Source organism: Fodinibius sp. (genome assembly GCF_034521915.1).
Taxonomy (GTDB): Bacteria; Bacteroidota; Rhodothermia; order Balneolales; family Balneolaceae; genus Fodinibius.
The window spans coordinates 1-57,671 of sequence record NZ_JAXHLU010000005.1 but is presented as its reverse complement, the minus strand read 5'-3'; the positions used below and the strand labels follow the sequence as shown (position 1 = coordinate 57,671).

The following is a 57,671-nucleotide window of genomic DNA, read 5'->3' as shown; positions in this document are numbered from 1 at the left end:
AAACTTAGGAAAGCTGGCCCGCTACCTGCGGATGGCCGGCTTCGATACCGCCTATATTCAAGGACAATCAGACGAGGAAATCATCAGCCAAATGCTGGAAGAGAAGCGCACATTGCTCAGCCGAGACCGAAAACTGCTGATGCATAAAGTAATAGAACACGGTTACCTGCCGCGATCGGATGATCCCGCCGAGCAGCTACAGGAAGTATGTCGCCGCTTTGATTTATTTGATGACGTCGATCCCTTCACGCGATGCCCCAACTGCAACGGCGTGCTGCAATCCGTATCCAAAGAAGAAGTCATCGACCAGCTTGAGCCGCTGACCAAAAAATATTTTGATGATTTTTCACAGTGTCCCGACTGCGGACAAATTTACTGGGCGGGCTCGCACCGCCAGCGGATGGATGAGCGGGTGAAGGATCTTTTAGGGATTGGGAATTAGTTATTTGTTGCCTCTTACTTCCATCATTCGTCTTCTCCTTTTAAAAAAAGAAAGCGGGCTTAAAACCTTCTCCCGAGAATAGTCCAACTTTTTAGACAGAATCAGTAACTATCAGCAGCTCATTCGCTGGCATCCTCAACTTTTACTATCTGCTGATGATTCAACTCTGAAAAACAACGCAGTATATTTTACAATGCTGTTACCGTTCAGCAATTAAGACCTTCACCTCGGTATAATAAAGCGACGTCGTAGCCTCAAAACCGGATCGCGTGCCCACCAACAACCAAAGATTCCCATTTTCGTCAGCAGTCACAGACGCCTGCTCACCCGTAACGGTCTTTAGCTCATATTTCCGTCCCTCCTCACAATCGCGGGAGTTAGCCACATCGCCAATTTTTGTCTCTTGGTACCAACTATGAGCCTCTCCCTCATAATCCTCTGCAAAATTTAAACGATAATAACCCTGTTCCCAACGGTCATCCACAATAGTACTACTTGGTTCTGTGCTGGAGGCCGCCGCATGTACCGTTACTCCTTCTCCCGGCGGACCGCCCACACCAAAACATCCCGAAGGAGCATCGGTTGCAAACGTCACTTTAAATGCAATTCGATAAGAACCTTCCGGTTCTAAACCATCCACTTGATGTTTCAAAAACATATTCAGGTCGTCGCTGTGATTCATCCCCGACAGATAAAAGCCTGACTTATCGGTATCGAGAGGTTCGGGAAGCGAACGGTATCCACTCTCCAGCTCAAAATCATCCTCACGCCCCACCCCATAATTGCTGAATAGGGTCGTCCAGCCATTCGGTTCTTCATTGAAATAATAGCTGTGAGAATAATCAGGTGTATTGTCATCCGAATCAGTAACAGAACTGCATCCAACACCCTGAACAAGCAGAGCCATCAATAATATGACAAAAGGCCATCTTGTTTGGGCTGAAGTAACGTTTGGAAGAAATCTAACACTATGCGGCAATCTTAGCATTACTACTTGGTTTTAACTGTTAAATATATGGGCTGCATACAATAACGCATGTGAAGAAATAATATTATTGAATAATAAAGGGTCACAAAAGCACCATGCCGAACGTACATCCATAACGTAATCTGCTTTTACCAGTTATTCTACTTTGTCCCAGACAATCCCACCAATCCGCCGATAGCAGATGCGCGGCCTCCCCATAGCAAAGAACAAAGCCTGTCCCCCCATTGTACAGACTTGGGACATCCTTTACAGTGTTCGGAAACATGGTTTACACTTCTAATTTCAACAATTAGGGAAAGGAACTTTTTAACAACCTTTTTAGTCATCAGCGAGTCTCTTCCCCTGCCTCCGAATACTCGGAGCAGGCCCGGAGGGGAAGAACAAAATGGGGTCACTCCCGGCCAGGACTTTTAAACACCTGATCATGATTCCAGGCAATATAATCGACGGAAGGCTCATAGACGCCCCGAACGGGACGTGCAATCTCATCGCCGTGGAAACGCCCCAGCCACAGGTCGAAACCATCGGTGCCCACCACCTTTTCGGATACCAGGAACTTTCGACTCTCATCAAGGGTGAAGGCACCCAGATCAAATAGCTTGTGATGAAGAGTGCAAAGCGCGATACCGTTATTTACTTCATCCGGACCGCCCGCGCTGTGCCACTTGATATGGGCTGCCTCGATGCAGAGCGTCTTTGCTCCCATCCGCACATCAAAATCACAAACCGCACAGCGATATTGATAGGCTTGCAGTACATTATGCCTGAACTGAGGATCGCGCTCCTTTCGGCTGACCACCTGTTCTCCAAGCGTTAATCCGGTTTCGTGGATAATATCTTCGTGAATAGTATCGGGAAAATGGGCATCCAGCAATTGAGAACAGATTTTATTGACTGCAGACGGATGCTCTTTCAAAAAGTTATAGACCTCCGGCTTAAACCCGGCCCGGATATTTTTCTCACGCAATTCTGTTTTTCGTACGCCACCACTTTTATTGAGAATAAGTTCATCGCCTCTTTCAACCTCCCACATCCCATCGTTCCGTAACCGCCAAAACGGGTAGTGGGTATTACCGGCATTTCGCGGTGTACCGAATTCAGTCAGCAGATCTTCAAGTTTGGGATCGACCTCTTTATACGGCAACAGCCGCTTATCCTCATTTTGCATATATCCAATCGCCAGCAATACCAGCAAGGGCTTGTGGGGCGCCCGGCGGTCACCGCTTTTCCAGACGGTAAGGGATTGAAAGTTGTTAAGGATTTCTTGCTCGGTCATTGTGAATTTGTCTTTTTCTTCACATCAAATGCATATATACAAAGCGGGTGGCAAAGATCAAATGCTGAAGTTATATCGGAAGATTATTTCTGATGAAATCCCGAAAATATATTTGTTAGTTTAAATAAAGCCAGTTCATAAAAAGGCCAAAAACAATAATATTATAATAATGGCTGATGTACACGAACCAGAGGTAAGAAGCTACAATATGAGCCAGATTACGGGTAAGGATACCAAGCCCGAGATGATGGTACGCAAGTTTCTGCACTCCAATGGATTCCGTTATCGGCTACATGCAAAAGATTTGCCGGGAAAACCGGATTTAGTTTTTCCGAAGTATAATTCTGTTATATTTGTCCACGGTTGTTTTTGGCATGCCCATGAAGACTGTAAATATTTCAAAATTCCTGACACCAGAACTGAATGGTGGAAGGAAAAGCTTTACGGTAATAAAGAGCGTGATGAAAAGAATATTACAAAATTAAAAGAAGAAGGGTGGAATGTTATAGTCATTTGGGGATGTGAATTGAAGCCTGAAAAAGAGTGGCTACACTCACAAACCTATTGAAAACGTTGGAAAAGGTCGAAAACAGCTAACTTCTCCTCACTACTCATTTTGATGCACGCGGACAAGTTATAACCCATTGGTCTCCATTTATTTACGTCATTAATTTAAAAAATTGTGCTTTCCAAGATATTCCTGCATATTTAGCCTAATAATAATTTGGCTGTAAAAATAAAGCATTAAATCCTGTATGGGTATCAATTCAAGGGATAAAAAAAATAAGTTCAAGGCAGTCGACTTCTTCTGCGGCGCTGGTGGTGTAACTTGTGGATTCGAAGAAGTAGGCATTGATGTTATTCTTGGAATTGATAAAGATGGATCCTGTAAGAAGACCTATGAAGAAAATAATGAAGCTGGTTTTTTAGAAGCTGACATTAGTAAACTAGATAAAAAATGCCTCTCCGAAGATTATGGTATAGAAAGAAATGATGATAATCTGATATTTATAGGTTGCAGTCCCTGTCAGTACTACACCAACCTGAAAACTGATAAGACTAAATCCAAGGAATCAAAATTATTATTAGAGGATTTCCAAGAGTTTTTAGAGTACTATAAACCTGGTTTTATTTTTATTGAAAATGTACCAGGTATTGAAAAAAAGGAAGAGAGTCCACTTAAATATTTTAAACGTTTTCTATCTGACGAAAATTACGTTTATGATGAAGATGTAATAAATGCTAAATACTTAGGGGTGCCTCAGAATAGAAGAAGGTATATATTAGTTGCAACCAGAGTGAGAAATGAGATTTGTCTACCGGCAGAAAATAAGGATGAAATAAGGACTCTTAAAGAAGCTATCGGTGATTATAAGACTTTTCCAAAAGTTGAGGCAGGACATACAGATGATTCGGATTTCCAACATTCCGTTGCTAATCTTTCCTCACTAAATTTGAGGAGAGTTAAAAGAACTCCTAAAGATGGTGGGTCCAGATTAAGTTGGGCTGATGATGAGGAACTACAATTAGATTGTTATAAAAAACACGATGGCCATTATGATGTTTATGGTAGAATGTATTGGGATAAACCTTCACCAACTATTACTACTAAATTCAGATATACCTCAACTGGCCGATATACTCATCCAGAACAAAACAGAGGAATATCATTAAGAGAAGGCGCAACTCTTCAATCATTTCCCCTTAGCTATGTTTTCCATTCAAAGAGTCAAAATGAAATAGCAAAAATGATTGGAAACGCTGTACCTCCCAAATTAGCTAAGAAAGTGGCCTGCATTTTCTAATAAAAAGACGATTTTATGACAAAGGATAAAGAACTATTGATGAGTTTTGACCCTCATACGATAGAACACCTTGGGGTTAAAATGTACTCAAATCTACCTAATGCACTAGCTGAATTAATTGCAAATGCCTATGATGCTGATGCCAATACAGTTTTCATAAATTTGTTTAATGATGGCGATGAAAAGCGCATACAAGTTATAGATGATGGCGCCGGCATGTCATTTAAAGAGCTAAATGAAAAATTTCTCAGGATAGGTAGAAAACGACGAGAAGAAGATGATAAATACAGCCCGAGTGGAAATAGAAAAGTGACTGGTCGTAAAGGCTTAGGGAAACTAGCCTTTTTTGGATTATCGGAAACAATCGATATTGAAACCTCAAAAAAAGGTATTGACCAGAAAGTTAAATTCACTCTCAGCTGGAATGATTTAATAAATACCGATGATGCAAACTATAAACCAGAATTCATAGTAGAGGAGACACATCCCGATGAACAAGGAACTGAGATTCTTCTAAAGGACCTTAAACGAAAATCCCATTTGAATAAAGAAGGGCTTGCAGTCAGCTTGTCTAGGCTCTTCAATCTATTTGATTCAGATTTTCAAGTGTTCCTTACCTTAAATGGAGATGAACCTATACAAATTGATGAAAAACTGAAGTACGAAAGTATAGAGGCGCAATTTGAATGGGACTTTCCTGAGTTTTTAGAAAAGGTTGATGCTGAATACGAATATGAAGATCAAATTTCGGGAAAGATAATGTCAACAGAGAAGCCACTGAAACCTGATCTGAGAGGTATTACACTTTATTCAAACGGCAGATTAATTAATACTCCCGAATTTTTTGGTGTATCAGAATCAAGCCATGGTTATTCATATTTCACTGGATGGTTAGAAGTTGACTATGTAGATGAGTGGGAAACTGATGTTATATCCACCGATCGCCAGTCATTGAGTTGGGATTTACCTAGGACAGAAGAATTAAGAAATTTTTTAAAAAAAACGATGTTTGAAATTGAAAGACAATGGCGAGCAGAACGCAAAGATGTCCGACGCGAGAAAATCCAGAAGAAATCCAATATTAATATTGAAGATTGGTTTGATAAACTACCTGCAGACGTAAGAACTAAAATGGAACCAGTTATCATGAAACTAGAGGACTCAGAGCTACAAGATGATGAGCAATCCGATGTAGTAGAAAACTTACATGATCTAGTTCCTGAGTATCCACATTATCACTGGCGACATTTGCATTCTTCTATCCATGAAGTAGCCAAAGAAGACTACATTGGCCAAGACTATTTACGTGCTGCTATAGAGGCAGTTAAACAATTTGAAACAATAGTACAAGATAGTAGTGGAATCAAAAATAAATCGGGATATAATTTGATGGAAACCGTATTTGGATCGCAAAATTCCGTTTTACTAATCACCAAAAATGAATCACGATCTGAAAATGATCTGGAAGATGGCCACGAGTCACTTTCCAAGGGAGTTATGCAAGGTTTTAGAAATCCCGCCATCCATGACTTCAAAAAAGATATATTCCCTAAAATATTTAATGATCGAGATTGCTTAGATATATTAAGTTTAACTTCCTATTTAATTCATAAAGTTGACCAAACGAACAAACGTAGCAGCTAAAGTCATATATTAAGATTAAAAGAAGAAGGTATTAAATTTCATGGCCGACGATTGGACACGAGAAGAAGTAGCAGCAATAGTCCCTGACTATTTTGATATGCTTACTAATGAGTTATCAGGCCAGAAATATGTAAAGGCAGAGCACCGTAGGCAGTTAAAAAAAAATTATTGATCGTTCACATGGGGCAATCGAGCGAAAGCACATGAATATAAGTGCTATTCTAGTCGAAAAAGGTAAGCCCTACATTCCCGGTTATAAACCATATCATCATTATCAAGGTCTTCTAAAAGAAGAAGTCGAAAACACTTACAGAACATTGCAAATTAGACTCACTAATAACTGAGTTTTTGTTGAGTGACATAAAAACTCCAGAAGTAAAAAATATTTTACAATCAGAAGTCGAAATTCCAGACTTTGATAAAAGATTCAATGAAGACCGTATTGAAAAAGTTAATGAATCAGAAAACAAATTATTATTTAAGAAGAACAACGAAATAAAAAGCTTGGTTTATTCGGGGAAGAATTTGTTATTAGATATGAAAAGAAAAAGCTATCGAATAGAGGACAAGAAGATTTAACCGATAGAATTGAACACATATCTCAAACCATTGGAGATTCAGCGGGTTTCGATATTCTTTCTTTTGATGAAAAAGGGAATAAAAAATTTATTGAAGTTAAAACAACAAAATTAGATAAAAATTCTCCCTTTTATTTCACACGTAACGAATTAGGCTTGTCAAGAGATAAAAATAGAAGTTATAGTCTTTATCGTGTATTTAATTTTCAAAAGAAGCCGCGCTTCTATCAGTTAAATGGTGCTCTTGATCAGAGTTGTGAGTCAATTTCTACTGAATTTATGGGCTGGCCGAAATAAATATCACACCGATTTATTCTTCAACGATCCCACCAGTCCCCAATAGAAGCCGCAGCGCCTCCGACCATCATCTAGGTGGTCCAAAACTCAAGGCAAAATATTCTCATTGCCGGAGTCAACTACAAACACGCAGGCCGACTGGATACAATCCACAAATGAGCGCAGCTCATCAAGGTCGGGCTCTTCAGGTAATACTAGCAGGTGAAAGCCAAGCTTGGGTGCATTTTCCATTCCCTCTTTAGAAGCTGCCAACCTCTAGGTGAGCAATACCATCAGCCCACTACAAATCCCCAAAATGGCACCTATACACATTTTCACTATATTGAATGGGCAATATACCATCATACCGGATACCGGTAATTTCACGATAGGTAATGCGCTCATTGGAACCTCATCAATCATAATCCTATGAATGTATCCCGTTTACTAACACTTGCATCAAAACCCATTTTATTCCTGCTGGAATACCTGTTTAAACTTGCTGCCGGTGTTATCGCCCTGATTGTCCTGGGAGCCGGAGGATCTTTTTTCAGCAAAGTCGGTACAGGCTTCGGCTCGATGGGGAACGTTCTGCGTCAAATCGCGGAATGGCCCGATCGGCTTACCTATATCAGCACCGTCATCCAGGATTATAACACGCTTACCGCCGCGACCTTTAACGAGCGCTACGGCGGAGATGCGCTAAATCGAGTGATGGAATTACTGAACGAAGGGGTGGCCTATGGTGAGGCCGTCTATCAAAATCTTAGCCGTCAGCCTGTGGCAACCATCATAGCTACCCTGATTGTTTTTCTACTCTTTTATATTTCCGGACGGGCCTGTCGTTTTTACCGCCAAAAGGGGCAGGGATCTTTTCTTACCAAGAAAGAACGCGAACTCGGCAAACGAGTCTTTGATCAGCAGGAACATACTGATTACCACTAAGTGTAATAAGTCTCTAAGGGGAGGATAATTTCTCTCTTTGGTTTCTGAACAACCCTCTGACTTCAATTGGATGTTCATTTTGTATTGGCTGACCCACTCCTGTCCTCTCCCTAAAATTAGGGAGAGGAACTCTTTTAATAAATTTTAAATCATAATCAACGAGTCTTTCTCCCTACCTGTAGGGAGAAATCAAACCTGCTCATCGAAGCTGTTGTAAAAAGCGTAGTTGAGAGAGGGTCAACACTCTGACCCATTAATGAATAAAGCAATTAGGATTATTTTTACCACTAAGGCACTAAAATGTTATCGTCGGTGACGAAAATGGTCAAATTTATGGTTTCTCCGGCCTAATAATTGTGTGCTGAGGCCGAAAGATGCGGTTGTGTATTTTATACAGGTGATATCTTCTTATATGAGACAATAACAGAAGGACCATTAAAATACACGTATCTACAGGCCAAAGCTGATTCTCAATTATTCAGCCTTGATTTTTTAGTCCCTTTTGTATCAAGACAAAAGGGACACCAATACCTCAAGATTTGATTTATTTAGTTGTTTAAATATGAAATCATAGATAGCCCGCTCGGTTAAACACCAAATTACTAAATACCCTTAGTGTTTAATCAATTTTGAGGCCGCAAATCCTACCATACCTTAAAAAGACGATAATTTAAGGTATATGGCGTTTGATCACGGATAACCTATAGGGCAGGACTTACTAAAAAAAACTGATTTGGGGCTGCCTCCTCAGTGATTTCCATCAGAACCAACATCACTCTAAATTAAGAATCTTCTCTGCTCTTTTGGGTCCAATCCCTTTCACTGATCGGAGTTCCTCTTCTGAAAGTTTCAGCAGTGCTTCTTTACTTTTGATTCCCATCTCCACAAGGTTTTCGGCCACCCGACTGGTGACGCCGTCAATGTTACTCAGCTTTTCAATGATCTGATCGGTGGAACCCACCCCGCCTCGTTCCTCGGCAGTCGTCATACTTTCTTCTTTTGGGTCAGATTGCACTTCTACTTCGGTGGGACGACTACAATTTTTGTAGAGCCAATAGCCGCCGAGCGGTATGGCGGCAATGAGTACTATTTTCCAGAAGAATCGCATGGCTGCGCTGTTATTTACAAGGTGCTAAAATCTATATGAAAAAGTATAATGGATAATTATATCCTTTCCCGCAAGCCTTTTAGTGTATCAAGCTCCTATTTGCAAACCCGCAAACTCTATCTTTTTATTCCACGAATTCAAAATTTTCGCCATCAAAAAGTCCCTTGTCACTAATTTTGAGGCTGGGAATTACCAGCAGAGCCATAAAAGAAATCAGCATGAAGGGTGAATTAAGTTCACTACCCATCTCCCGAGCCATGCGGCTCAACTTTTGGTAGTGCACCGCCACCTCTTCTCCCGGACGGTCACTCATTAGTCCCGCTACCGGCAGCGGCAACACTTCTTCTTGGCCACCCGAAACGGCAGAAAGTCCGCCCTCCTGCTCCATCACCAAATTTACCGCCTGCGCCAGGTATTCATCGGAACTACCCACTACAATTACATTGTGAGAATCGTGAGCTACCGAAGAGGCAATAGCCCCATCCCGGATGCCAAAATTTTTAATAAATGCGGTAGCCGGCGGGGCTTTCTCATACCGGTTGACGACCGCCACTTTAATAATATCCTGTGAGAGGTCGGGCTGCAATTCCCCATTTTTCTCCGGCAGCCGTGCGGTAGCTTTGCCGGTGACCAGCTGTCCATCCTCAGCTACAATTACGTGTGTTTGATCATCCGAACCTGCCTCCACAACAAAGTCGTCGGGCGTACAGGAATAGGATACAAAGTTATTGATGGGCGTCACGTCAATATCAGGAATATGAACGGTACTCCCGTTAAATACGCAGCGACCGTCAATCCAGGTCTGTCTCACCTCCATCGCTTCCAAGTTATCTACCACGATAAAATCGGCGGGATCGCCCTCTTCCAGCAGTCCCACATCCAGCCCGTAGTGGCGAACCGGAACCACGCTGCAAGCTTCCAGGATATCGAATAAATCATAACCGCGGTCGAGCGTACGCGCCGCCAGCTCGTTAATATGTCCCTCTACCAAATCATCGGGATGTTTGTCATCGGAGCAAAACATAATTTCACCGGCATAGTCGTCCAATAATGAAACGAGCGCCTCGTAATTTTTAGCAGCACTGCCCTCGCGGATGGCAATCTTCATGCCATGCTTTAGCTTGTCGATAGCTTCCTCTTCGGTAAAACATTCATGATCAGTGGAGATACCGGCCTGGGCGTATTGGCCCGCTTTTTCTCCTTTCAGACCAGGAGCATGACCATCTACGGGCTTGCCACGATCCAGTGCGGCCTCAATTTTTGCCTGTACCGTCACATCACCATTCAACACACCCGGCCAGTTCATCATCTCCGAGAGATACAGAATATCGTCACGATCCAGCAGGTCGGTTACGGCCTGCACATCCAGTTCCGCCCCGGCAGTCTCAAAAGGGGTGGCAGGCACGCATGAGGGCGCCCCAAAATAAAATTTCAGGGGCACTTTCTCTCCGTTTTCAATCATAAAATCGACACCATCCTTGCCACATACATTAGCAATTTCGTGGGGATCAGAAACCGTGGCTACGGTCCCGTGTCGTACGGCAAGCCGGGCAAAGGCCGAGGGCACCAGCATGGAGCTTTCGATATGGATATGAGAATCCACAAAGCCGGGCATAATATACTGCTCGGGTACGGTACCACTGACTTCCTGTACTGCAGTAATTACGCCATGTTCTATTTCCAATTCGCCGTTAAAACGTCTCCGGTTCACGACATCCAAAATGATGCCTCTTATCTTATCCACTCTATCCGCTGATCTTATCTCTTAAAAATCCCATTAATCCGCCAATAGCAGCAGCTGCACCGCCCACCATCATCCAGATCCCTTTATCAGAGCCCGCCCCACCAAAAAACTGGTCGACTTCTGATTGAAAAGACTGGTATTCCTGGTATCCGAAGTAGAGTAACAGAATTCCGCCCACCAATAACGCCGCTGATATAATTGTTCTCATATAACTGTCTATTAATTAGCAATAACTTTATAGCTAACAAATTTCCCGATCAATTGAAATGGAAAAACCAAGCAATTCGAGGGCGAGATAAGTTGCTCGGTCGTTTTACTACTCACACAACATGATCAATTTTGACTCATAGCCGTTTCGGCTTCGCCACCGGGAACCAATAATGTTTTCAGCTCTTTCCAGCTCACAGCCAGTACAACTATCCAGAGCAAGGTCCAAAGGTTCACAATTACCGGCGACCCAATGATGCCCGTCTGATCCAGCACGCCCAGGTCATACAGCTTGTTCATCCCGATTATTACGACAAGTACATCAAAGACAAATGGCAACAGTAAAAAGCCGGTGAAGCCCCAAAGTCGCTGCGAAGAATGTATACTCTTCCAGGCTCTTATCAGCGCAGGCAGCAGTATGGCAGTAACCATCACAATGGCCAGTCCCCAAAGCACGTTATCGCCAAGATAATCCCCAAGAAAGAATTTAAGCTCCATAAGCTCATCTCCCATTCCCATTAGGGCGGTAAAAATTCGAGCAAAAGGCATATTGCCAAAAATTAATGCAAAGCCGACAGACTTTATGCCGGGCGAATTATCGTAGCGACTGCTCAACAGGTAGTATCCGATATAAATTATCAGGTAGGTGAAAAGAGGACCTGCAATAGAGGCTATAATTGTCAAATCACCTTCGCAGCAAAGTCCCCACGTATTAAAATTCCGTTCACCCCAGCAGCCACAAATGATCCGTCCCACTGCGGTATGCGCAATTTCGTGCAGCTCGTGCATCACAAAGAACAGTGCTACAAAAGCGGTAGTGTTGCGGAATGTTAAGTTTATCTTAGACCCTAAAGAGTTTTTTAATCTGGAAACCATCTTAAAAAATCTTATTAGGATTACAACGCAGTTTCATAAGTAGTCGATCACAATGCAACTACGAGCATTCCATCTCATTGTTACACTTCGCCTCCTCCTCTCCCAAAACAGTTACAAAGTCCTGATCAAAACCGTACCTTTGAGCAGCGTATTTCATAGCCAATTTCCATCTTATTACTCGCCACCATATGCGTAACGACGATATCATTCAAAGTATCCGCCACATGCTTGATATTAATGATAATGAAATAGCACATATCCTGAAACTTCGGGGATACAAACCTGAGCGAGGCGAAGTGGCTTCTATCTTCAAAAGCCAGCATTTGCCCGAAGGTGAAAAGGGACAAGATACCAGCCATGTGTTGATGGCCCACTTTTTGGATGGCCTCATCTACTACAAGCGCGGCAAGGACAAAAAGCATCCGCCACGACCCATAAAAACACCGGTTACCAATAACATGGTCCTTAAAAAGTTGCGGGTAGCCTTTGAGCTGCGCGAAAAAGATATGCATGATATCTTGGAACAAGGTGGCTTTTCAATATCCAAACACGAAATGAGTGCCCTGTTCCGCCGAAAGGGACACGAGAATTACCGCGAATGCGGCGACCAGATTCTGCGCTACTTTTTAAAGGGATTGACGGAGCGAGTTAGAAATTGAGTAATGAGTAGAAAGTATTTTTTAAAGCATTCAACAACTTAAGACTTTTGCTGCTGGGGGTCCGGGGCGAATCGCGGGAAGGATTATTGCTAAAGCTACAGACGGTTCAAAGCAAAGATTTTCTGACAGCTTTAACCAGAACAAAATCTACGATTCACCCGGCCTGCCCTTCGAAGCTCTAGCGCAGTAGGGCACTTTTTTTTCGTCCCAGCTTGCTGGTCCCAAAATCTATCGGGATTTAGTCATAAAAAATGAACAATAGCTCGCTCCCCCCCTACCAGCACGGCAGTACAACTCCCTTACAGCTAAAAAATACAGATCTATCAATCCCCTGGCCCGTGGAATAACATATTCCACTTGGGCCCCTGTATCTCCTTCTCCAAGGGGAATAATATGAAGCCACTTCACGGTTTTTTTGGGGTGGGTCAATAATAAAAGCAGCATTGCTGGTCCCGAATCTTGTCGGGATTTGGTGACAACATGATTAAAGGCAGACCATAGTTTCCTCTTCCGCCTTTTGTCTTGATACAAAAGGCTCGTAAAAAATCAAGGCTACGATTTCTGATCCCATTACGAACATCCGGCGGGAGTATTTCGATGGTCCTTGAACTATTACAATGATTTCCGATGTAATCACCGGTTCGAAATACTCCTAATCGCCTACTGTTCTCCAATCAGAATTCGCATGCCCATGAACACCCCATTCCCCAAATAAACCCACCATAAGAATTATGAGCCGTCTCGGAGCAAGCAAAGCAGAACCGTCCGAAAATATGTTTGTCTGAATGAGCAAAGCGAATGAGTTTGCGTTTTTTTAGGTTCGATGAGTGCAGCTCAGGCGAAGAATTCTCAGGTGGTAAGTTTTTTTGATTCATTCCAGTGTTTTCCTGGTCCCGACCATAATCGACGATTTTCCTCATTCATAAAAATGAACCGCCCAAATCTTGTATAATAGAAAAAGACAATTCAATACAATTTTGCTATTAACTACCCTCTTAAAATCCTTATATTAACCGCTTGTTCAAATATTTCCACATTCCTCATTGATAATTCCTAATTCTTTAATTCAAGTCTCGTGAGCGACCAAAAAGTTATTTTCTCCATGGAGGGCGTAAGCAAAGTTTACAAGCCCAACAACTACGTTCTTAAAGATATTTACCTCTCCTTCTTTCACGGCGCCAAAATAGGAGTCTTAGGCAACAACGGATCCGGAAAAAGCACCCTGCTGAATATTATCGCTGGCAACGACGAAGAATACCAGGGCACCATCTCACGCAACAAAGGCATTACCTTCGGTATGCTGCCGCAGGAGCCCAGGCTCGATCCCGATAAAACGGTGAAAGAAATTGTGGAAGAGGGCGTACAGGAACAGATTGATCTGTTAGCCGAATACGAAGAAATCAATGCTGCATTCGGTGAAGCCGATGCGGACTTCGAAAAGCTGATCGAAAAGCAAGAGAAACTGCAGGAAAAGATTGAACAACTGGGCGCCTGGGATCTGGACAGCAAGCTCGATCAGGCCATGGATGCCCTGCGCACCCCGCCCGGCGATACGTCGGTAGAAGTTCTTTCCGGTGGTGAGGCCCGACGAGTTGCACTCTGTCGACTGCTGCTGAAAAAGCCGGATGTGCTTTTGCTTGATGAGCCGACCAACCACCTGGATGCAGAATCGGTGGCCTGGCTGGAACAGCATCTCGATCGCTACGAAGGAACAGTAATTGCGGTTACCCACGATCGCTATTTCCTGGATAATGTCGCGGGATGGATTCTGGAACTCGATCGTGGAGAAGGGATTCCATTTGAGGGTAACTACAGCTCGTGGCTGGATCAAAAGAAGAAGCGCCTGGAGCAGGAAGAAAAACAGGAATCGAAGCGGCAGAGAACGCTGCAGAAAGAGCTGGAATGGATACAGCAAAATCCCAAGGGCCGGCGCACCAAGAGCAAGGCACGTATAAATCAGTACGAGGAATTGCTCTCCGAAGAACGCCGAAAGCAGCGCGAGGATATGGAGATCTTTATCCCCACCGGACCGCGCCTGGGCGACAAGGTTATTGAGGCTAATGATGTGTCAAAGGGATACGACGATCGACTGCTTATTGAGGATATGAACTTTAGCCTGCCACCGGGCGGCATTGTGGGCGTTATTGGTCCCAACGGTGCCGGAAAATCGACCCTATTCAAGATGATTACCGGAGAAGAAGAGCCCGACAGCGGTAGCATCGAAATCGGCGAAAGTGTAGAGCTTGGATATGTAAATCAGGATCGTCCGCTCGATCCCGAAAAAACTATCTGGGAAGAAATTTCCGACGGGAAAGATACGGTTAAACTGGGCGACCGCGAGATAAATTCTCGTGCTTATACGGCCCGGTTTAATTTCAGTGGGACCGATCAGCAGAAACGGTGCAGCGAAATTTCGGGCGGAGAGCGCAACCGCGTGCACCTGGCCAAGATGCTCAAGCAGGAATCAAACGTACTGCTCTTGGATGAGCCTACTAATGATCTGGACGTGCATACCCTTCGCGCGCTGGAAGAGGCCCTGCTCGATTTCGCGGGCTGTGCGGTGGTAATTTCACACGACCGCTGGTTTTTGGATCGTATTGCCACGCATATGCTGGCCTTTGAGGGCAACAGCCAGGTGTACTGGTTCCAGGGCAACTACTCGGAATACGAAGAAAATCGGGAGAAGCGGCTGGGCTCGAAATACCATCCCGAACGCGTGCAGTATAAGAAGCTAATGCGGGATTAGTTAATTAGGAGTTAAAAACCTGGGTAATTGTATATAGCTGGGAGGTGGTTGTACCACCGACCATAGAATGCTAAAAAACGGGAGTAAAACTCCCTCCTAACGGTAGACGTGAGTTCGATACAAAAATAAGTCAAAAAGCTTATCAGAAGCACTATTACTCCTCCTGTCATTTCGACCAGCGTGGAGAAATCTCATCAAGGGTAGTAAAAGCTACTGTTTTGTTACTTCTACACAACGGATGAGATGTCTCGGCAAGCTCGACATGACAACAGGAGGAGATTATGAACAATGATAATATTAACGTTATTTCGAACTTACGTTAATTAGAAATTAAGGGATGGAGATCAAGCCAAGATATTCTCGTTGCCCGAATCGGCTACAAATACACAGGCCGACTGGGTTTCATCCACATAAGACCTTAGCTCTTCGAGATCCGGCTCTTCGGGGAGGCCAAAGAGATCCAGATCGGCCTGCGGGGCTTCTCGCATAACACCTTTAAAAGAACCAATTTCCACGTGAGGTACAGCATCTGGAATACGAGCTATATCCAGCAAGTTTTCGAGATAATCGTACGCTTTTTCTACCTGGGGCTCATCCACTACTGTTACAATTCTCAACTGAGCATTCCAGTTCACTTTTAACTTATAGGCCGTCAACAGTGCCAGATCCATATTCCCGAGATCCATATTTAAATCCCAGTCGGGCCCCTGCTCATGTATCCATACATTCACGGAGGCACTGCGGCCAAGTTGAGCAATGGTATCCTCAACATAGAGCTGCACGCCCATATCATTGAAACGGGCCTGACTGATAATCGACAAAATTTCATCGTCATATCTTTGGTGAGCCGGCAACCGTAAAAACAAAATGTTGGGCCTGAAAAAAGTCCCTTGCAATGTTTGCAGCGAATTCAAAACCGTATCTTCAAAATTATCCGAATCGATAACACTCCATCGGGCATAAATATTCTCCCGATTGAATGACCTGGCAAAGTCCATTAGTGAGTCTCTGAAATCACTGTCATTATATGCATCCGACATCCCCACCAGCTTTACCGATCCCTTGGGATAGGCCAGATTTCTAATAAGACTAAAATTACCGCGAAGTTCTCGGGCACTTCTAACCGGAACAAACAAATTGGCCTTCCAGGCCCGCTCATTATTTTCGGGCAGGGATGACACACTTTTAGCCGCCCACTCTGCAATGGAAACAAAAAGTCCGCTTCGCATATCTCCATAGGGTACCTCGAGCTTCCTGTTAGAAAGGTAGAGATAGGTGATAATAACAAAACCAAGGGCAATGAGTCCAAAAGTAGCGTTGATGATAAACATCGTAAACAGGCATCCTACCGTACCAAGAAAAGGTACAAACTTGGGAATCTGAAAGGTAGGCCTGAAACTGATCATATCCATCCGCTGCTCAATAAATACCACCAGGTTGATCATCATATAAGTAATCAAAAAGAACATGGTGATAAGCGGGGCAATGGTATTTAAATCCCTAAGCAGCAAGGTAGCTAAAACAAGTCCGCCGGTTAACAAAATAGCATTTCGGGGTTCCCCATTTTCGGCAAGTTCCGAAAACATATCTCCACCGGGAAATATCTTATGATCGGCCAGTGCCTGCAAGATACGGGGCGCTCCTACAATAGATGCCAGTGCCGATGAAAACGTAGCCCCCAGCAAACCGCCCAGCACCGCCGGCGACCAGAACGCATAATCGATCATTACATTATAGTTACTCACCAGCTCGTCCACCGGAGCCACCTTAGCCATCCAATAGCCAGAAGCCATATAAATTACATAGCTAATGGCAATAGCAGAAAGAGTCCCTACCGGTATACTTTTCTTGGGATTTTTGAGCTCACCGGACATATTGGCACCCGCCATGATGCCCGTTGCCGCCGGGAAAAGCACGGCAAAAACAACCCAAAAACTGACTCCTTGAAAATTATCCTCAGGAGCACCCGGAAAATCTCCCCACCACTGAATGCTGTGCTCCATCGCGCCCGTAAATACTGTGGCTCCAATTGAAATAAGCGCACCTATAATTACCGCCAGAATAATATATTGAATACGAAACGCCAGCTTTGCACTCAAAAAGGCAACGATAAAAAGAATGGTAAATACTGAAATATCAACTAAAATAGCATAATGGTCGGGGAAGATATACAACCACCCCTCTCTGAAACCGAAAATATACATGGTTATGGCAAACGTCTGCGCAAGGTAAAGTGGCACTCCTACGCTGCCCCCTACTTCCAATCCGAGTGATTGCGATATGATGGAATAGGCCCCACCCGCCTTAATACGAATATTCGTGGTAATGCACGACATCGACAGCGCGGTAAAGGTCACAATCACAAAAGCCAGTGTGATAATCATCCATCCGCCCAGCAAGCCGGCGTTACCGATTACCCAACCCTGACGCAAGAACAGAATAACGCCCAGAATAGTGAGTAGAGTTGGAACAAATACCCCGCCAAATGTGCCGTATTTATGCTGTACGGTAGATTCTCGCTCCTCTACCTGCTCTTGCAAAGTGGCATCTTCGGTCTTATGATCTGCCATAATCCGTTATTTGGTTTGATGTTTTTGCAATATAAACAACAGATTTTAATTCACATCCATTGGTTCTCTTTACCAACAAATTTAACTCTCATGTAACGAGCTCGTAATCTCTCAAACCGGAGAAAGTATTACTTTCATTCGTTTAAGAAATTAACCAAATCAGTTATGGTTTCAATATCTTGTTTTTCAGCATGATCGCGTCGCATGATCAGAGCATAAGTATTTTCAAAGCCCAGGGGCTCAAGCCAGCGGGTACTAAACTGTCGACGCGACTGGCTGTCCACATAATTGTAAACCTTTTGGGGATTATTACCAAGGCTATCGGTTGTTGATGCAGTTGCCTCGAGCAATACATGTAGTCCTGTTCCCGTATACTCGGGATATAGCTGAATCTCGTCATTAATTAGCGCATTAAATACAATCTGCGTGCCGGCCAATCCCAGGCGTAATCCGACATCCAGGTTGGTATAATTTTCGATGAGAATACGATACATGTGTCCCAGGATAAACTGCTCGGTTTGCAGTTTCCCACCAATCAATAAATCCGGATTACCTTCTCGAGTAATACGTGTTTCAAATCCCTGTTCATCAAGAAATTCTTTGGCAACAGTCTGCTCATCCTTTCCATCGTGATCCACCGCGCTGTTCAAGCGAATCATGGTTTTCGTGTTTATCATTCCCGCCAATTTATTGATAACCGAAATTACATCGGTGTGTTTTTCTGCGAAGTCTTCTCTTACCAGAGGAGCACATTCGTAAGGAGGGAAATAGTGCTGATCGTCCTCCAACACTTTCAAATCAAAAGCTTCAATACGTCCATCAGTAGAATATCCTACAGCTACGTCTATACGGCCATTTTTTAGGGCTTCGTACATCAGCGAGGCATTCATCTCTACGACGGGCATATCAAAATCATAATGCTGCTGGAGCCCCTCAAATCCATCGGCACGCTCTAAAAATTCAGGCGGAACTCCAATACGAAATTCATCTTCATTAAACACGGTAGAAATTGAATAAATCGACACAAAAATGACGACTACCGCCAACCCATAACTCAGTGGTTTCATAAGGTTTGATATGTTTCTTTCGATCAATCCCAGCACAAAATCAAATCCCAACGCCAATAGCGCGGCCGGTACCGCTCCGGCCATAATCATCACCGAATTATTAAGGGCAATACCCCTGAAAATATACTCTCCCAAACCCCCGGCCCCAATCAGCGCACAGAGCGTGGCTACTCCTACATTAATAACCGTTGCCGTTCTGATGCCCGCAAAAATGACCGGCAACGCCAGGGGCAACTCAACCTTTCTCAAAATTTGTCCATCGGTCATACCCATGCCCCGGGCCGCTTCGGTCACTGATGCTTCAACCTCATCGATACCGGAGTAGGTGTTGCGAACGATCGGCAGCAGCGCATACAGAAAAAGTGCCACGATTGCGGGCAGTGCTCCAATTCCGAGCAGCGGCAGCATAAATCCCAATAATGCAATACTTGGGATCGTCTGAATAACACCTACAGCCCCAAGTATTACATCTGATATTTTTCTTAAGCGCGTAGCCATCAATCCGAGCGGTATACCAATCACTACAGCAATAAGCAGTGAGACAAAGGTGAGACCAATATGCTCAATAACCTGGTCCAGAAGTTCGGCCTGGTTGGTCATAATAAAATGCCAGAGATCAGCCATGGTCGCCTCCTGTTTTCAGCTGCTTCTTATATGTTTGGAAGCGATTTAAGATATCCGAAAAGCCAAGGGAATCAATTACCTTTCCATCTATACGATGAATAATTTTTATATTGCTTTCCCGAGACTGCTCCATCTCTTCTAACACATTGTACAACGGTTTGTCCTCTTCAATTTGGTGATATGTATGCTCTTCACTTAAAGGAGGACTCCAATATAACTCCCGCTCACCGAGACTGTTATTTTCCGTTAAAACATCACTCAGCCGGATGCTTAATAGCTCCAGCTGAAACCGATTTGAAGCAAAGAAAGAGTCCACAAAGTTATTGGCTGGATTGAAAAGCAATTCCCGAGGCGTACCTACTTGCTGAAGTATGCCATCGTCGAGCAGGCATAGGCGGTCACACATCTCAAAGGCTTCAAAGATGTCGTGCGTTACTAACACGATCGTTTTGTTAATTTGCTCGAACAACTTGCGAACCTCACCTCGAATTTCTCTTTTGGTAATAGGATCAAGGGCTCCAAAAGGTTCATCCATTAAAATAATCGGTGGATCAGCTGCCAGGGCACGGGCCAATCCAACGCGTTGTTGCTGCCCACCACTTAGCGTTTGGGGCAACCGATCGGCATAGGTATTTGGGGACAATCCCACCAGCTCTAATAGTTCTTTTACACGAGCCTGTATACGTTCAATATCCCAATCTAATAAAGAAGGAACCGTAGCTATATTTTCTTTGATCGTATAGTGAGGAAACAATCCAATATCCTGAATCACATACCCAATACGGCGGCGCAGTACTTCGGGCTTTTGTGAGGTCACATCTTTCCCATCAATTTTAATCAATCCGGATGTGGGTTCTACCAGCCGGTTGATCATCTTAAGGGTAGTCGTCTTACCGCAGCCACTGGTACCAATGAGTCCAAACGTCTCTCCCTTTTTAACGTGAAAAGAAATATCATTGACCGCCTTGGTCTGATCGTCGAAAATTTTGGAAATATTCCGGAGACGAATCATAAGCAATTAGTGGTGATTCGGGCTGATGTTGCCAACATCATACTAAAAAATTGTACGCCACAAAAAAGTACTGTCCTTAAAGCCTTTGCAAAACCATAGTGTCATCGCGCCTTGTCCCGCAGTAGCCGGGAGCGAAGCGCGGCCTGCCTGCGCGAAGCCTTCCCTATGAAGAGCAGTCAAAGAGTAAAAAGCTTCGGCATAAGCAGGCAATCTACCGGAAATAGTTATCTGCCTCATAAAAGATTATCCCTCAGATCCTACGCAAGTTTTATCGAGGAGATTACCGCGGTCGGGCAAGCCGACCTCGTAATGACACTGCTTTTAAAAAAATAACAACGGCTGTCATCGCGAGCGAAGCGCGGCGATCTCCACGAAGCGACTTTCTAATGTGTCGCGAGTAATCCTTCAGCTTTAACACGAATCTTTTCAGGGAGATTTCTTCCTGAGAATACCAGAACGGGATGACATTGCCTTTATAGCTCCACTTCATAATGCCATTACCTCTAAAATGATATACTCAATTTTCCGGGTTTTGCAAAAACCTCATCTCAATATTCACTAATTATATATCTTTTAAGGAACAGGGCATAATCCCATGGCTACCTGTACCATAAATGATCCGACAATCAGGACGACACTAATAATCATGATAATCATTCCCGCCGATATCCCCTCTTCGTCCGTATTATTTCTAAAAAATCGAATCATAATAACTATTCTTTTTTTTATTACCAGCCTGCACTTCCGGGCCTACCTTTAAACGGACCTACAACATCGCTTGTTACCCATCCGCCATAAAATCCGCCTTGTTGAGCGTCTACCTCTTCATTATCAACATAACAACTACCCATCTTATGAGCATAAAAAGCGATATGTCCGGCGATAGATTTAAACCTGTCGGTTGGATCAGGATAGCACCAGGCCGCCTTGGCCGCACGCTGATCATTTAAAACAACATCAAAATATTTTGCTTTTCCCTTCCACTCGCAGTAGGTAGTACCACTGATAGGTTTCAGACATTCCATACGAATATCTTGCCGGGGGATATAATAGACCGGCGGATGACTCGTCTCGAGCACTCGCTGGGTATTTAAGGAATGGGCAATTTCGGCATCATTAAAAATAATGCGAATCTCTTTATCACATTTCTCTACCCGCGGTGGACGCGGATAATCCCACACGGATTCCTGTCCGGGACCGGGTTCAACCTTTTTCATATCCCTTTATTTCTTTTTGAGATATTGCAGCGAAAAATAGTCTTTTTCATCCGTCCAAACCTTCTCAACCGAATACCAATCTCCAACTAACTCCTCAAATTCCTCAAGGCTGTATTTGTAAGAGTTCTCGGTGTGAATCGATTCTCCTTCTGCAAACGCTATTTCTTGATCACTGACATTTACCGTTTGTTTTTGAGATGATACCAAATGCATCTCTATACGGCCGGCTTCCTCATTGTAAAAAGCATTATGATCAAACTTTTCTACCTCAAAATCTGCATCCAGCACGTGGTTAATATGCCGCAACATATTCTTATTGAACTGAGCTGTAATTCCCTGTTGATCATTATAGGCCGCTTCCAACACATCTGTATCTTTCTTCAAATCTACGCCTATCAGCATTTCAGAATCATCGGCAGTAATTTCCGCTATGTTTTGTAGAAATGCCCGAGACTCACTGGGGTTAAAATTTCCAATAGTCGATCCCGGGAAAAAGACGATCTGTTTCTGATGTTGATTACCACTAACAGGAAGGGCAAATGAGGAAGTATAATCTGCAAAAACAGGAATAATAGATATTTTGGGATATTCCATCCGCAGCTGATTGACGGTCTTTAGCAAAAACTCTTCTGAAATATCAACCGGAATATACGTAGAAAGGTCTAATAATTCTTCTAGCAAATAACGGGTTTTATAACTGCTTCCGCTACCCAGTTCTATCAGCATCACATCCGAGCCAATGCGATCTGATATCTCACTAATGTTGCTTTGCAGGATCTCTTTTTCACAATCGGTCAAGTAATATTCATCAAGGCGGGTAATTTGCTCAAACAGATCTGATCCGCGTTCATCGTAAAAATACTTGCTGGGCAACTGCTTTTGAGGCTTTGTTAACCCTTCCAGCACCTCTTGCTTCATCAGACTGGCATCGACGGTCGAAAGATCTTCCATAAAGAAATATCAGATTAAAAAACTATTGCATAGCCATAACGGAAAACAGTATTGCTAGCGTTCTCTGTAGAAATAGATTTTTTTATTCTTTGAATCCTTACCGCTCTTAATTTTAACTCCCTTTTTCTGATTATACTGATAAACCGCCGTTCGCATAGAGTTTACGCTCTTATCATCTTCATAATCTATTTCGATGGCATCCCCTCCAACTTCAAGCTGATCTAGAGCTTCCAAAAGAGGCTTAAACTTAGAAGACCTTTTCTTTGACGTATAAATTTTTTCTCGATCTACAAACTTAATTTCCATATCAAATGTACTTTTAAACTATTTCTATTACCATACATATAAAATACAATTTAATTTATAAAATAATGTACATACCAACTATACTCATTGGAATATCTTAACAGAAATGTCATATAAAAAAAGCTTGCAGGATTTTCTGCAAGCTTTTGCAAAATATATGATAAAATCAACTTATCTATTATTGTATTTCATAAAATTGCTTATAAACATAGTCCCAAAAATCTGCCAGATTAGATCCTTTATTATGCGGATTTTTTGATTTTGTAGATTTCATAGCATCAACACATGCTTTTTCTTTGGCGTCATAATAAGCTTTAAGCTGATGCGCCGTGGGGTCTTCAATCATCTCTTCGAACTTCTCTATCTTCTCAGGCATAAATAAAAGGCTTTAGTTCTTTTTGTTACATAACGATAAAAAAGGACAAAAAATTTCCTTTCGATTTCTAATAAAGCAGTTTGACGCGGATATTGCAATATCGCTTTTTGATATTCTCTGTTTATAGAAACCTGAGAATGGAACTAAATTTGGACTAGCTTTATCACATACATACCCAAATAAAAAAAGACAGCTCCTTTCGAAACTGTCTCATAAAATATCTGAGTGGGCGCTGCAGGATTCGAACCTGCGACTTCTTCCTTGTAAGGGAAGCACTCTAAACCGCTGAGTTAAGCGCCCTAATATAGTCAATAAACTTGGATCAACTCGCTCTCCGTAGCTTTACGCGAAGGAGAGTTAAGCGCCCATTTGAGAGAGCACAAATATACGGATATTCTGTAACCTGACAAAACAATTTATTGAAGATTACTTTCCGCTAAATTATAATTAGGTTAACAGTGTTAAGTTAATGCTTGACTTACGATTTTGATTCAACCATCTTAGTAATAATTACATATACGTTGGCTCTCATTTCAACAATTTTATTATGGCAGATCAACCACAAAAACACGCACCTTTTGAAGCAGTAATTTTAGACGGTGGACGTATTCCTTTTCAGCGTTCAGGTACCGGGTACAAAAAACTAATGGCTTATGATTTGGGTCGCATGGCCATCGAAGGTCTTATCGGCCGCGCACCCATTAACGGAGACGACCTTGACCGCGTTATCATGGGCACGGTTATCCAGGATGTAAACACCAGCAACGTTGCTCGCGAATCCGCATTGGGTGCAGGCATTCCCAACACCGTTCCGGCACACACCGTAACACAAGCCTGTATTTCTTCCAATCAAGCGGTCACCAGCGCCGTTGAACTTATTCGTTCGGGTCAGGCTAAAATCATCCTGGCCGGCGGAACAGAAACCATGAGTGATATCCCGATCCGATTTCGAAAAAAATTCCGGCAAAAGCTGCTCGATGCCCGCAAATACAAATCATTGAGTGATTTTCTGAAGTTTTTTAAAGGATTACGTCCCTCACACCTGCTGCCCGATATTCCCTCCATTTCTGAGTTTACAACGGGAGAAACGATGGGCGAAAGCTGTGATAAGATGGCAGCCCGATTTGGAATAGGCCGTAAAGAACAAGACGAGTACGCGCTTCGATCACACCAACTTGCGGCCAAGGCCACTAATGAAGGCTGGCTTGATCCAGAACTGTTGCCTGCTACCGTACCTCCCGATTTCGATTCAATAGAACATGACAACACCTATCGTGAAGATACTTCGATGGAGAAGCTTAAAAAATTATCTCCCGCATTTATTAAGCCGCATGGTACCATAACGGCGGGCAATTCTTCGGCACTAACCGACGGGGCTTCAGCTTCTATCATCATGGAAAAACAGGAGGCTTTAGATCGCGGATTAAAACCCAAAGCTATTCTTAAGGCTTATACCTATGTAGCCCAAGACCCGGAAGACGAACTCTTGCTTGGCCCTGCTTATGCTACACCCAGGGTTTTGGATATGATGGGACTGGAGCTTTCTGATATCGATGTTTTTGAATTCCACGAAGCTTTTGCCGGGCAAATTCTTACGGTACTTAAGGCTTTAAATTCCGATACATTTGCCAAAGAAAACCTGCAGCGCGATAAAAAAGTGGGTGATATTCCCATGGAAAAATTTAACTGCTGGGGCGGCTCACTTTCACTGGGTCACCCGTTTGGTGCTACCGGCACGCGTCTGGTAACAACGGCAGCCAATCGACTGCATCACGAGGATGGTGAACTTGCACTCGTTGCGGCATGTGCAGCCGGCGGACAGGGACATGCGATCATTCTTGAACGCTTCGACGGTTAACATCAAGACTTTTAATAACTACTCAGTCATAATTTTATGAGTTATCTAAACAAGGAAATTCAAGACAATATTTTAGTTGTAACTCTAGATCAGCCAGACTCAAAAGTAAATAAGCTTACCGAAGAGCTGATCTCAGAAGTTAAAGACCTGCTCGAAAATACCAATCCTGATGACATTGACGGCATCGTGATGGTGAGCGGGAAGAAGAATAATTTCATTGCCGGCGCTGACGTAGAGATGCTCAAAAACAAGAAGGCCCCCGAGGAAATTGAGGACTTAAGTCAACGGGGAAACCGGTTACTGCTTCAGCTTGAGAATTATCCAAAACCGGTGGTCGCTGCCATCCACGGATCGTGTCTCGGCGGAGGCTTGGAAGTGGCCATGGCCTGCAATTATCGGGTCGCCTCTAAACACTCTGATACGGTAATGGGTCAACCGGAAGTTAAATTGGGACTTCTCCCTGGAGGTGGAGGAACACAGCGTCTACCCCGCCTGATTGGCATACAAAATGCACTTACTTATATGCTTACCGGGAAAAATATTTATCCCCGCAAGGCATATAAATTGGGGCTCGTAGATGAGCTTACCCATCGTGATGCGGTGCTTACGGCCGCTAAAAAAGCGGTAGGCAAAATTAACAGTGGAAAGTTTGAACGTGAGGATAAGCGTAGCCTTGCCCATCAGCTGATGGAGGGCATGAGTCCACTCCGCAAGATCATTTACTCGCAAGCGCGCAAACGAGCAAAATCAGAAAGTAAGGGTAATTATCCAGCCCCCGATAAGATCATCGACTGTGTGCAAGAGGGGTACGAAAACGGCATGCAGGCAGGGCTAAAACTGGAATCCGAGAACTTTGGTAAACTGGCGGCGACTCCCGAATCGGAAGCAATGGTCAATCTCTTTTTCGCCATGCAGGGAGCGAAGAAAAATCCCAATGAAGAGAAAGCCAGGGAAATCCAAAAAATTGGGGTGCTGGGAGCTGGTCTCATGGGATCCGGTATCGCAGACGTTAGTGCCAATAACGAATATCGCGTGTTATTAAAAGACCAGGAAATAGAACAGGCCGCAAATGGCAAAAAATCGATCTGGGATAACCTCGACACGAAGCGTAAGAAACGAATTATCTCTGAATTTGAACGCGATCGCATTGCCAGTCATGTTACACCTACCGCTACCTATGATGGATTTGAAAATGTGGGACTCGTAATTGAGGCCGTTTTTGAAGATCTTGATCTCAAACAATCCATTGTTAAAGAAGTAGAGGAGGTAGCACCCAACGATTATATCTTTGCCTCTAACACTTCTTCACTGCCCATCAGCAAAATTGCCGAAGCATCGCGCAATCCCGAACAGGTTGTGGGCATGCACTATTTTTCGCCTGTCCCAAAAATGCCGTTGTTAGAAATTATTACCACTGATAAAACCGCTGATTGGGTTACCGCTACGGCACGAAAAGTAGGAATCCAACAAGGCAAGCATGTGATAGTGGTGAACGACGGACCCGGTTTTTATACGACCCGGATTCTGGCTCCTTTTATGAATGAGGCCCTTATGCTTCTGGAGGAGGGAATTTCTATCAAAGAGCTGGATACACACATGAAACAGTTTGGATTCCCTGTTGGCCCTGCTGCCCTTTTTGATGAAGTAGGGATCGACGTAGCGGCCCATATCACCGAAGTGCTTAGTGACCTTTTTGCCGAGCGCGGTGTGCATCCCAGTAAAAAACCAACGGAGCTTTTTGAGGAAGGCTACAAGGGCAAAAAGAATAAGAAGGGCTTTTATAAGTACGAGCAGAAAAATGGCAAAACGAAGAAAACCGATCCCAATAAAGAAATATACCAGTACTTTAGAGGCAGCGGTCGCAAATCCATGGAAAGAGAAACGGTACAACAGCGAATGACATTAACTATGGTGAACGAGGCAGCCTGGTGCCTGCAAGAAGATATTCTGCGTGACCCTACAGATGGTGACCTGGGTGCTGTGCTCGGTCTCGGGTTTCCTCCCTTCCTCGGCGGACCATTCCGATATATCGACCGCGAAGGTGCGGAAACTATCGTCGAACGCCTGCAAAAGTTTGAGGATGAACACGGACCTCGATTCACCCCGGCAGATATCCTCACGGATTATGCTAAATCCGGCAAGAAATTTCATTCGGAATAAACTTTTACCACAAGGCACCAAGCTTATAAAAATAACAATGCTAAATTCTCTGAGTGCCTTAGTGGCAAACATTATATTGGCTTTCAAAGCTACTCACCAAAATTGGAGCAAGCCGCCAAAAATACTATCTTTGTACACTCTTTTAAATACGTTGATAGTAATTAAACAAATTATTTCATGTTAAATATTGCACTATTATTAATGGGTTCTCCTGACGGTGGAGGAGGCTGGTCAAGTCTCATCTTTTTGGGAGCTATTTTTGCCATCTTTTACTTCTTTATCATTCGGCCACAAACGAAGCGACAGAAAGAGCTTCAGGAAATGGTTGACAATATTGAAAAAGGAGACAAAATTGTGACTTCCGGTGGAATGATTGCCAAGGTAACCACTGTTGATGAAGACACCGTACTTGCTGAAATCGATAAAGGGGTTAAAGCACGGTTTAAAAAAAGCTCCATTTCGGATGTGAACCCCAACCAAGATTAACTAAGTCACCAGAGTTATATTATGGGCGCAGATATCAACTTCGATAGTATAGAAGACACTATCGAGGATATTAAAGAAGGACGCATGGTCATTGTAGCCGACGACGAAGATCGCGAAAATGAAGGCGATTTTGTCATGGCCGCAGAAAAGGTAACCCCTGAAGCTATTAATCTCATGGCTAAATATGGCCGTGGGCTTATCTGTGTACCGATCACGCGCGAAAAAGCGTACTCCCTCAATCTTGATTATATGGTAACTGAGGGCGCTGATCCCGATGAGGCCGCTTTTACGGTTTCTGTTGATCACAAAGAGCTTACCACTACAGGTATCTCTGCCGGTGACCGCGCCAACACTATTAAAGAGATGATTAAAAGGGATGCGGAGCCCGGCGATTTTCGACGTCCCGGACATATATTTCCGTTAATCGGTACCGAAGGAGGCGTTCTTCGTCGCGCCGGACATACCGAAGCAGCTATCGATTTAGCCCGGCTTGCTGATCTCCAACCTGCGGGCATTATTTGTGAGATCATGAAAGACAATGGCGCTATGGCGCGTTTGCCTGACCTGGTCGAAATTGCTGATGAATTCGATATGAAACTGATCAGCATAAAAGATTTGATTTCCTATCGCATGCAGAATGAATCGCTGGTGCGCAAGGTAGTAGATGTAAATCTACCCACTATCTACGGAGATTTTCAGCTCCACGCTTTTGAAGAGCGACTCACGGGCGACCATCACTTGGCATTGGTTAAAGGGGAATGGGATGAAGATGATCCGGTACTTGTTCGCGTGCACTCTTCGTGTATGACTGGCGATATTTTTGGATCCAAGCGCTGTGATTGCGGAGAACAACTACATCAAGCACTGCTTCAGGTTGAAGAAGAGGGGAGCGGTGTTGTTCTTTATATGAATCAAGAAGGTCGCGGCATTGGATTAGTAAACAAACTCAAGGCATATAAACTGCAAGAAAAGGGGTTAGATACTGTTGAAGCCAACGAAGCACTTGGCTTTGAACCTGATGCCCGAGACTACGGCGTTGGAGCACAGATCCTGCGATCACTGGGCATCTCAAAATTACGTTTGATGACTAATAATCCCGTTAAGCGCGTAGGTCTCAAAAGCTTTGGACTTGAGATGGTTGAACGGGTACCTATAGAAGTGGGTGCCTATCCCGAAAATGCCAAATACTTAAAAACCAAGCGCGATAAAATGGGACACGATCTAAAACTCGATGAGTTGGATCCCCACAGCCCCAACTTTATAGACAGTATTGTTACTGAGGAATAAAATCAGCTGATTTATTCGAAATTCTTTAGCATCTCTCCTTCGAAAACTATCCCTCTGCAGTAGGCTGAGTATCAGCTTTTCTTTCTTCTCTTGGCTGTTCTTGCTGCTTTGACCCCGACAGATTTTGGGGAACAATCCGCTTATGAAACACCAACATAGCAATAATAGCAGTACTGATAGCAACATCTGCTACATTAAAAATGTACGGAAAAACAGGATATCCGCTGATGCTTAGATTGAAATGAATAAAGTCGATTACATGTCCCTCAAGTAAACCGCCGTAGGATTCGATATATCCCATAATAAGACGATCAATAATATTACCTATGGCACCACCAAGTATTAATCCCATACAAAGAAGATACCCTACGGTAGCGTCCTCTCGATTATAAAGCACATACGAAAGAATGGCGATAGTGGCTAAAATAGCAATGCCGCTGATTACTTCCGTCGAAGCCCAGCGCATCCCCAGTGCCATACCCGGATTCTGGGTATAGTTAAACGTGAGCCACCCTGGAATAAGATCAGCATAATGCCACTGCGGATTAAGGCGAATCCAATGCTTGCTAAACTGATCCAACACAATGACGATCAGTGCCGGGACTGACAGTGCTGTTATTTTGCTTCTATCCAACTGATAAATTATTTACGCTTAAGTTTTGCATCAATGCTAAGCTGGGTATGGGGAACAGCTTCAAGTCTGCCCTTGGAAATTTTCTTACCCGTTACTTTACAAACACCATAAGTTTTATTTTCGATCCGCTTTAGAGCGTCATCCAAGTAACGAATAAACTTTTTTGTTCTGTTAAAAAGCATATACGTTTTTTCACGCTCTTGGGCATCTGTACCGGCATCAGCCATGTGAAACGAATACGCCGACTCATCGCTGGCATTTTCCATGCTATCGCGCAATGCATTTTGAAGCGATTCAAGCTCTCGCTCAGCCTCTTCGCGTTTTTTTAAGATAATATCTTTGAAATATTCCAACTCCTCATCAGAATAAGGAGAAACGCGCTCTGTATCTTTATTTTCATTTTTTGATGATGCCATAATTAGCTCACTTTCTTAATTAGGGTTTCTTCTAATAGAAATCGTTGATTCACTGTCACCAATCTCCCAACTCTTCACAAAATCTGAGACTTCTAACTTTTCAGGTGCAATCTCTTCTGCCAGGGTTTCACTTTTAATATAATCTTTCATCGTTAATACGGCCTCTTCAAGTTCTTCCGAACCATCAAAGCCTATAATAATACGATCTTCTACATCAAAATCCGCTTCCTTACGCATATTTTGGATACGATTGACAAATTCTCGAGCCAATCCTTCCTGAACCAGCTCTTCAGTCAGTTCAGTATCTAAAGCTACGCTTAACCCTTTTTCGGTTTCAACCGACCAACCTTCCAGGCCGGTACGGATAATCTCGAGGCTATCTTCACCAAGTTGTACAATACCTTGTTCACCCAAATCCAGCTCGATAGATCCGGTTTCCTCATATTCGGTAATCTCTTCGGTAGTCAACTCAGCCACTTTTGATGCCACCGGCTTCATTTTACTACCTAACTTACTGCCCAGCTTAGGATAATTTGGTTTCGCCGACTTGTGGACAATCCCGGAATCATCATCCACAAATTGTACTTCCTTCACATTTACCTCATCTAAGATAATCTCTTTTACTGATTCTATAGCCTGACGGTCTTCTTCTTTATCAATGGGAAGAATGATACGCGACAGCGGCTGACGAACATTTAGTTCCAGCTTATTGCGCAGACTCAATACCATAGATGAAATATGTCGTGCCAATTCCATACGGTGTTCAAGCTGCTTATCAATAGCTGTTTCTTCTACCGTAGGATAGAATGAAATATGTACCGACTCTTCATCCGCCTCAGTTACTTCATTCAGCCGTTGATACAGCCATTCACCTAAAAACGGAGCAATAGGACTAATTAATTTAGCTAAATCTACCAAACATTCATACAGTGTTTGATAAGCCGCCTGTTTATCAAGGCTTTTACCCTCTTTCCAGAATCGGCGTCGGTTACGACGCACGTACCAGTTACTGAGCTCATCAACAAAGTTTTCAATAGTACGCGCCGTTTTGGTCGGTTCGTAATCATCCAGATACTCATCTACCAGCTTTACAGTTGTGTTCATACGGGAGATGATCCAGCGATCCATCTCCACGCGATCTGAAACCGGAATTTGCGAGCCGGAATACGTAAATCCATCAATATTGGCATACATTGCAAAAAACGAGTACGTATTTACAATGGTGTTGAAGAATTTACGCTGTGTTTCCTGCAGCCCTTCTTCACTGAATCGCAGATTCTCCCATGGGGAAGAATTGCTCATCATATACCAGCGTACCGTATCAGCACCGTACTCCTGAATAACCTCGAAAGGCTCAACGGTATTACCTTTGGACTTACTCATCTTATTGCCGTTCTCATCCAACACAAGTCCGTTGGATACCACATTTTTATAGGCAGGCTGATCAAAAAGCATCGTTCCCAGTGCATGGAGCGTATAAAACCATCCACGCGTCTGATCAACACCCTCTGCAATAAAGTCAGCAGGAAAGTTTTCCTTAAACTTATCCTTGTTTTCAAACGGGTAGTGCCATTGCGCAAACGGCATCGATCCGGAATCAAACCAGACATCCATCAGATCGGGGATACGTCGCATTGTTCCCCCATCGGGACCTTCCCACGTAATATCATCAATATGAGGACGATGCAAGTCAAGCTCTTCATCATCGGGCAACCCAGCTTTCTTCTTAAGCTCTTCTACACTTCCTACCACTTCTACATGCTCAGGGTTTTTATCGCTTACCCAAAGCGGAATGGGCGTACCCCAGTAGCGCTGACGCGAAACCGCCCAATCCACATTATTTTCAAGCCAGGTTCCAAAACGTCCACTCCCGGTACTTGGCGGCTTCCAGTTAATTTTTTTGTTGAAGTCCACCATTTTATCCTTCACATCCGTAGTGCTGATAAACCAAGACTCTACGGGATACGACATCAGCGGCGTACCTTTGCGCCAGTCGTGGGGGTAATTGTGCAGATAGGTCTCGTGCTTGTACATCAGGTACTTATCCTTGATGGCACGAGAAATTCCTTTATCAGCATCTTTAAACCATTCGCCTTCAAAATCAGGTACCTGTTCCGTAAATCGACCATCTTTATCGATGGGATTAAACATCGGAATATCGTTCTTTTGGCCCGTCTCATAATCATCGACACCAAAAGCAGGCGCAATGTGAACCACTCCGGTTCCCTCTTCCGTTGTCACATAATCAGCGGGAACAACGCGCCAAGCTTCGTCTTTATCATACTCTTCCATGGCATAATCAAATACTGGATCATAAGTCCAGTCGACCAGCTCTTCACCTTTGTATTCTTCTACAATTTCGTAGTCGTGGTCGATAACCTCATCAATACAATCCTTGGCCATGATATAAAACTCAGTCCGGTCGCCCTCAGAAAGCTTGATCTTAGCGTAATCCAACTCGGGATTAACAGCAAGTCCCATGTTCGACACAATGGTCCAGGGAGTAGTCGTCCAGGCCAAAAAGTAGACATCCTCGGACATCTCAACTTTGAACTTTACAAAAATGGAAGGATCCTGAACTTCCTCGTAGCCCTGAGCAACTTCGTGAGAAGATAGTACCGTTCCGCTGCCCGGCGAATACCACTGAATCTTATATCCCTTGTACACCAATCCTTTTTCGTGCAGCGTCTTAAAAGCCCACCATACCGATTCAATATAATCGTTGTCAAAGGTGATATAGGGATCGTCCAGATCAACCCAGTAAGCCATGCGGGTAGTGAGCTTATCCCATAGATCTTTGTATTTGAGAACACTGTTTCGGCACTTCTCATTATATTTAGCGATGCCGTACTCCTCGACCTGCTCGCGCCCTTCAAGGTCGAGCTCTTTTTCCACCTCAATTTCAACCGGGAGGCCGTGGGTATCCCAACCGGCTTTACGATCAACACGAAAACCTTTCAGGGTTTTGTAGCGGCAGAACATATCTTTAACCGTACGTGCCAGCACGTGATGAATGCCCGGCTTGCCGTTTGCCGTCGGGGGTCCCTCATAAAAGGTAAAGGGAATCCCATCTTCGCGGGTAGATACACTTTTCTCAAAGATATTGTTCTCCTTCCACCACTTGAGGGTTTCGACTTCGAGCTTTGAAAAATTTAGTCTTTTTACTTCGTCAAATTGTTTACTCATATAGGCCGTTATACCTTCTCTGTTGGCTTTTGTAAAGCTATTAATATAAGGGGTTTCTATACCTTACAGTAGCTTAAGTTTTAGAATAAATCTTTATCAAAATAAATGAACCCCAAAGATACAAGTCTTAGCTCATCAATTCATATTCTAAGGTGTATTTTTTGATATAAGCGACCTATATAAAGCAATGCGATAACAATTTGCAAATTAGAATTTCAGCTAATGTTTAGGCTATACTTTATTGTCTTCAGCCATTATTTTAGGGTTGCTAGCTTATAACCGATCTCAAATTAATTGTATTTACTATATGGATATACCCGTAAAAAACCCTATCACAAGAGAAAATCACTATAAAATATGTTTTGTATGCCTTGGAAATATTTGCCGCAGTCCAACTGCACAGGGCATATTCCAACATCTGATTAATGAGCGCGGACTTGAAAACTATTTTGAAGTCGATTCAGCAGGTACCTCTGCCTACCATGTGGGAGAATCGGCCAACAGCAAAAGTCAACGTACGGCACAAAAGCACGGCATTACGCTCCATTCGAAAGCGCGCCAATTTGAGGCCTCAGACCTGGACTATTATGATCTTATCTTGGCGATGGACAATGAAAACCTGGAAAATGTGCGTAAAATGGCTAATGGGAATCATGAGAACAAAATAGGTCGCATGCGCGATTTTGATCCCAAACCGGGTGACGGTGAAGTTCCGGATCCCTATTACGGCGGACCAGAAGGCTTTGAAAATGTGTTCCAGATTGTAAAACGAAGCTGTGAAAACCTACTTGACGAACTTGAAACACATGTTCAAAAATGATTCCCAATCCTGTAAAAGAACAAATTCAGCAAGCGGTAGATCAAACGATAAATTCAGCAAAGCGCGTTTCTGGTGGCAGTATCAATCAGGCCGCCAAAGTTACCTTAGATGATGGTGCCACCTGTTTTTTGAAATGGAATACCTCAGCCGACCCTCGCATGTTTATTGTTGAGGAGAAAGGTCTTGAACTGCTTAAATCAGCAGATACATCGCTGCGAATCCCCGCTGTTCTTACAACCGGACAAACAGATGACGGCACAGGATTCTTGCTCCAAGAATTTATAACCGAAGGCCGTTCAAAACCGAATTCGGCCCGCGATTTTGGTCGAGCGTTGGCCCAGCTACACAAGCATCATAATGACACCTTTGGGTTGGATCACGATAATTTCATTGGCCGGCTCCCACAATCCAACACTCCTAACCAAAACTGGGTGGATTTCTTTATCAAGGAGCGCATGGAGCCCCAGCTCCGGATGGCCACCGACAGTGGAAAATTAGGTTCCGATACTGTCAACAGCTTTAAAAAAATGTATGAAAAACTGCCGGATATTTTTCCCGATGAGCCGCCCAGCCTATTGCATGGTGATCTATGGGGCGGCAATTACTTTTTTAATCAGGATGGAAATGCCACTATCTATGATCCCGCGGTATATTACGGGCATCGTGAAATAGAGCTGGCCTTCACTCATCTTTTCGGGGGATTTCCCAGTAATTTTTACAGTGCATATGAAGAGACTTATCCACTGTCATCCGGTTTTTCTAAGCGAAAAGATATCTACAACCTATATCCCCTGCTGGTGCATACCAATTTGTTTGGCGGAAGCTACGGCCGACAGGTAGAGGGCATTGTTCGTCAATTTTAACTACCATGTAGATCGGACAGCTTGTCCGATCGCAAAATAGTAAAACTGACTCGGAGAGAATCTATAGAATATTTTTTTAACATCAAGAGAGAATAACCCCCTGTGTATTACCAAAGAAATCTACCGCACTGGCAACCTGAAAATGCTGAATTTTTTATTACTTTCAGATTATCTAATTCTCTACCACGTTCCACCATTCAGCATATCAAAACACAAAAAAGAATTTTAGAGAAGAAATTAGAAAACAGACCCCTTGACAATGATAGCTCGGACAAGCTGTCCGAGCTACGTAACTATCATCAAACAATCTTTAAAAAATATGAGGATCAATTGGATGGAGCTAAAACCGGTCCAACCTGGTTAAATAAACAAAAAGTTGCTGATATAGTTTGCAAAGCAATTCACTTTCGAGATAATTCTGTTTATGATCTTTATGCTTATTGCATCATGCCAAATCATGTACATCTCGTTTTAAAAATGCTTCAAAAAAATAATAATAACGCCACTCCTGCATTGACAAAAGTACTTCAAAATTTGAAATCTTATACGGCGTTAAAATGCAATAGAATATTAAACAGAACGGGCAGTTTTTGGCAGGCAGAAAGTTTTGATCGAGTAATTCGTGATGAGGAAGAATTAGAATCTACAATACGTTATGTTTTAAATAATCCTGTCAAAGCTAATCTTGTTGATTCATGGACAGCTTGGCCCTACAGTTTTTGTAAATCTGACTTTAAAAATGATTTTTAACATCTCGTAGGTCATAAGTAAATAATATCTTGTTCTCCATACATAATTTCTCGAAATAATAACGATTTGAACATGGCAACACCTCCACAACGTATTATAAGCTTGGTTCCAAGTCTTACGGAATTGGTTATCGACATGGGATTGAAAGAACAACTTGTGGGTCGAACCCGATTCTGTGTGCATCCCAAAAAACAAGTAGAAGAAATTCCTATCATCGGTGGGACCAAAAACCCGCGTTTGGATAAAATAAGAGATCTTGAACCCGACTATATCATTGCCAATAAAGAGGAAAATCGTCCCAAAGATATTAAGGCATTGGCAGACGACTTTGAAGTGAACGTTACCCAGATTGCAACCATCGAAGATGCGCTGATTACTATTCATGAACTGGGTAAGAAATTCAACGCATCAGAGAAAGCAGAAAACCTGATCGGAAATATCCAAAAGGTGCTCGAAAATCGTCCGCAGGTTTCCGAACTAAATACTGCTTATCTGATCTGGAAAGACCCCTGGATGACTGTAGGCCGCGATACCTACATCCATGATATTATGGATCACTGGAAACTGCCCAACGTGTTTGCGGATCAGAAACGATATCCCAAAATAAGTCTGGATGATCTTAAGAGACAAAATCCAGACCTGATTTTACTGAGCAGCGAACCCTATCCCTTTAAGGAAAAACATATGGCACAAATTGAGGAAGCGTGTCCCGCTGCTCGAGTACTCTTAGTAGAAGGAGAATGGTTTAGCTGGTATGGATCGCGCATGGAACATGCCTTTAAACGCCTGAATGGCTGGCGCAAAACCATAGCTTAAAAGAGTTCCCTACTGCCGGTTGTAAATTGTTATACTAACGGATAGATAATCGTTGGTTTTTATGAATACTATTTTATTACATAACCGGATTGCATCAGCATATATTTTTACCATCATGCTATGCATTTTTGCCACATCTTCGGTTTTTGCCCAAAATAAAACTGTCGAAGAGCAAGAATATATTGCAGCAAAAACTGCTTATATTGATGGGTTAGCCGCTTTTGAGAATAATAATTATGAAGAAGCAATCAGCCTTTTAAACAAGGCCTATGTAAAACTGCCCAATCACCCCGGAATTAACTTTGCATTGGCCGATGCCTACCTGCAAATAAATGATCTGGAAAATGCGGAATACTACAGTAAACAGGCTCGAACACTGAATCCCGCTAACAAATGGTATCATCTTCAACTTGTTGAAATTTACAAGGCTATCGGCAATAATGAGGCTGCCGCCAAAGAACTCCGAAATGCCCTGACCCATCATCCCAAAGATATCGACATTTTATATGATCTTGCGCAAATCTATACCGAATTGGGAAAACTTGAGCAATCGAATACAATTTACAACAAGCTGCTTCAGCTTAAGGGAGAAATGACTTCCATACGCATTGAGAAGCTTAAAAACTTCAATAAGCTGAATATGAAAGATTCAGCGATAGTTGAACTGGAAAAAATTCGGTCGATGGATCCCGGGAATATCTCTACGCTCCACCTGTTGAGCAATTACTATTTGGAACTGAACAAACCAGACGAAGCTCGTGATGTCATTGAAAATGCTCTCCAAATTAACAGCACCAATCCCAAATCACGGATAATCCTTGCTGATATTTATCTGACTCAAACCAAATGGGATAGCGCTCAAACCACGCTTGCAACTCTTATGGATGACTCAACAGTTGATCACCAAACCAAGGAAGAAGTGGCGCATTTTATATACGGCAAATACAACAATAATCCTTCTAACACTGCAATTCAGCAAGCTGCGGACAATATCTTTAAAAAGCTTATCCAAAACGCCCCAAAGTCTGGCAAAGCTTATGCCTTGGCGGCCGATTTCTTTTTAAATACCGATCAGCCTCAATACGCTATCCGCGCACTTGAACGGGCAACAGAACTAAATCCCTCAAACGATTCTATCTGGCAACAACGACTACAATTACTGCTTGAACAACGAAAATTTGAGGAAGTTATCAAAGCCGGTAAACAGGCGATCCAAAACATCCCACAGGATCCTATCTTGCTATATATTCTAGGCAACGCTTATTTATCTTCTCAACAGTACGATAGCGCAAAAAAACATCTCAAAGAAGCATCCACACTCCCTGCACGGCGACAGCTAAAAGCCAATATTTGGGGCTCTCTGGCTGATACTCATGCCGGACTGAAAAACTGGGATTCTGCTTTTGAATACTATCAAAAAGCAACAGACCTGGATACCCAAAATCCTGTTATTTACAATAATTACGCCTATTACCTCTCCCAGCAAGGTAAAGAACTTTCCAAAGCAGAAAAACTGGCACTTCGGGCTTTAGAACTTTCCCCAGACAATACTTCGTTTATGGACACCGTTGGATGGGTATATTACAAACAGGGGCAACTGAAAAAAGCCCGAAAATATATCCAAAAGGCTATTAATTCGGGGAATCCCAACGCCGAGACACTGGAACATATGGGCGACGTTTTACTTAAACTTGAACAGCCGGACGAAGCTAAAAAGTGGTGGCAAAAAGCGCTCGAAAAGGATCCGACAAGAACTCATCTTAAAGAAAAAATTTCTGACGAAACGTGAACTCACACCAACATATAATACACTATTTTTTATGGGGATGTTTATGCCTGGTGATGCTTTCCTGTTCGAGCACCCAAAAACTTGTAGACAATAATTTTCGCCCATCAAAAGAAAATCTCTCCCAAACCATTAACCAACTGCCCAATTACAGTGATGATTTGCAATCCGTCGAAGGTAAAGGACGCGCAATCGTCAGTGAGCCGGGCAATACTGAACGCGTCACCATCCGTTTTGCCAGTAATCAACAAAAAAGCCTGGTAACAATTCGCAATGGCTTGGGTATTGAAGGAGGACAATTGCTCACTGACGGCGATACGCTTCTCATCTACAATAAAGTGGATAAATATGCTCGAAAAGTCCCCGTACAGGGAGCCAACCTGAATCGCATAAACCGGCTGGCCTCGCTCAATATTCTGGATATGCTAAATTACTCAGTAAAAGAAGAGGACGTCGATCAATTCCTTGAAAATGAATCCTTTTACCAGCTACAGTTAAAAACCGGTACAAAAGTATATATTGATAAAAATTCGCTTATTGTACGCCAAATTATACAACCTTCATCTACCAGCTTGCCCTACTCAAAAATTGAATATGAGGCATACACTTCAATGAAGGGGTTCACCCTTCCGCGCAAAATTAGTATATTCGGGCCTGATGGTAAATCAAAGATTGCTTTACAGCTAACAGCATTAGAATTAAATCCCAAGCTTGACCCATTAACAATAGAGTTGCCAGACGATATTCCCATTTACCACGAATGAAAAAAACATATAGCCTCATAGCGATTATTGCGTGTCTTTTGCTGGCTCCCGACCTGCTATACAGTCAGACCGCTGTCATGCAGGAGTTTAAAGAACTGCGGAATAATATTGTTGAAAAGCAGAAGAATACCCGTGCCGAAATAGAACGGCTCAATAAACAAATTCAGCAATTTGAGCAGCGTCTTCAGCAAGCCGAAGAAAAGTATGAGGCACTATATCAAAAGTATCAAAACTTAAAGCAGCTCATTGCCCTCCAGGATGAAAAACTCTCTCAGCTGCGACAAGAACAGTCTCAGATCCAGGAAGAAATTACCATTACCACAGAATCACTAAAGGCTAAACGGGCTGAATTAGAACGACTGATTGAGAACTATAAACAAACGCTGAGCTATCTGTATAAGCATGGCCGCACTTCGCAGCTCGCATTAATCTTTTCTGCTTCTTCTGTTAACCAAATGCTGATACGCTCCTTTTATCTTGAAAAGTTCAACAACTATCGCGAACAGCAGGCTCAGGAAATTCGCCAAGCCGAAAAGGAACTCGAGCAAACCAAAGAGCAACTGGTTAAAGCCCAAGAAAAGAATGAAGAAGTGTTGGCAGAAATTAAAGAGGAAAAACAAACGCTGGCTCAAAAGAAAGAACAGCAAGAAAAAAATGTAGCACTGCTACGAGAGAACCGGGAAGAGATCAACAAAAAATTGAACCAGGTTCAGCAGCAAAAAGACAATCTCAATAGCACGCTGTCGGATCTTATCCGGCGTGAAGAAGAAATACGTGAGGCCCAGGAACAAAAGCTTCGTCAATTGGAAGCAGAACGCCAGGAAAAGCTTGCTGCTGCTAAAAAAATTGAAAATGATGCCAAGCGGGAGGCCGAAATCGAAAAATATTCCGAACCTATTAAGCTCGATAATTTTCTGGACTCCAATAAGATGGAAGAGATCGAGAACCGGTTTGCCTCAAACAAAGGTGAATTACCCTGGCCGGTCGATAGCCGAACAATAGCCGAACATTTTGGCAATAAAGTGCATCCTGTTTATGGAACAAAAACACCCAACCTGGGAGTAGAAATTGTAACAGATGCCCAATCATCAGTCGAGGTTGTACATGATGGATATGTTCTTGATGTCCGTCCGGTTCCCGGCTATGGAGATGTAATCTTTGTTAAACACGGTCGATTTATTACGGCTTATGGAAATCTAAGCGAGGTTATGGTGAGCAAAAACGAAGTGTTATACCAAGGTGATATGCTGGGACTTTCGGGCGATGCCAGTTCACCGAAGGGAGAAAGCCTGTTTTTTCTGATACGCGAAAACAATGAAAACCTAAATCCCGAAAATTGGCTCAGAAGAGAAACCATGTCCAGCAACTATTAAATTAGATTCCCCTCTTTTTGTTGCTATTTTCTGCATCATATTTTTACGGTATATATTTAATTCCGAATTCAGTTTATTTTCCAGTTAACTTATAACCAAGCTTATTTCATGACCAATTGGCAACGCACTTTTGCATTTGTTAGCGGCGCTCTCGTTTTCGGATTACTATTCATTATTATATCCAATAGCTTCATCCAATATGTCGCCAACCCAGGTACCACCGGCTACCTGTTTCTATTCGGCTTTGGACTCATCTTTCTCAACCTCAATTTTGGTATCAGTCGGAGGTTTGCCATTAAAGCTCTGAACCCAAGCGGCATAGCCTATTTAATGGCACTTCTTACAATCGTGCCAACTATTTTCTGGGTCTATACCAAAGATGTGGGACTGGCAGAACTACAGCTGGTGTTTGTACTTACCGTCATTTTTTCTGCTTTTTTAGGTGCCTATTTTGGAATACGGCGCGGAGCTGTTAAGCGGCAGCAATATATACAACGGCTTCGGGATGAAAAACAGGATATACCTGAATCGTTAAAACGTCCGCATGATGATCTGAGCAAAAATTAACTGGCAGGATTGTAGTATCTTTCCAAGGTGTTATAGTTTAGATATGAGAAGCACTACAGCACATTGATACATTTCTCAAACTAATATCCTAACTAAGTTACCGTCTCCAATCAAAATGCCCACTGTAAGTATTCCCTCTTTTAATTAATAATACGAGTAGTCAGGAACTAATCCATCCAATTTAAGTGTAAAAATAAGGAACGTCATCTCACCGATAAAACCTTCAGTCATTATGCGTTTTCTTATAATCTTTGTATTAATTTTTTCCCTTGGATGCTCAAGTTCCGATCCCACCGGAAATCAAGATCCCACCGAGGATCAAGATATTTCGTATCAAACAGTTAATGCATTTCCAAATCTTTCGTTTAACCAGCCTGTAGACCTGCAGCACGCCGGTGACAATAGCGGACGCCTTTTTGTAGTGGAAAAAGCAGGCCTTATTCAGGTATTCAACAACGAATCTTCTGCCGAAAGCACTTCAACCTTCTTAGATATCCGGGAACAAGTGGATGACCGCGGAAATGAGGAAGGATTACTGGGGCTCGCCTTTCATCCAAATTATGAAAGTAATGGCTACTTTTACGTCAACTATACGGCCTCAGATCCCGCCCGGACGATCATTGCCCGATTCCAGGTTTCGGATCAAAACCCCGACGAAGCAAATGAAGCAAGCGAGCAGGAAATACTAACTTTTGCTCAGCCTTATGATAATCACAACGGCGGACAGCTGGCGTTTGGTCCCGATGGCTACCTCTACATTGCAGTAGGCGATGGTGGTTCCGGCGGTGATCCCCAAGGCAATGGACAAGACCGGAGTACCCTGTTGGGCAGCATCCTCAGGATTGATGTAAACGGCCAAGAAAATGGCAATAATTATGCAATTCCAACCGACAATCCATATGCCGGTAATGATGAAGGCTATCGGGAAGAAATTTTTGCCCATGGGCTCAGAAATCCATGGCGCTTCAGCTTTGATACCGAAACCGGACGCCTGTGGGCTGGCGATGTAGGACAGAATAGTTACGAGGAAATCAACATCATTGAGTCGGGCAATAACTATGGATGGAATATCATGGAAGGAACGCACTGCTATGAGCCATCCAGCGGATGCGATCAATCGGGACTGACCATGCCCGTTTGGGAATACGGCCGCGATGAAGGAATTTCGGTAACAGGCGGATATGCCTATCGCGGACCAACACTGGAAACTCTGACCGGGTCATACATCTATGGAGATTACGGATCCGGCAAAATATGGGCACTCGACTATTCTGACTCGGAAAATCCCTCTAACACTGAATTGTTAGAGGCAGATTTTCCTATTGCCTCGTTCGGTGTAGATAGTGATAATAAACTTTATATCTGCGGATTTGACGGCAATATTTATCAGCTGGAGGAAGTTGAGGGATAGCAATATTGAACATTGCCCCTCAAGCTATGACTCTCAACTAATTAAAGAGGTAGTAATCGATTCCAATGTTGGCTTGCAGGTTTCGACTGTCTGATTTGAAAAGGCGATCACTTTCCCAGTCATAACCTATCTCAGTAAATATCCCAACATTGTTAGAAATGCGAACAGCCATACCGGCACGCAATCCAAATCGTACTCGAAAGCCAAGATCCTTGTTCGTATTGGCCAATGTTCCCAATCCCATATTATTGCCAAATAATGAATTCAGCTGAACATAAGGTTGTATTTGATCAGTCTTAAAAGGGTATGCCCGAACAATTGGTCCAATTCCCCAGCCTCCTACGCCAAAATCGGCGTTTTCACCATTCGTAAAAAAGCTGGCCATAACCTGATAACCTACTCCCAAACGAGGAAACATGGTACGCACATTTCGATAGACAAATTCAAGTTCCGAACTGCCATCAAAACTTAATGAATCGGTATTACCCTTGTAATGCAGGTCGCTGAGCCAGTGTGTATTGGCTGTTAACCCGTGGATGCCTACATCATAGTTTAAGGGACGAATTCCGTTATTATCAGCAGATGAATTTTGTGACTGAGCATAAATAACATTAGAAATAACACCTGCAAATAAAACCAATACCAATGCAGATGTTAGAATCTTGCAAGATCGTACTAATACCTTCTTATTCATTGTGCGTTAATTTATTACGATATACGATTAAAACGGATATTCAATGGCGTCTAAAATTGCCCAATTAATTGTACAGTTACAATAACTGAATTAAATCTTTAATGTTGTTTGTTATAGGTTATGTGTTCATTCTATTTTATTTTCAAATTTCAACAAATTGGATATACGTCCTCAAACTGATATACTATTTCTATGTGCGAGTTTTATAATCCACATCTGTTTATAAACTTATTTCCTATTTAAATTTCTATGGTTAAAAAGCTACAAACCGTTCTGCTCATTTTTATTTTTCTGTTGCCCATGTTGGGGATCTCCCAATCGCAGCAAACCGATTATTTTCCCAATCGGCTTATTATAAAGTATGAATCCGACCAAAAGCTACAGCAGATTCAAAGTAAAATTGGCAATAATCCCAAGGCAGCAGTACAGCAACTGCTAAACCAGTACGGCGCGCATGTCAGTCGTCCTCTTCTCTCATCCAAAACACAGCAGCTAGTTAAAGCACAAAGCGTACCCGCAGCATATGATGTCCTCCGTATCGAAGAAGTTGTATTTGGCCATAGTATTGATCCGGCACAACTTGCCTCCAAAATAAATAGGATGCCCGGCGTAGCCTATGCCGAACCCAGATATTTTCGCCGCATGAGCGCCGAGCCCAATGATCCGGATATACAGAAGTTCGTAGATGCCCACAACTTTACCGAGGCCTGGGATTTAAGTAAGGGCTCGAAAGATATAATAATTGCTGTTGTTGATGGAGGCGTTGGCTATACCCATTCTGAGCTGAATGAGAATTTATGGATAAACCAAGATGAAATACCATCCACTGTTTTTACTCAAGCCGATGGAAATGGAGACCAGGAGGTAACAGCTTCAGAAATACGATCTTATCTCCAACAAAACGGAGATGACTACAATGGGAATGGAGAGATCACGCTGGAAGATGCGCTGCATGAAGATTCCGACTTTACAAATAATATCGACAATGACAATAACGAGTTTACAGATGATCTATTTGGATGGGATTTCTGGGAATCGGGCAGTAACACACAAAACATCACACAAGACAACAATCCCATCCACAATGCCACCGACCATGGAACGCACGTAACCGGCATTGCCGCAGCAAAAACGAATAATGGAGAGGGGGTTGCCGGGGCTGCGTATAATGTCACCTATATGCCGGTAAAAGCTGGGGGAGCTCCGGGTTTTGCTGATGTCATCGGGTTTGGCTACGAAGGTATTCTTTATGCAGCAAATAAGGGGGCCGATATCATAAATTGCAGCTGGAGTGGTGGATCAGCATCACAGGCCGAGGAAGACATCATAGATCTTGCTACGCAAATGGGATCTCTCGTAATTGCTGCCGCTGGTAATGAAGTAAGCAGGACGGGATATCCCGCCCGTTACGACAAAGCACTTGCTGTGGGTTCGGTAGAACCCAATGATAATCGAGCCTCCTATTCGAATTTTGGATATAATCTGGATGTACTGGCTACAGGAACTGATATTCTCAGTACAGTTATTGGAGATAATGGTCAATCCACTTACATTTCCAACACTGGCACCTCCATGTCTGCACCTGTGGTTAGTGGGCTTGCGGCACTGGTTAAGGATATACATCCCAATTGGGGAGCCGAACGCATCGGCATGCAAATTCGGACCTCTGCCAATTATATTGATGATTCAAATTCCAACCTTGAGCATCGGCTTGGCCACGGGTCGATTGATGCCTTTCGAGCACTCAATACCAACCTGCCGGGATTAAAAGTGGTATCTCAAGAATTTATTAACAGTGAAGGTAACAAACTATCACTGGGCGAAGAAGGAACTATTGAAGTCACGATCACCAATGTGGGCAATGCTACATCCAACCTCGAACTGGAGCTTCTATCCTTGAATGAAAGCGAGGTACAACTCGATAACTCACAACAGCAGTTAGGTAGCTTTGCCACCGGCGACACCGTTGATTTAAGTTTCCCAATCACCATTGCAAGTAACTTTGACCTCACAGAAATACCGACCTTCCGATTAGAATTTCGTGACAATAGCCTGGACTACGACGATTTTAATGCCCTCGTTTACGAAGATATGTTTTTTGATATCATAGCCGGTAATAATGTAAAAACCTCTTTTGGTGCTGAGGGTACATTTGGCTTTTCTGATCCCCTGGCCGGCCGCGGCGGCGTTGGCTTCATTCCCCGCTATCCTGACGGCACAGGTGGATATCAAGAAGGTGACAACCTGCTTTTTGAAGGTGGACTCATTATGAAGTTTAATGAGGAGCTTTTTGATGCTGTTCGTACATCCGGTGGAAACGTTTCTCGTGATTTTCTGCCTCAAGATGCCGTCGCCATTCTACCAACCGACGATGGAAATGGATTAAGAGGCACTACCCAATTTACGACCTTAAACGACAGTGCAAGACGAGCTTCTATCGAACTGGAAACCTTTGCCTACAATGATCCGGCCATCAGCAACGTAGTGTTTGTTAAATATACCATCAGTAATCCATCCCAGTTTATGACGATGAAAAACATGTATGTCGGGCTGTTCAACGATTGGGATATCGGCAATAATCCGGGAAATAACAACATCGCATTCAGTGAAAACGACAGCCTGCTCTATATCTCTGATGCCTCTTCATCAAGCACCCAGCCCACCGTTGCCGTTGCTCATCTGGGGCCCATTTCGGGCGCTCTTGCCATTGATAATGCGGTAGAAGGAAGACAGGATTCGGTCACTTTTGGCATCTATGACGGTTTTTCGGATGGAGAAAAAGAATCGTCACTAACAGCAGGTACCGTTCGCACCAATGTGCAGAATACGGATGTTTCTGCCGTTACCAGTTCGGGACCATATACGTTAAATCCGGGCGCTGACATCACGGTAGGCTTTGTCTATGCTTTTGGGGACGATCTAAATGAACTTCGCGATCAAATTGCTGAAGCACGGTCTCGAAATCTATTTGAAGTCTCTCCCACAGGTCGAGCTACAGCCGATAAAATTCCCCCAGAAACCAAACTATTCCAAAATTATCCAAATCCCTTTAATGAAGAAACCGAAATTCATTTTGACCTTAACCAAGATTCCCATGTAACACTAACCGTTTTTGACGTGCTGGGGCGAAAAGTCCGTCAGTTGGCCGATACCAACTTTGACGCAGGTGCTCATTTTCGAACGCTAAATGCACGTAATTTGAGCAGTGGCGTTTATTTTATCCGGCTTGAAACCGAGCGTGGCTCCCAGACAATCCCTATAACAAAAATAAAAGCTCTCTAACGTGTTATTCGTTTTATTTAATGCTACCATAATGTAACCCTCCTCCAATATCTCGAAGCCTTACCAAAAAAGTATTTGGGTAAATCCGATAGTCATCCTCTTTAATATTTCGATATGAAGACAAACCTGCGACATGTCCCCCATTTTCGAGCTCCCTACTGGTGTTTCAATGGACATGTTCATACTATTGCCCGATCATTATTCGGCGATACGCAAAAACCTTCCTTAAATAGGATCGAAATTCCGACTCCCGATGAGGACTTTCTGGAACTTGACTGTAATATTCAACCCGAATCTGATGCCATCATTACCCTCTTTCACGGACTCGAAGGCTCAACCAACCGATATTATATTATCGAGATCATGAAAACGCTTATTAATAAGGGCTATTCGGTAGTGGGAGTAAACTTCAGGGGCTGCGGATCAAAGCTCAATAAACAGCCACGGTTTTATCATTCCGGAGAAACAAATGATTATCAAACTGTTTTCAAGTGGATTTCGGAAAAATATCCCAATAAAAAAATTGGAGCCGTAGGATTTTCGCTGGGCGGTAATGCTTTGATAAAATACCTCGGAGAAGCCGGAGAAAACAGCTTGGTCGATACAGCCGTTGCCGTATCAGTACCATACGATTTGCGCCTCGGTTCTATCATACTGTCAAAAGGATTCCACCGTATTTACGAATACCGTTTTCTTCGAACATTGCGTAAAAAGCTCAACAAAAAACGAAAACGTATTCCAAACCTACCTGAATTTTCGGGATCTACTATATATGAATTTGATGATCAGGTTACAGCTCCCATCCACGGTTTTGAGGGCGCCGATAATTACTATGAACAATGTTCGGGGCGACGATTTGTAAATGATATTAGCACCGATACGCTGCTTGTTCACAGCAAAGAAGATCCCCTTTGTCCTATTCAAGCAATGCCCCTGGCTAAGATCAACCAAAATCCATATACCGATTATATTATTACCGATGAGGGAGGGCACGTTGGTTTTTGGAGCAAGTCCCGGGGATGGCTCAACTTTGTGATTGAAAACTATTTAAGCAGCAATTTATAGGAATTGCCTATCTCCCGTATTGATATTTTCATAGAACTGATCTTGGGTCCCTTTTGTTAAAAGCTGTATTTTAACAAACAAAATTCTCGAACATTTTATTAAAATCATATGGTTATCATTGTTGGTGCAGGCCCTATTGGATTAGCCACCGCTATCGAATTGAAACGAAATAACATTCCCACAAAAATTATTGAACGAGGCTGTCTGGTTAACAGCATCTTTCACTATCCCAAAGACATGACTTTTTTCTCAACTTCCGAGCGGTTAGAGATTGGTGATGTCCCTTTCATATCCCACAATCCGAAACCAACGCGACGCGAAGCGCTTGAATATTATCGACGAGCTGCCGAAAGTTATGATCTGGATATTCATCTCTATGAAGAGGTACAGGATATTTCCGGCCAGGACCAATCGTTTATGGTTCAAACTGATCGGGATAGCTACGAAGCCTCAAAAGTAGTTGTTGCTACTGGCTTTTATGATGTACCCAAAATGATGAATATCCCCGGTGAAGAGCTCGATAAGGTTCGCCATTATTATGATGAAGCCCACGCTTACGCCTGGCAGGATGTACTTGTCATTGGCGGCGGCAACTCAGCTGTAGATGCCGCCCTGGAAACCTATCGAACTAACGCCAATGTGACGTTGGCTGTTCGTGACTCGCAAATTAAGGAATCCGTAAAATATTGGGTAAAACCGGATATCCAGAACCGGATTAAAAATGGAGAAATTACCGGCTACTTTAATACCGAGGTAAAAGAAATAAGAAAACAGGAAGTAGTCTTGGATACGCCCAACGGTACAAAAACTATTGCCAACGATTTTGTGCTGGCTATGACGGGTTATAAACCAAACTTTGAATTAATGACAGGTTTTGGGATTGATCTCACAGATGATAAAGATAAAATGCCTGTATTCGATGAGAACACCCTCGAGACAAATCGAAAGGGCATGTATGTAGCGGGCGTAGTTTGTGGTGGAATGGATACCAGTAAATTATTTATTGAGAATACACGCATTCATGCCAAACACATTGCCAATGATATTAAGCACAAATTAAGCTAATTATTAGAGATAAGGCTTATTAATCAGCAAAAAAAGGGGAGCAATTTTGAATTATTTTACTGAATCAGGAAAATATGAGGCAAAAAAAAGAGAGGGTAAGCGACCTACATCACGCCGCTACGACCTCCTACCGCTGCTACCTTCCGGTCCTGACGGAGTTCAGAGGGAGCTGGCTGCGTAGGGCCTACCCTCGAAGCCTAAAGATACGACTTTCCCGGGGTATTTGGCAAACAAAATTAAGCCTAAATATCATTTTTATCTCATAACATAATCAGCGATCCTATTCTCAGGAGGCGGATTTTCTGTCTCCAAATCAAAACGATTAGCATATACAGAGAGGTATTGGTATAAATTAAGAAACCATTGTTCGGAACAAAGCTTTCCAACACTTGTTATTTAATTAATATCTCTAAATGTTTAAATATTAATTAAATGGCTTGGAACATTTTACCCCAGCCAAAGTATGAAGCAGTGTTATCAGGATAATGTAGATCTTATCAGAAGTGCAAAACAAAAAAAGTGGAGCTACGGGGACTTGAACCCCGGACCTCTTGCATGCCATGCAAGCGCTCTAGCCAACTGAGCTATAGCCCCATTTAGGAGTCGATAAATATAAAGAACTTTTAGTGAAATTTACACTCATTTATAAGATTAACTTTATTTTGTTTTTGATTATATTAGATAACATATTGTAGCTAATAGTTTTAACAGGTATTTATAATTTTTCTGGAAAACTCTATCTTATAACTTATCACAAATCAACTTTTAACCTATACTCGTAACACGATGATTAACAAACAAATAATACTACTTCTCTCTTCCGTGTTTCTTGGGATGGCATTGCTTACTAGCTGTGCCGGTACCGAAGAACTTAGAGCCCCCTCTGACCGTGATTTAGCATATCTTCAATCATTAGATGAAGAGACCCTACGCTCTCTTGATACTGATGACGATGGTCTCAGTGACTGGGCAGAAATGAATGAACATAATACTGATCCACTAAGTGCAGACAGTGACGGTGATGGCCTCACTGATGCCGAAGAAATCAATGAATACGAAACAGATGCAAATAATGCCGACACTGATGGAGATGGTCTTGAAGACGGCGAAGAGGTTAACTCCTACGAAACCGACCCGATGGAAGAAGATTCTGACGGTGACGGCTTAACTGATGGTGAGGAAGTTAACGAATACAATACCGATCCATTAAGTGCTGACAGTGATGGTGACGGTCTTTCGGATGCTGAGGAAGTAAACGAATACAATACAGATCCTAACAACGCTGACTCTGACGGTAACGGTTTTACCGACAGCCAGGAAGTTGAAATGGGAACGAATCCCAATGACAGCAACGATCCTCCTTTCTTAAAGAAGGATGATCTTGGAACTGTTAATTTCGACTTCGATAAGTCAAACATTGATGACGCTGCTGCTCGTATCCTGAACGAGAACATCCAGAAATTGATGGATTCTTCTAAGTTCCGAATTCGCATTGATGCTTATACTGACCACGTTGGTGGCGATCAGTATAACTTGCGTTTGAGTAAACGACGAGCAGAATCCGTCAAACAGTTTTATATCGAAAATGGCGTTTCCGAAAATCGCATTGAATCTCGCGGATTAGGAAAAGCGCCTCAACCATGTATGGAACAAACGGAAGAGTTAGGCTGCCGTAAAAACCGACGTGCAGAATCACATCCGTTGAATCCTTATCAATATGAGCCAAGTAACTAAGGCTTAAAGCATATATAAATTATTAAAGGCGATCTCATTTCGAGATCGCCTTTTTTATTTTACGGATGCATCATTTTTTATAAAATATCAATCCTCTTCCCCTTCTACATCAACAGTACTAATATCTACTGTTTTTTTAATCTCTGTTCAATTTCCTGCCTCATATCTTTAGTAGCGACTGCCTATATGATCCCTTTCATCGCAGCATATGCCGTAATTCTATTTTCTTTACGGACAAAATCATGTCTTTTATCAGGGGTCTACGATATACTTTACTTCTCGGCCTAACTCGCGAAGCGCTTGTACTGTCTGATCTGATTCTTGCTATTTGATCCGAGGATCATTCGCGACCTAAACTACCCTTAATGTCGTTTTTATTTAAGCTGCTAAAAAAAAGCGGCGATTGTTTTTTATCCGTTCCAGATCTTCCGGGTCATCCACATCACTAACACGCAGAAAATATATATAGACTGGACTTCCGGTAAGGTTGAATGGAATTAAGCAACATGATTATATTTAAAGGGCTTACAAATGAAACACCTGCCGCATACAGGTCGGTAGTAAATGCCAAACCTGCATATGTAGCATAGCAGTCAAAAAAATCTTCAATTACGGAAGAAAGAGGGTATTTATGTTTGGAGGAGAAAGTGAAGAAAATAGGACTTCACTTTCCGGCTTTGTCAATTTATAATCTCCAGCTCAACGTTCCTAATGCCCACCGGCCCGGCATGCGTGCTCCAAGCACATCTTGGTTATCCTGATCAAATATATTATCAACCTGAACGCCAATTGAGAACTGTTTCGTAATATCATAATCAAGCTTCACATTCCACAAACTGTATATTGATGATTTAAAAGCCCCAATATTTTCATTTGCAGATGGTTCTCGCTTTTTCCAAACTGCACTTACCGATCCTTCAACCGGGCCACGACTCACACTCACAATTCCATTTACCAAGTGTCGGGCATAATTAGATATATATTTTGAGGCCACATTCTCGTCCCCAAAAAAGTCGGTAAAAGCATAGCCCAGCGTACTGTTTACCAGCCAGCTATTACCTAACTTTTGACTAATGGAAAGCTCCGTTTCTACCCCTGCAGTGGTAACATTATTGATGTTCCGGGCATACAGGTAATTCCCACCGGCCTTCAGATTACCATCATTGCGAATTTGCGTCGTATTCGTCATAGCATAATCAATCAGATTCGTCGATTCGCGCACAAATCCTGTTGCGGAAAAGCGTACATTCTCCCAGGGAAAAAGGTCAACACCCGTTTCGCCTGACCATGCTCGCTCAGCCTGCAACCATGGATTACCAATATTTCGTCCCTCAGTTAAAGGGCCCGCTAAATTAGTAGAAATAAAACGTTCTGTATAGCTCGGAGCACGAACACTGCGTCCGCCCGAAGCACGTAAAATCCACTGATCCTGCTGATATGAAAAACTAATTTGGGGCATCAACTCGGTACCGTAATTATCATCATGATCCATTCGTATGCTCCCAGATATGGTCGTAGGATTGTTTGGTTGCCACTGAAGCATGGTAAAGCCTGCATAGTGCCAGTTACTGTGGTTACCCCTATCGTTACTCCTAATCATTCGGTTATCCAATTGTGCACCATAAGTAAGATCCCAATTACCCGATAATTGTCGATACTGATATAACTGTAACGCTCCTCGAGAGGTAGTATGATTATTACCCGGGAACTGCGGATTGAAAATAAACTCATCATTCGTTCGCTTAAATGACCCTTTTAAAGTTGTTATACTATTTTGGGTACTTCGCTGTAAACGCATCTGATTCCACCACATTGAAACTGTTTCGGTCGCTTCATCTAATGGACTGGCGGTGTAAAAGTAACGGGCATTAAAATCACGGTAGTCGTAGCCCGTTCGGAGTGCTAAATCCCAATTATTATTTAGCTTTACTCCTCCTGAAACTGAACCATTGGCAATATTAAACCGGTTTTTATAGTCGTCCGCCAATTCCTGCCCGGGACTTTGATGCCACATACCACCTCCGCTGATCCGGTATTTTTTTGTACTGTGATAAAATCCGGCTCGTCCCATTTTAAGATCATTCTGTCCATAACCACCTTTAATGCGGGCATTCGTTTTCTTCTCATTCGGCTGGCTGCCAAACGTATGGGTTATAATATTGATGACCCCTCCCATTGCATCAGCTCCATATTGTGCGGCCGCCGGACCGTGTAGGACTTCAATACGCTGAATTTCGTCTGGAGCAACCGGAATATTTGAATTGAAATGAGCCGTCAGCGGATCGTTAATTCGCATGCCATCAACCAGCACCAACACCTGTGAGAATGTGCTTCCCCGCATGCTAAAGTCCGATTGTGTACCAAATGCGCCGCGTGACTGTACCTCTATGCCAGAAATATAACGAAGAAGCTCATCAGGAGTATGTGCCGGTGCATTATTAATCATGCGTTCAGAAATAGTCGTAATATTACGACCTGAGCCAGCCGCCGTTTGGGGTACCCGGCTGGAAGATATTACCACCTCTTTAGAAACCACAAGCGTATCCAGCGTTTCGGCTTGCTGGGCATGACTGGAATCAGGCATTCCCATGACAAAAAATATAATTAACATTGATAAACTTAGTGTAGATATAGCAATCCTTTTAGATAAATCCATTTGTGAGAGAGCTTTTTTTGATAGATCCTTTTTTTTAAAGAGGCGGAACTTATTATTTATTAAACCCTAAATAAAGTCGATTTATAAACTTCTATTATCTAATCAAACTAAGATCATATATTTTGCGTTGATTAAAACAAACTATTAAGTATAAAAATTTTTCCGATGCAATCACTCTTAACTTCCCTACAACAAACACAAGTTATTGCCATGCTTGTGGGACTGCTTCTTCTCTTTTTATGGGAGAGTTTACACCCGTTTTATGATCACTTTCGGGGCAATTTTAAACACAGAGGCAAACACGCAGTGCGTAATTTGGTGATGGGTGCTCTTAACTCTGCGCTTATTGCTGTTCTTTTTGTAGGATTATGGTTTGCCGCCTCGGTATGGGCCGATAATTATCGCTTTGGACTAATGCATTGGCTGCAGGATTGGGCAGAGCTACCTACCTGGGCACACGCTGCTGGTGCCATACTCCTTTTTGATGCATGGAGTTATACCTGGCATCGCATAAATCACGAAATTCCTTTTTTCTGGCGTTTTCATCGCGTCCATCACTCCGATCCCAATATGGATGTGACCACCGCCAATCGATTTCACATTGGCGAAATATTTTTCTCATCCCTTTTTCGCATTCCACTCATCGCTCTATTTGGAATTTATCTTTGGGAACTGGTACTCTACGAAACGCTAATGTTTGCTGTAGTTCAGTTTCACCACTCCAACATTGGAATCACCGAAAAAGTGGACCGTATTATTCGAGCGATTCTCGTTTCGCCAAATATGCACCGGGTACATCACTCACGCTGGCAACCCGAAACCGACTCTAACTATAGCTCATTATTTTCTTTTTGGGATCGGCTGGCCCAATCTTTTCGTCACAATCCCAATCCAAAATCTATAAAGTTAGGACTCGACGAATTTGACCGAGAAAAAGACCAAACCGTAAAGGGCATGCTGCGTACTCCTGTCACTCAAGTAGACAAAACATCTCAGCAAGAAGATCAGCCAAAATAAAAAGCCCCGCCAGTTTTACTGACGAGGCTTAAATTAAAATCTATGCCAACATTAATACTTTTCAAACCACTCCAGGATATGAGCAACCTTGCTCATCAAATTACTGGGACGACTGGCAATACCATGTCCCGATCCAGGAATGCGCACCATAGCTGATTCCACCTTTTGCAGCTGAAGCGCCCTGTAATACTGCTCTGTTTCAGACATAGGCGTACGGTAATCCTCTTCGCCAGTTAACAACATCGTCGGCGTTGTTACATTTCCTACTAGCGAAATAGGAGAACGATCCATGTAGTGGTCGCGATTTTCCCACGGGAAACCGGGGAACCAGTATTTATGATATGAAGAACCATCTGAAGTCAACACAAAGCTGTACCAGTTGATTACCGGCTTGGCAACCACTGCGGCATTAAAGCGATCGGTCTTGCCAATAGCCCAAGCCGAGAGCACTCCGCCACCGCTACCGCCGGTGATATACAGACTATCAGCATCCACATAACCTTTGTCGATTACCGCATCCACGCCCGACATCAGATCATCGTGATCTTCGCTGGGATAATTGTGATGGATATAGTTTCCAAATGCCTTTCCGTAGCTTGTACTGCCCCGAGGATTAGTATAAACCACTACATAACCTTTAGCAGCCATCAGCTGTAGCTCAGCTGTAAAGCGATCACCATAATTGGTATGCGGTCCCCCGTGAATTTCGAGGATCAGCGGGTACTTCTTATCGGGATCGAAGTTGGGTGGCTTGATAATCCAGCCCTGTATCTCTTTGCCATCGTAGGATGATTCGAACCAAATTTCTTCGACCTCTCCCAACGTCTTATGACCAAATAGATCTTCGTTGACTTGAGTCAACCGATTCATATTTCCGTTTTGATCAGTCACAGCCACATCTCCGGGATGATAGGGCGTAGCATAAGTGTAGGCGATTTTACCATTAGCATAGGTGTACGATCCGCTGCCGTAGGGACGTCCAATAGTGGTTCCGCCTCGATCATCAGCTACTTTTTGTACTCCTCCATTTCCATTTAATGATATAAAACCGATCTTGCCATTACCCTCATCATCATATTGCACAAATAGTCCGCTTCCGTCATCAGCCCACTGAACATTGCTCACACTGCGATCAAAATTATCAGTCAGGGCTTGCTTGTTCGAACCATCTGCATTCATCACATAAGCATTACTTAGCTGATAACTGTCCATGTTATCATCATATCCCAAATAGGCAATCTTCTCACTATTTGGCGATACGACAGCCCCATAATCAGGGCCGCGCCGATCGGTCAGCTGTGTCCTCTCTCCGTCGTCAACCGAAACCTTATAGAGCTCCGTATCCCGTTCGTTGTACTGCCAATCTTCTTTTTGGTTGGATGAGATAATCAGATGCTCTCCGTCGGACGTCCATTCGGGCGAACTGTGATTATAGTTACCTTCCGTAATCTGACGTGGCGTACCTCCCTCGGCCGGAATTACAAATACATGCGTAAATCCATCTTTTACAAAGCCCGAGGAACCATCGCGACGATACTCCAGATCATCAATGACGTTAGCAGGATCAGCCCATTCCGCTCCGCTGGGTTTGCCGGGCAACGAAACCATCGGCTTTTCCTGAGCGGGCACAAACATTGTAAAAGCAAGATAGTTACCATTGGGTGACCAGCTGATTGAACTTGGTGACTGTGTCAGATTAGTAATCTTTGCCGTTTCTCCGGTATCCATCCAGCGCATATACAGTTCGCTCGACCCGCTTTTTGTAGATGCAAACAACAGCCGATCTCCACTTGGCGACCACCGGGGCGAAAAGTTATTATTATTGCCCGATGTCAGCGGTCGATGGCGACTGCCATCAGCATTTACAATCCACAAATTAGATCGTCGTTGATCTTCCATAATATCCATAAAGTTTCGCTGATAGACGATCTGCTCGCCATCAGGCGAAATCTGTGTATCGGATACGTATTCCAGATCAAATACATTTTCGAGCGTCAGTACTTCTGATTGCTGGGCAATGGCCTGATCACAGTACAAAAAGGCCAGCACAGCTACTAAAATAGAAAGTGTTCGTTTTTTCATGGTTATTTGTTTAGATGGTGAATTATAAATCAAAAATGAAATTTCAAACTGGTTTCGTAAATCTATCAACCGTTTCCGTTGCAACGCGGAGCATTGCAACGAGATATAAATAAATTAGTAGATATCCTATCCGATCGCTGCACTTGCGATCGAATGGATATTTAACATTCATTACGCTCAATAATCCATCGGATGGCAGGCCAGCTCTACTACGCATAAAGCTTCGTAGAACAAGCCATCCGATGTAATGAAACACTTAATCTCGAATAAGTCCGGATGGATAAGAAACTACACTCTCGTGTCCATCTTTACCCACGGCCGAAACGCCAAACAAGTAATTATCGATCACAATATTTTCGAGGGTAAACTCGCTTACATCACCCACATACCGCTGACTTTCCCAGAGCGGCTTAGACGTCGGTCGCCAGTAAATTTTGTATCCCTTAACAAGATCACTGTCCGGCTTTTCCCAGCGCAATGTGGTTGAAGGTTCTACCGCACCGCCAATCTCTACATTTTTCGGAGCGGGTGGAGCTTTGGCCAATGAAGCCATCGCCACGGCGTTTACGGCCGTTAGTTTCTTAGCGTAATCGAAATTGACGTGCTCAATCACATCGCCGTATTCAATACCATCCTCGGTACGGATATCCTGGTGCTGCTGCGTATAGTTTTCATGGGCCTCCATGATACGAACCCCGGCAAAACCGGCTTCGTTAAACGGACGATGATGCCCGCCACGGCCAAAACGGTCCAGGCGATAAATCAGCATGGGATCCATCTGTGGCATATAAAGTTCGGTAGTCTCGTAAATATAGCGAGCTAATTGACGAGATATTCCGTCATTTTCACCACCGTAAAATCGCTTCAACTGCAACTCACGTTCAGTAGCCTGCGAAGAATATGGCTCGGAAAAGATGCGGAATTCGCGGTTGTCAATCACTCCATCCACACCTTTTATATTTCCGATCATATCATTATTCAACACACCAATAATTTCCCAACCTTCTTCTTTGGCCATCTCTGCCATATGGCGTCCGCCATAAAGTCCCTGTTCTTCGCCCGATAATCCGGCAAAAATAATACTGCTCTCAAACTCATAATCCGACAATACCCGTGCAGCTTCAATTGCACCCGCCATGCCCGTGGCATTATCGTTGGCGCCCGGTGCATCAATGGTATCGTTCATCACATCCGAGGCGCGGCTGTCGATATCCCCGCTCATGATCACATAGCGATTGGGATGCGTATTGCCTTTTAGCACCGCATACACATTTACCACCCACGTATCCTCATCAATACGGCTGTCAGGATCACCCTCAACTAAAGTACGCTGGTATTTCACCTCAAGGCAGCCACCGCACTGTTCACTGATTTTTTCAAATTCCTGTTTGATCCATCGGCGTGCGGCACCAATGCCGCGCTCATCAGAAGTCGTATCTGACATTGTGTGGCGCGTACCAAAATTGGCCAGCGTTCGAATAT

General features: G+C 43.2%; 49 protein-coding genes, 2 tRNA genes and 1 other RNA gene (1 of these 52 running past the window's edge). 27 read left to right on the top strand and 25 right to left on the bottom strand.

What is annotated here, in order from left to right; translation table 11 throughout:
* Window positions 1–442: the 3' portion of a Mut7-C RNAse domain-containing protein gene (locus tag U5J89_RS05480; RefSeq protein WP_322574600.1), read on the top strand. Its footprint begins 305 nt before the window's first position; 442 of the gene's 747 nt are visible here — the last part of the coding sequence; its start codon lies off the left edge, out of view; its stop codon occupies window positions 440–442.
* A 199-nt stretch (window positions 443–641) separates the two neighbouring features.
* Here U5J89_RS05480 and U5J89_RS05475 read toward each other — a convergent pair whose 3' ends face one another.
* Both U5J89_RS05475 and U5J89_RS05470 read right to left on the bottom strand, forming a co-directional pair.
* A complete protein-coding gene (locus U5J89_RS05475) occupies window positions 642–1,349 on the bottom strand; it encodes a hypothetical protein (RefSeq protein WP_322574599.1) in 708 nt (235 codons plus the stop codon).
* Between the two features lie 472 nt (window positions 1,350–1,821).
* A complete protein-coding gene (locus tag U5J89_RS05470; protein ID WP_322574598.1) occupies window positions 1,822–2,706 on the bottom strand; it encodes a phosphorothioated DNA-binding restriction endonuclease in 885 nt (294 codons plus the stop codon).
* Between the two features lie 169 nt (window positions 2,707–2,875).
* Here U5J89_RS05470 and U5J89_RS05465 point away from each other — a divergent pair, with 169 nt between their 5' ends.
* The 5 genes from U5J89_RS05465 (at window position 2,876) to U5J89_RS15905 (ending at window position 7,030) form a co-directional block, all read left to right on the top strand.
* Window positions 2,876–3,274, top strand: coding sequence for a very short patch repair endonuclease (locus U5J89_RS05465; RefSeq protein ID WP_322574597.1), 399 nt, complete (start codon window positions 2,876–2,878; stop codon window positions 3,272–3,274).
* A gap of 187 nt (window positions 3,275–3,461) precedes the next feature.
* Window positions 3,462–4,511: a DNA cytosine methyltransferase gene (locus U5J89_RS05460; protein ID WP_322574596.1), complete on the top strand. Its 1,050-nt coding sequence runs from the start codon at window positions 3,462–3,464 to the stop codon at window positions 4,509–4,511.
* A 15-nt stretch (window positions 4,512–4,526) separates the two neighbouring features.
* Window positions 4,527–6,155: a TIGR02391 family protein gene (locus tag U5J89_RS05455; RefSeq protein ID WP_322574595.1), complete on the top strand. Its 1,629-nt coding sequence runs from the start codon at window positions 4,527–4,529 to the stop codon at window positions 6,153–6,155.
* A 351-nt stretch (window positions 6,156–6,506) separates the two neighbouring features.
* Complete coding sequence (locus U5J89_RS05450) at window positions 6,507–6,734, top strand: hypothetical protein (RefSeq protein ID WP_322574594.1); 228 nt, start codon at window positions 6,507–6,509, stop codon at window positions 6,732–6,734.
* Window positions 6,686–7,030: a DUF3883 domain-containing protein gene (locus U5J89_RS15905; protein WP_416208498.1), complete on the top strand. Its 345-nt coding sequence runs from the start codon at window positions 6,686–6,688 to the stop codon at window positions 7,028–7,030. Before U5J89_RS05450 ends, U5J89_RS15905 begins: the two co-directional genes overlap by 49 nt.
* 87 nt (window positions 7,031–7,117) lie before the next feature.
* Here the strand turns inward: U5J89_RS15905 and U5J89_RS05445 are convergent, their stop codons facing one another.
* Window positions 7,118–7,282, bottom strand: a complete 165-nt coding sequence (locus tag U5J89_RS05445; protein ID WP_322574593.1) for a hypothetical protein — start codon at window positions 7,280–7,282, stop codon at window positions 7,118–7,120.
* A 156-nt stretch (window positions 7,283–7,438) separates the two neighbouring features.
* Between U5J89_RS05445 and U5J89_RS05440 the strand changes: the two genes are divergently transcribed.
* Complete coding sequence (locus tag U5J89_RS05440; protein WP_322574592.1) at window positions 7,439–7,954, top strand: hypothetical protein; 516 nt, start codon at window positions 7,439–7,441, stop codon at window positions 7,952–7,954.
* A 772-nt stretch (window positions 7,955–8,726) separates the two neighbouring features.
* On the opposite strand, the gene U5J89_RS05435 is transcribed toward U5J89_RS05440, so the two are convergent.
* The 4 genes from U5J89_RS05435 to U5J89_RS05420 all read right to left on the bottom strand — a co-directional run bounded on the left by U5J89_RS05435 (window position 8,727) and on the right by U5J89_RS05420 (window position 11,889).
* Window positions 8,727–9,062 carry a helix-hairpin-helix domain-containing protein gene (locus tag U5J89_RS05435; protein WP_322574591.1) on the bottom strand — a complete coding sequence of 112 codons (336 nt, stop codon included), beginning with the start codon at window positions 9,060–9,062 and terminating at the stop codon, window positions 8,727–8,729.
* A gap of 124 nt (window positions 9,063–9,186) precedes the next feature.
* Window positions 9,187–10,806: an adenine deaminase gene (gene ade / locus U5J89_RS05430; RefSeq protein WP_322574590.1), complete on the bottom strand. Its 1,620-nt coding sequence runs from the start codon at window positions 10,804–10,806 to the stop codon at window positions 9,187–9,189.
* A gap of 1 nt (window position 10,807) precedes the next feature.
* The gene (locus U5J89_RS05425; RefSeq protein ID WP_322574589.1) at window positions 10,808–11,014 is read right to left on the bottom strand and encodes a DUF3185 family protein; all 207 of its coding nucleotides are present in this window, start codon (window positions 11,012–11,014) and stop codon (window positions 10,808–10,810) included.
* Window positions 11,015–11,139: 125 nt separating this feature from the next.
* Window positions 11,140–11,889, bottom strand: coding sequence for a hypothetical protein (locus U5J89_RS05420; protein WP_322574588.1), 750 nt, complete (start codon window positions 11,887–11,889; stop codon window positions 11,140–11,142).
* Window positions 11,890–12,077: 188 nt separating this feature from the next.
* Between U5J89_RS05420 and U5J89_RS05415 the strand changes: the two genes are divergently transcribed.
* Both U5J89_RS05415 and ettA read left to right on the top strand, forming a co-directional pair.
* Entirely contained in the window at window positions 12,078–12,548 is a 471-nt protein-coding gene (locus U5J89_RS05415) for a DUF1456 family protein (protein WP_322574587.1), read from the top strand.
* Window positions 12,549–13,623: 1,075 nt separating this feature from the next.
* Window positions 13,624–15,294, top strand: coding sequence for an energy-dependent translational throttle protein EttA (gene ettA / locus U5J89_RS05410; protein WP_322574586.1), 1,671 nt, complete (start codon window positions 13,624–13,626; stop codon window positions 15,292–15,294).
* A 344-nt stretch (window positions 15,295–15,638) separates the two neighbouring features.
* Here ettA and U5J89_RS05405 read toward each other — a convergent pair whose 3' ends face one another.
* The 9 genes from U5J89_RS05405 to U5J89_RS05365 all read right to left on the bottom strand — a co-directional run bounded on the left by U5J89_RS05405 (window position 15,639) and on the right by U5J89_RS05365 (window position 23,717).
* The gene (locus tag U5J89_RS05405) at window positions 15,639–17,864 is read right to left on the bottom strand and encodes an amino acid permease (protein WP_322574585.1); all 2,226 of its coding nucleotides are present in this window, start codon (window positions 17,862–17,864) and stop codon (window positions 15,639–15,641) included.
* 134 nt (window positions 17,865–17,998) lie between these two features.
* Entirely contained in the window at window positions 17,999–19,555 is a 1,557-nt protein-coding gene (locus tag U5J89_RS05400) for an ABC transporter permease/substrate-binding protein (RefSeq protein WP_322574584.1), read from the bottom strand.
* Window positions 19,548–20,567, bottom strand: a complete 1,020-nt coding sequence (locus U5J89_RS05395; RefSeq protein ID WP_322574583.1) for an ABC transporter ATP-binding protein — start codon at window positions 20,565–20,567, stop codon at window positions 19,548–19,550. Before U5J89_RS05395 ends, U5J89_RS05400 begins: the two co-directional genes overlap by 8 nt.
* 573 nt (window positions 20,568–21,140) lie before the next feature.
* Complete coding sequence (locus tag U5J89_RS05390; RefSeq protein WP_322574582.1) at window positions 21,141–21,275, bottom strand: hypothetical protein; 135 nt, start codon at window positions 21,273–21,275, stop codon at window positions 21,141–21,143.
* A 20-nt stretch (window positions 21,276–21,295) separates the two neighbouring features.
* Entirely contained in the window at window positions 21,296–21,784 is a 489-nt protein-coding gene (locus U5J89_RS05385) for a DUF427 domain-containing protein (protein WP_322574581.1), read from the bottom strand.
* Window positions 21,785–21,790: 6 nt separating this feature from the next.
* The gene (gene egtD, locus U5J89_RS05380) at window positions 21,791–22,735 is read right to left on the bottom strand and encodes an L-histidine N(alpha)-methyltransferase (protein ID WP_322574580.1); all 945 of its coding nucleotides are present in this window, start codon (window positions 22,733–22,735) and stop codon (window positions 21,791–21,793) included.
* A gap of 54 nt (window positions 22,736–22,789) precedes the next feature.
* The gene (locus U5J89_RS05375) at window positions 22,790–23,041 is read right to left on the bottom strand and encodes a hypothetical protein (protein WP_322574579.1); all 252 of its coding nucleotides are present in this window, start codon (window positions 23,039–23,041) and stop codon (window positions 22,790–22,792) included.
* Between the two features lie 178 nt (window positions 23,042–23,219).
* On the bottom strand, window positions 23,220–23,417 hold the full coding sequence (locus tag U5J89_RS05370) for a hypothetical protein (RefSeq protein WP_095606125.1): 198 nt from the start codon (window positions 23,415–23,417) through the stop codon (window positions 23,220–23,222).
* A gap of 226 nt (window positions 23,418–23,643) precedes the next feature.
* Window positions 23,644–23,717 (bottom strand) — tRNA-Val (locus U5J89_RS05365).
* 247 nt (window positions 23,718–23,964) lie between these two features.
* On the opposite strand from U5J89_RS05365, the gene U5J89_RS05360 reads away from it, so the two are divergent.
* The 4 genes from U5J89_RS05360 to U5J89_RS05345 all read left to right on the top strand — a co-directional run bounded on the left by U5J89_RS05360 (window position 23,965) and on the right by U5J89_RS05345 (window position 29,208).
* On the top strand, window positions 23,965–25,275 hold the full coding sequence (locus U5J89_RS05360; RefSeq protein WP_322574578.1) for an acetyl-CoA C-acyltransferase: 1,311 nt from the start codon (window positions 23,965–23,967) through the stop codon (window positions 25,273–25,275).
* A 36-nt stretch (window positions 25,276–25,311) separates the two neighbouring features.
* A complete protein-coding gene (locus U5J89_RS05355) occupies window positions 25,312–27,435 on the top strand; it encodes a 3-hydroxyacyl-CoA dehydrogenase NAD-binding domain-containing protein (RefSeq protein ID WP_322574577.1) in 2,124 nt (707 codons plus the stop codon).
* A 177-nt stretch (window positions 27,436–27,612) separates the two neighbouring features.
* Window positions 27,613–27,921, top strand: a complete 309-nt coding sequence (gene yajC / locus U5J89_RS05350) for a preprotein translocase subunit YajC (protein ID WP_095605846.1) — start codon at window positions 27,613–27,615, stop codon at window positions 27,919–27,921.
* A gap of 21 nt (window positions 27,922–27,942) precedes the next feature.
* The gene (locus U5J89_RS05345) at window positions 27,943–29,208 is read left to right on the top strand and encodes a bifunctional 3,4-dihydroxy-2-butanone-4-phosphate synthase/GTP cyclohydrolase II (RefSeq protein WP_322574576.1); all 1,266 of its coding nucleotides are present in this window, start codon (window positions 27,943–27,945) and stop codon (window positions 29,206–29,208) included.
* A 46-nt stretch (window positions 29,209–29,254) separates the two neighbouring features.
* Here the strand turns inward: U5J89_RS05345 and U5J89_RS05340 are convergent, their stop codons facing one another.
* From U5J89_RS05340 to ileS, 3 genes are read right to left on the bottom strand one after another with little or no spacing between them, the layout of a single operon-like run.
* Window positions 29,255–29,842, bottom strand: coding sequence for a signal peptidase II (locus U5J89_RS05340; protein WP_322574575.1), 588 nt, complete (start codon window positions 29,840–29,842; stop codon window positions 29,255–29,257).
* An 8-nt stretch (window positions 29,843–29,850) separates the two neighbouring features.
* On the bottom strand, window positions 29,851–30,258 hold the full coding sequence (locus tag U5J89_RS05335) for a TraR/DksA family transcriptional regulator (protein WP_322574574.1): 408 nt from the start codon (window positions 30,256–30,258) through the stop codon (window positions 29,851–29,853).
* A 15-nt stretch (window positions 30,259–30,273) separates the two neighbouring features.
* Window positions 30,274–33,444, bottom strand: coding sequence for an isoleucine--tRNA ligase (gene ileS, locus U5J89_RS05330; RefSeq protein WP_322574573.1), 3,171 nt, complete (start codon window positions 33,442–33,444; stop codon window positions 30,274–30,276).
* 307 nt (window positions 33,445–33,751) lie between these two features.
* On the opposite strand from ileS, the gene U5J89_RS05325 reads away from it, so the two are divergent.
* The 9 genes from U5J89_RS05325 to U5J89_RS05285 all read left to right on the top strand — a co-directional run bounded on the left by U5J89_RS05325 (window position 33,752) and on the right by U5J89_RS05285 (window position 42,594).
* Window positions 33,752–34,264, top strand: coding sequence for a low molecular weight protein-tyrosine-phosphatase (locus U5J89_RS05325; protein ID WP_322574572.1), 513 nt, complete (start codon window positions 33,752–33,754; stop codon window positions 34,262–34,264).
* The gene (locus U5J89_RS05320; RefSeq protein WP_322574571.1) at window positions 34,261–35,127 is read left to right on the top strand and encodes a fructosamine kinase family protein; all 867 of its coding nucleotides are present in this window, start codon (window positions 34,261–34,263) and stop codon (window positions 35,125–35,127) included. Before U5J89_RS05325 ends, U5J89_RS05320 begins: the two co-directional genes overlap by 4 nt.
* 102 nt (window positions 35,128–35,229) lie before the next feature.
* Entirely contained in the window at window positions 35,230–35,877 is a 648-nt protein-coding gene (locus U5J89_RS05315; RefSeq protein WP_322574570.1) for an REP-associated tyrosine transposase, read from the top strand.
* Window positions 35,878–35,949: 72 nt separating this feature from the next.
* Window positions 35,950–36,693: a helical backbone metal receptor gene (locus U5J89_RS05310; protein WP_322574569.1), complete on the top strand. Its 744-nt coding sequence runs from the start codon at window positions 35,950–35,952 to the stop codon at window positions 36,691–36,693.
* Window positions 36,694–36,754: 61 nt separating this feature from the next.
* Window positions 36,755–38,482 carry a tetratricopeptide repeat protein gene (locus U5J89_RS05305; protein ID WP_322574568.1) on the top strand — a complete coding sequence of 576 codons (1,728 nt, stop codon included), beginning with the start codon at window positions 36,755–36,757 and terminating at the stop codon, window positions 38,480–38,482.
* Window positions 38,483–38,535: 53 nt separating this feature from the next.
* Window positions 38,536–39,243: a DUF4292 domain-containing protein gene (locus U5J89_RS05300; protein ID WP_322574601.1), complete on the top strand. Its 708-nt coding sequence runs from the start codon at window positions 38,536–38,538 to the stop codon at window positions 39,241–39,243.
* The gene (locus U5J89_RS05295) at window positions 39,240–40,616 is read left to right on the top strand and encodes a murein hydrolase activator EnvC family protein (RefSeq protein WP_322574567.1); all 1,377 of its coding nucleotides are present in this window, start codon (window positions 39,240–39,242) and stop codon (window positions 40,614–40,616) included. The genes U5J89_RS05300 and U5J89_RS05295 overlap by 4 nt, the downstream gene beginning before the upstream one ends.
* A 108-nt stretch (window positions 40,617–40,724) precedes the next feature.
* Window positions 40,725–41,183, top strand: coding sequence for a hypothetical protein (locus tag U5J89_RS05290; RefSeq protein WP_322574566.1), 459 nt, complete (start codon window positions 40,725–40,727; stop codon window positions 41,181–41,183).
* A gap of 232 nt (window positions 41,184–41,415) precedes the next feature.
* Window positions 41,416–42,594 (top strand): PQQ-dependent sugar dehydrogenase, encoded by a 1,179-nt coding sequence (locus U5J89_RS05285; RefSeq protein WP_322574565.1) that lies wholly within the window; start codon window positions 41,416–41,418, stop codon window positions 42,592–42,594.
* A 37-nt stretch (window positions 42,595–42,631) separates the two neighbouring features.
* On the opposite strand, the gene U5J89_RS05280 is transcribed toward U5J89_RS05285, so the two are convergent.
* On the bottom strand, window positions 42,632–43,288 hold the full coding sequence (locus U5J89_RS05280; protein ID WP_322574564.1) for a hypothetical protein: 657 nt from the start codon (window positions 43,286–43,288) through the stop codon (window positions 42,632–42,634).
* Between the two features lie 249 nt (window positions 43,289–43,537).
* Between U5J89_RS05280 and U5J89_RS05275 the strand changes: the two genes are divergently transcribed.
* The 3 genes from U5J89_RS05275 to U5J89_RS05265 all read left to right on the top strand — a co-directional run bounded on the left by U5J89_RS05275 (window position 43,538) and on the right by U5J89_RS05265 (window position 48,700).
* A complete protein-coding gene (locus U5J89_RS05275; RefSeq protein WP_322574563.1) occupies window positions 43,538–46,570 on the top strand; it encodes a S8/S53 family peptidase in 3,033 nt (1,010 codons plus the stop codon).
* 114 nt (window positions 46,571–46,684) lie between these two features.
* Window positions 46,685–47,635 (top strand): YheT family hydrolase, encoded by a 951-nt coding sequence (locus U5J89_RS05270; RefSeq protein ID WP_322574562.1) that lies wholly within the window; start codon window positions 46,685–46,687, stop codon window positions 47,633–47,635.
* A 108-nt stretch (window positions 47,636–47,743) separates the two neighbouring features.
* On the top strand, window positions 47,744–48,700 hold the full coding sequence (locus U5J89_RS05265) for a YpdA family putative bacillithiol disulfide reductase (protein ID WP_322574561.1): 957 nt from the start codon (window positions 47,744–47,746) through the stop codon (window positions 48,698–48,700).
* Window positions 48,701–48,790: 90 nt separating this feature from the next.
* On the opposite strand, the gene ffs is transcribed toward U5J89_RS05265, so the two are convergent.
* An RNA gene (ffs, locus tag U5J89_RS05260) (signal recognition particle sRNA small type) lies at window positions 48,791–48,890 on the bottom strand.
* Between the two features lie 330 nt (window positions 48,891–49,220).
* Window positions 49,221–49,294: transfer RNA gene (locus tag U5J89_RS05255), tRNA-Ala, on the bottom strand.
* A gap of 192 nt (window positions 49,295–49,486) precedes the next feature.
* Between U5J89_RS05255 and U5J89_RS05250 the strand changes: the two genes are divergently transcribed.
* Window positions 49,487–50,434, top strand: a complete 948-nt coding sequence (locus U5J89_RS05250) for an OmpA family protein (protein WP_322574560.1) — start codon at window positions 49,487–49,489, stop codon at window positions 50,432–50,434.
* 685 nt (window positions 50,435–51,119) lie between these two features.
* Here U5J89_RS05250 and U5J89_RS05245 read toward each other — a convergent pair.
* On the bottom strand, window positions 51,120–53,090 hold the full coding sequence (locus U5J89_RS05245; RefSeq protein ID WP_322574559.1) for a TonB-dependent receptor plug domain-containing protein: 1,971 nt from the start codon (window positions 53,088–53,090) through the stop codon (window positions 51,120–51,122).
* A 165-nt stretch (window positions 53,091–53,255) separates the two neighbouring features.
* Here U5J89_RS05245 and U5J89_RS05240 point away from each other — a divergent pair, with 165 nt between their 5' ends.
* A complete protein-coding gene (locus U5J89_RS05240) occupies window positions 53,256–54,107 on the top strand; it encodes a sterol desaturase family protein (RefSeq protein WP_322574558.1) in 852 nt (283 codons plus the stop codon).
* A 51-nt stretch (window positions 54,108–54,158) separates the two neighbouring features.
* Here U5J89_RS05240 and U5J89_RS05235 read toward each other — a convergent pair whose 3' ends face one another.
* Together U5J89_RS05235 and U5J89_RS05230 are read right to left on the bottom strand one after the other, a co-directional pair.
* Window positions 54,159–56,189, bottom strand: a complete 2,031-nt coding sequence (locus tag U5J89_RS05235; RefSeq protein ID WP_322574557.1) for a S9 family peptidase — start codon at window positions 56,187–56,189, stop codon at window positions 54,159–54,161.
* A 256-nt stretch (window positions 56,190–56,445) separates the two neighbouring features.
* Window positions 56,446–57,671: M20/M25/M40 family metallo-hydrolase (locus U5J89_RS05230; protein WP_322574556.1), on the bottom strand; the 1,226-nt coding region annotated here is incomplete at its 5' end.

Excerpts from the sequence above, each read along its gene's own strand:
- U5J89_RS05475 (WP_322574599.1), bottom strand. The coding sequence starts at position 1,349 with ATGGCTCTGCTTGTTCAGGGTGTTGGATGCAGTTCTGTTACTGATTCG.
- U5J89_RS05470 (WP_322574598.1), bottom strand. The coding sequence starts at position 2,706 with ATGACCGAGCAAGAAATCCTTAACAACTTTCAATCCCTTACCGTCTGG.
- U5J89_RS05465 (WP_322574597.1), top strand. The coding sequence starts at position 2,876 with ATGGCTGATGTACACGAACCAGAGGTAAGAAGCTACAATATGAGCCAG.
- U5J89_RS05460 (WP_322574596.1), top strand. The coding sequence starts at position 3,462 with ATGGGTATCAATTCAAGGGATAAAAAAAATAAGTTCAAGGCAGTCGAC.
- U5J89_RS05455 (WP_322574595.1), top strand. The coding sequence starts at position 4,527 with ATGACAAAGGATAAAGAACTATTGATGAGTTTTGACCCTCATACGATA.
- U5J89_RS05440 (WP_322574592.1), top strand. The coding sequence starts at position 7,439 with ATGAATGTATCCCGTTTACTAACACTTGCATCAAAACCCATTTTATTC.
- U5J89_RS05435 (WP_322574591.1), bottom strand. The coding sequence starts at position 9,062 with ATGCGATTCTTCTGGAAAATAGTACTCATTGCCGCCATACCGCTCGGC.
- U5J89_RS05425 (WP_322574589.1), bottom strand. The coding sequence starts at position 11,014 with ATGAGAACAATTATATCAGCGGCGTTATTGGTGGGCGGAATTCTGTTA.
- U5J89_RS05420 (WP_322574588.1), bottom strand. The coding sequence starts at position 11,889 with ATGGTTTCCAGATTAAAAAACTCTTTAGGGTCTAAGATAAACTTAACA.
- U5J89_RS05415 (WP_322574587.1), top strand. The coding sequence starts at position 12,078 with ATGCGTAACGACGATATCATTCAAAGTATCCGCCACATGCTTGATATT.
- U5J89_RS05405 (WP_322574585.1), bottom strand. The coding sequence starts at position 17,864 with ATGGCAGATCATAAGACCGAAGATGCCACTTTGCAAGAGCAGGTAGAG.
- U5J89_RS05400 (WP_322574584.1), bottom strand. The coding sequence starts at position 19,555 with ATGGCTGATCTCTGGCATTTTATTATGACCAACCAGGCCGAACTTCTG.
- U5J89_RS05395 (WP_322574583.1), bottom strand. The coding sequence starts at position 20,567 with ATGATTCGTCTCCGGAATATTTCCAAAATTTTCGACGATCAGACCAAG.
- U5J89_RS05390 (WP_322574582.1), bottom strand. The coding sequence starts at position 21,275 with ATGATTCGATTTTTTAGAAATAATACGGACGAAGAGGGGATATCGGCG.
- U5J89_RS05385 (WP_322574581.1), bottom strand. The coding sequence starts at position 21,784 with ATGAAAAAGGTTGAACCCGGTCCCGGACAGGAATCCGTGTGGGATTAT.
- egtD (WP_322574580.1), bottom strand. The coding sequence starts at position 22,735 with ATGGAAGATCTTTCGACCGTCGATGCCAGTCTGATGAAGCAAGAGGTG.
- U5J89_RS05375 (WP_322574579.1), bottom strand. The coding sequence starts at position 23,041 with ATGGAAATTAAGTTTGTAGATCGAGAAAAAATTTATACGTCAAAGAAA.
- U5J89_RS05370 (WP_095606125.1), bottom strand. The coding sequence starts at position 23,417 with ATGCCTGAGAAGATAGAGAAGTTCGAAGAGATGATTGAAGACCCCACG.
- U5J89_RS05360 (WP_322574578.1), top strand. The coding sequence starts at position 23,965 with ATGGCAGATCAACCACAAAAACACGCACCTTTTGAAGCAGTAATTTTA.
- U5J89_RS05355 (WP_322574577.1), top strand. The coding sequence starts at position 25,312 with ATGAGTTATCTAAACAAGGAAATTCAAGACAATATTTTAGTTGTAACT.
- yajC (WP_095605846.1), top strand. The coding sequence starts at position 27,613 with ATGTTAAATATTGCACTATTATTAATGGGTTCTCCTGACGGTGGAGGA.
- U5J89_RS05345 (WP_322574576.1), top strand. The coding sequence starts at position 27,943 with ATGGGCGCAGATATCAACTTCGATAGTATAGAAGACACTATCGAGGAT.
- U5J89_RS05335 (WP_322574574.1), bottom strand. The coding sequence starts at position 30,258 with ATGGCATCATCAAAAAATGAAAATAAAGATACAGAGCGCGTTTCTCCT.
- ileS (WP_322574573.1), bottom strand. The coding sequence starts at position 33,444 with ATGAGTAAACAATTTGACGAAGTAAAAAGACTAAATTTTTCAAAGCTC.
- U5J89_RS05325 (WP_322574572.1), top strand. The coding sequence starts at position 33,752 with ATGGATATACCCGTAAAAAACCCTATCACAAGAGAAAATCACTATAAA.
- U5J89_RS05320 (WP_322574571.1), top strand. The coding sequence starts at position 34,261 with ATGATTCCCAATCCTGTAAAAGAACAAATTCAGCAAGCGGTAGATCAA.
- U5J89_RS05310 (WP_322574569.1), top strand. The coding sequence starts at position 35,950 with ATGGCAACACCTCCACAACGTATTATAAGCTTGGTTCCAAGTCTTACG.
- U5J89_RS05305 (WP_322574568.1), top strand. The coding sequence starts at position 36,755 with ATGAATACTATTTTATTACATAACCGGATTGCATCAGCATATATTTTT.
- U5J89_RS05300 (WP_322574601.1), top strand. The coding sequence starts at position 38,536 with ATGCTTTCCTGTTCGAGCACCCAAAAACTTGTAGACAATAATTTTCGC.
- U5J89_RS05295 (WP_322574567.1), top strand. The coding sequence starts at position 39,240 with ATGAAAAAAACATATAGCCTCATAGCGATTATTGCGTGTCTTTTGCTG.
- U5J89_RS05290 (WP_322574566.1), top strand. The coding sequence starts at position 40,725 with ATGACCAATTGGCAACGCACTTTTGCATTTGTTAGCGGCGCTCTCGTT.
- U5J89_RS05285 (WP_322574565.1), top strand. The coding sequence starts at position 41,416 with ATGCGTTTTCTTATAATCTTTGTATTAATTTTTTCCCTTGGATGCTCA.
- U5J89_RS05280 (WP_322574564.1), bottom strand. The coding sequence starts at position 43,288 with ATGAATAAGAAGGTATTAGTACGATCTTGCAAGATTCTAACATCTGCA.
- U5J89_RS05275 (WP_322574563.1), top strand. The coding sequence starts at position 43,538 with ATGGTTAAAAAGCTACAAACCGTTCTGCTCATTTTTATTTTTCTGTTG.
- U5J89_RS05270 (WP_322574562.1), top strand. The coding sequence starts at position 46,685 with ATGAAGACAAACCTGCGACATGTCCCCCATTTTCGAGCTCCCTACTGG.
- U5J89_RS05265 (WP_322574561.1), top strand. The coding sequence starts at position 47,744 with ATGGTTATCATTGTTGGTGCAGGCCCTATTGGATTAGCCACCGCTATC.
- U5J89_RS05250 (WP_322574560.1), top strand. The coding sequence starts at position 49,487 with ATGATTAACAAACAAATAATACTACTTCTCTCTTCCGTGTTTCTTGGG.
- U5J89_RS05245 (WP_322574559.1), bottom strand. The coding sequence starts at position 53,090 with ATGGATTTATCTAAAAGGATTGCTATATCTACACTAAGTTTATCAATG.
- U5J89_RS05240 (WP_322574558.1), top strand. The coding sequence starts at position 53,256 with ATGCAATCACTCTTAACTTCCCTACAACAAACACAAGTTATTGCCATG.
- U5J89_RS05235 (WP_322574557.1), bottom strand. The coding sequence starts at position 56,189 with ATGAAAAAACGAACACTTTCTATTTTAGTAGCTGTGCTGGCCTTTTTG.